The sequence below is a fragment of the Aeromonas sp. 603607 genome, assembly GCF_049171595.1.
Classification (GTDB): Bacteria; Pseudomonadota; Gammaproteobacteria; order Enterobacterales; family Aeromonadaceae; genus Aeromonas; species Aeromonas veronii.
Genome location: NZ_JAAKOV010000001.1, coordinates 346030 through 403700, shown reverse-complemented (window position 1 = coordinate 403700; position 57671 = coordinate 346030). Strand labels below are relative to the sequence as shown.

General features: G+C 57.9%; 50 protein-coding genes and 1 other RNA gene (2 of these 51 only partly in view). 36 read left to right on the top strand and 15 right to left on the bottom strand.

Annotated features, from left to right (window positions below; translation table 11 throughout):
- The 4 genes from G5315_RS01780 to G5315_RS01765 all read left to right on the top strand — a co-directional run.
- A protein-coding gene (locus tag G5315_RS01780; RefSeq protein ID WP_421332222.1) for a restriction endonuclease subunit S crosses the window boundary here: on the top strand, positions 1-437 show its end. Its footprint begins 964 nt before the window's first position; the window shows 437 of its 1401 coding nt (coding positions 965-1401); its start codon lies beyond the left edge, outside the window; its stop codon occupies positions 435-437.
- A complete protein-coding gene (locus G5315_RS01775; RefSeq protein ID WP_421332221.1) occupies positions 434-1696 on the top strand; it encodes a PD-(D/E)XK nuclease family protein in 1263 nt (420 codons plus the stop codon). Before G5315_RS01780 ends, G5315_RS01775 begins: the two co-directional genes overlap by 4 nt.
- A gap of 115 nt (positions 1697-1811) precedes the next feature.
- Positions 1812-2276, top strand: coding sequence for a hypothetical protein (locus G5315_RS01770; RefSeq protein ID WP_201934270.1), 465 nt, complete (start codon positions 1812-1814; stop codon positions 2274-2276).
- Positions 2277-2312: 36 nt separating this feature from the next.
- Positions 2313-5492, top strand: coding sequence for a type I restriction endonuclease subunit R (locus G5315_RS01765; protein WP_421332220.1), 3180 nt, complete (start codon positions 2313-2315; stop codon positions 5490-5492).
- 269 nt (positions 5493-5761) lie between these two features.
- Here the strand turns inward: G5315_RS01765 and G5315_RS01760 are convergent, their stop codons facing one another.
- Positions 5762-6139 (bottom strand): hypothetical protein, encoded by a 378-nt coding sequence (locus G5315_RS01760; protein ID WP_048207591.1) that lies wholly within the window; start codon positions 6137-6139, stop codon positions 5762-5764.
- Positions 6140-6400: 261 nt separating this feature from the next.
- Between G5315_RS01760 and radC the strand changes: the two genes are divergently transcribed.
- The 6 genes from radC to G5315_RS01730 all read left to right on the top strand — a co-directional run bounded on the left by radC (position 6401) and on the right by G5315_RS01730 (position 9144).
- The gene (radC, locus tag G5315_RS01755) at positions 6401-6868 is read left to right on the top strand and encodes a RadC family protein (RefSeq protein ID WP_421332219.1); all 468 of its coding nucleotides are present in this window, start codon (positions 6401-6403) and stop codon (positions 6866-6868) included.
- Complete coding sequence (locus tag G5315_RS01750) at positions 6865-7233, top strand: DUF2787 family protein (protein WP_421332218.1); 369 nt, start codon at positions 6865-6867, stop codon at positions 7231-7233. The genes radC and G5315_RS01750 overlap by 4 nt, the downstream gene beginning before the upstream one ends.
- Positions 7234-7250: 17 nt before the next feature.
- Positions 7251-7379: a hypothetical protein gene (locus G5315_RS01745; protein WP_254902196.1), complete on the top strand. Its 129-nt coding sequence runs from the start codon at positions 7251-7253 to the stop codon at positions 7377-7379.
- The gene (locus G5315_RS01740) at positions 7376-7519 is read left to right on the top strand and encodes a hypothetical protein (protein WP_005345168.1); all 144 of its coding nucleotides are present in this window, start codon (positions 7376-7378) and stop codon (positions 7517-7519) included. The genes G5315_RS01745 and G5315_RS01740 overlap by 4 nt, the downstream gene beginning before the upstream one ends.
- A gap of 240 nt (positions 7520-7759) precedes the next feature.
- Positions 7760-8311 (top strand): recombinase family protein, encoded by a 552-nt coding sequence (locus tag G5315_RS01735; RefSeq protein WP_016350879.1) that lies wholly within the window; start codon positions 7760-7762, stop codon positions 8309-8311.
- A 26-nt stretch (positions 8312-8337) separates the two neighbouring features.
- Positions 8338-9144, top strand: a complete 807-nt coding sequence (locus G5315_RS01730; protein ID WP_016350878.1) for a hypothetical protein — start codon at positions 8338-8340, stop codon at positions 9142-9144.
- Between the two features lie 278 nt (positions 9145-9422).
- Here the strand turns inward: G5315_RS01730 and G5315_RS01725 are convergent, their stop codons facing one another.
- Positions 9423-9605 carry a hypothetical protein gene (locus tag G5315_RS01725; protein WP_021230269.1) on the bottom strand — a complete coding sequence of 61 codons (183 nt, stop codon included), beginning with the start codon at positions 9603-9605 and terminating at the stop codon, positions 9423-9425.
- Between the two features lie 269 nt (positions 9606-9874).
- On the opposite strand from G5315_RS01725, the gene ffs reads away from it, so the two are divergent.
- An RNA gene (gene ffs, locus G5315_RS01720) (signal recognition particle sRNA small type) lies at positions 9875-9968 on the top strand.
- A gap of 335 nt (positions 9969-10303) precedes the next feature.
- Here ffs and G5315_RS01715 read toward each other — a convergent pair.
- Together G5315_RS01715 and G5315_RS01710 are read right to left on the bottom strand one after the other, a co-directional pair.
- Complete coding sequence (locus tag G5315_RS01715) at positions 10304-12130, bottom strand: ATP-binding protein (RefSeq protein ID WP_421332216.1); 1827 nt, start codon at positions 12128-12130, stop codon at positions 10304-10306.
- Positions 12131-12138: 8 nt separating this feature from the next.
- Positions 12139-12630: a molybdopterin-dependent oxidoreductase gene (locus G5315_RS01710; protein WP_421332215.1), complete on the bottom strand. Its 492-nt coding sequence runs from the start codon at positions 12628-12630 to the stop codon at positions 12139-12141.
- A gap of 338 nt (positions 12631-12968) precedes the next feature.
- On the opposite strand from G5315_RS01710, the gene G5315_RS01705 reads away from it, so the two are divergent.
- From G5315_RS01705 to G5315_RS01680, 6 genes are all read left to right on the top strand, one after another.
- Positions 12969-13319, top strand: coding sequence for an STAS domain-containing protein (locus tag G5315_RS01705; RefSeq protein ID WP_005333409.1), 351 nt, complete (start codon positions 12969-12971; stop codon positions 13317-13319).
- Positions 13316-13732 (top strand): hypothetical protein, encoded by a 417-nt coding sequence (locus G5315_RS01700; protein WP_005360127.1) that lies wholly within the window; start codon positions 13316-13318, stop codon positions 13730-13732. Before G5315_RS01705 ends, G5315_RS01700 begins: the two co-directional genes overlap by 4 nt.
- Before the next feature lie 18 nt (positions 13733-13750).
- Positions 13751-15856, top strand: coding sequence for an SLBB domain-containing protein (locus G5315_RS01695; RefSeq protein WP_005351417.1), 2106 nt, complete (start codon positions 13751-13753; stop codon positions 15854-15856).
- 1 nt (position 15857) lies between these two features.
- Entirely contained in the window at positions 15858-16526 is a 669-nt protein-coding gene (locus G5315_RS01690) for a capsular biosynthesis protein (RefSeq protein WP_421332213.1), read from the top strand.
- A 23-nt stretch (positions 16527-16549) separates the two neighbouring features.
- Positions 16550-18040, top strand: a complete 1491-nt coding sequence (locus G5315_RS01685) for a SpoIIE family protein phosphatase (RefSeq protein WP_421332212.1) — start codon at positions 16550-16552, stop codon at positions 18038-18040.
- Between the two features lie 80 nt (positions 18041-18120).
- The gene (locus G5315_RS01680; protein ID WP_236297716.1) at positions 18121-19122 is read left to right on the top strand and encodes a glycosyltransferase family 4 protein; all 1002 of its coding nucleotides are present in this window, start codon (positions 18121-18123) and stop codon (positions 19120-19122) included.
- Positions 19123-19414: 292 nt separating this feature from the next.
- On the opposite strand, the gene G5315_RS01675 is transcribed toward G5315_RS01680, so the two are convergent.
- The 3 genes from G5315_RS01675 to G5315_RS01665 are packed head-to-tail and all read right to left on the bottom strand — an operon-like array spanning position 19415 to position 22387.
- Entirely contained in the window at positions 19415-20050 is a 636-nt protein-coding gene (locus G5315_RS01675) for a sugar transferase (RefSeq protein ID WP_139459340.1), read from the bottom strand.
- Positions 20047-21240, bottom strand: a complete 1194-nt coding sequence (locus G5315_RS01670; RefSeq protein ID WP_421332211.1) for a glycosyltransferase family 2 protein — start codon at positions 21238-21240, stop codon at positions 20047-20049. The genes G5315_RS01675 and G5315_RS01670 overlap by 4 nt, the downstream gene beginning before the upstream one ends.
- 31 nt (positions 21241-21271) lie before the next feature.
- Positions 21272-22387: a glycosyltransferase gene (locus G5315_RS01665; RefSeq protein WP_421332210.1), complete on the bottom strand. Its 1116-nt coding sequence runs from the start codon at positions 22385-22387 to the stop codon at positions 21272-21274.
- Between the two features lie 157 nt (positions 22388-22544).
- On the opposite strand from G5315_RS01665, the gene G5315_RS01660 reads away from it, so the two are divergent.
- The 4 genes from G5315_RS01660 (at position 22545) to G5315_RS01645 (ending at position 26304) form a co-directional block, all read left to right on the top strand.
- On the top strand, positions 22545-23960 hold the full coding sequence (locus tag G5315_RS01660; RefSeq protein ID WP_421332208.1) for a GumC family protein: 1416 nt from the start codon (positions 22545-22547) through the stop codon (positions 23958-23960).
- A 367-nt stretch (positions 23961-24327) separates the two neighbouring features.
- Positions 24328-24969 carry a hypothetical protein gene (locus G5315_RS01655; protein ID WP_005360136.1) on the top strand — a complete coding sequence of 214 codons (642 nt, stop codon included), beginning with the start codon at positions 24328-24330 and terminating at the stop codon, positions 24967-24969.
- Between the two features lie 137 nt (positions 24970-25106).
- Entirely contained in the window at positions 25107-25595 is a 489-nt protein-coding gene (locus G5315_RS01650; RefSeq protein ID WP_323905593.1) for a hypothetical protein, read from the top strand.
- 67 nt (positions 25596-25662) lie between these two features.
- Complete coding sequence (locus tag G5315_RS01645; protein WP_421332206.1) at positions 25663-26304, top strand: hypothetical protein; 642 nt, start codon at positions 25663-25665, stop codon at positions 26302-26304.
- A 48-nt stretch (positions 26305-26352) separates the two neighbouring features.
- Here G5315_RS01645 and G5315_RS01640 read toward each other — a convergent pair whose 3' ends face one another.
- Positions 26353-27198, bottom strand: coding sequence for a DUF1194 domain-containing protein (locus tag G5315_RS01640; protein ID WP_266133945.1), 846 nt, complete (start codon positions 27196-27198; stop codon positions 26353-26355).
- A gap of 157 nt (positions 27199-27355) precedes the next feature.
- Between G5315_RS01640 and G5315_RS01635 the strand changes: the two genes are divergently transcribed.
- Together G5315_RS01635 and G5315_RS01630 are read left to right on the top strand one after the other, a co-directional pair.
- Positions 27356-28123: a hypothetical protein gene (locus G5315_RS01635; RefSeq protein WP_421332204.1), complete on the top strand. Its 768-nt coding sequence runs from the start codon at positions 27356-27358 to the stop codon at positions 28121-28123.
- Positions 28110-28556 carry a hypothetical protein gene (locus G5315_RS01630; protein ID WP_421332380.1) on the top strand — a complete coding sequence of 149 codons (447 nt, stop codon included), beginning with the start codon at positions 28110-28112 and terminating at the stop codon, positions 28554-28556. The genes G5315_RS01635 and G5315_RS01630 overlap by 14 nt, the downstream gene beginning before the upstream one ends.
- Here the strand turns inward: G5315_RS01630 and G5315_RS01625 are convergent.
- The 4 genes from G5315_RS01625 to G5315_RS01610 are packed head-to-tail and all read right to left on the bottom strand — an operon-like array spanning position 28534 to position 33501.
- Positions 28534-29007, bottom strand: a complete 474-nt coding sequence (locus G5315_RS01625; protein WP_421332203.1) for a hypothetical protein — start codon at positions 29005-29007, stop codon at positions 28534-28536. The two genes, G5315_RS01630 and G5315_RS01625, sit on opposite strands and share 23 nt — an antisense overlap.
- 11 nt (positions 29008-29018) lie before the next feature.
- Positions 29019-31553 (bottom strand): hypothetical protein, encoded by a 2535-nt coding sequence (locus tag G5315_RS01620; RefSeq protein ID WP_421332202.1) that lies wholly within the window; start codon positions 31551-31553, stop codon positions 29019-29021.
- Entirely contained in the window at positions 31550-32749 is a 1200-nt protein-coding gene (locus tag G5315_RS01615; RefSeq protein ID WP_270656950.1) for a glycosyltransferase, read from the bottom strand. The genes G5315_RS01620 and G5315_RS01615 overlap by 4 nt, the downstream gene beginning before the upstream one ends.
- Positions 32746-33501 (bottom strand): acyltransferase, encoded by a 756-nt coding sequence (locus G5315_RS01610; RefSeq protein WP_335817130.1) that lies wholly within the window; start codon positions 33499-33501, stop codon positions 32746-32748. The genes G5315_RS01615 and G5315_RS01610 overlap by 4 nt, the downstream gene beginning before the upstream one ends.
- A 309-nt stretch (positions 33502-33810) precedes the next feature.
- On the opposite strand from G5315_RS01610, the gene G5315_RS01605 reads away from it, so the two are divergent.
- From G5315_RS01605 to G5315_RS01590, 4 genes are read left to right on the top strand one after another with little or no spacing between them, the layout of a single operon-like run.
- Complete coding sequence (locus tag G5315_RS01605) at positions 33811-35130, top strand: lipopolysaccharide biosynthesis protein (protein WP_043819779.1); 1320 nt, start codon at positions 33811-33813, stop codon at positions 35128-35130.
- Positions 35118-36524, top strand: a complete 1407-nt coding sequence (locus tag G5315_RS01600; RefSeq protein ID WP_421332201.1) for an O-antigen ligase family protein — start codon at positions 35118-35120, stop codon at positions 36522-36524. The genes G5315_RS01605 and G5315_RS01600 overlap by 13 nt, the downstream gene beginning before the upstream one ends.
- Positions 36521-37792 carry a glycosyltransferase family 4 protein gene (locus G5315_RS01595; RefSeq protein WP_421332200.1) on the top strand — a complete coding sequence of 424 codons (1272 nt, stop codon included), beginning with the start codon at positions 36521-36523 and terminating at the stop codon, positions 37790-37792. The genes G5315_RS01600 and G5315_RS01595 overlap by 4 nt, the downstream gene beginning before the upstream one ends.
- A 12-nt stretch (positions 37793-37804) precedes the next feature.
- Positions 37805-38941 carry a glycosyltransferase family 4 protein gene (locus G5315_RS01590; RefSeq protein ID WP_421332199.1) on the top strand — a complete coding sequence of 379 codons (1137 nt, stop codon included), beginning with the start codon at positions 37805-37807 and terminating at the stop codon, positions 38939-38941.
- A gap of 59 nt (positions 38942-39000) precedes the next feature.
- Here the strand turns inward: G5315_RS01590 and G5315_RS01585 are convergent, their stop codons facing one another.
- The 3 genes from G5315_RS01585 to G5315_RS01575 all read right to left on the bottom strand — a co-directional run bounded on the left by G5315_RS01585 (position 39001) and on the right by G5315_RS01575 (position 45102).
- Positions 39001-40032: a diguanylate cyclase domain-containing protein gene (locus G5315_RS01585; protein WP_421332198.1), complete on the bottom strand. Its 1032-nt coding sequence runs from the start codon at positions 40030-40032 to the stop codon at positions 39001-39003.
- 302 nt (positions 40033-40334) lie between these two features.
- Entirely contained in the window at positions 40335-43247 is a 2913-nt protein-coding gene (locus G5315_RS01580; RefSeq protein ID WP_421332197.1) for an HD domain-containing phosphohydrolase, read from the bottom strand.
- Between the two features lie 238 nt (positions 43248-43485).
- On the bottom strand, positions 43486-45102 hold the full coding sequence (locus tag G5315_RS01575) for a response regulator (RefSeq protein ID WP_421204833.1): 1617 nt from the start codon (positions 45100-45102) through the stop codon (positions 43486-43488).
- A gap of 374 nt (positions 45103-45476) precedes the next feature.
- On the opposite strand from G5315_RS01575, the gene G5315_RS01570 reads away from it, so the two are divergent.
- From G5315_RS01570 to G5315_RS01530, 9 genes are all read left to right on the top strand, one after another.
- Positions 45477-45653: a hypothetical protein gene (locus G5315_RS01570; protein ID WP_421222511.1), complete on the top strand. Its 177-nt coding sequence runs from the start codon at positions 45477-45479 to the stop codon at positions 45651-45653.
- Positions 45650-49678, top strand: coding sequence for an ATP-binding protein (locus G5315_RS01565; RefSeq protein WP_421332196.1), 4029 nt, complete (start codon positions 45650-45652; stop codon positions 49676-49678). Before G5315_RS01570 ends, G5315_RS01565 begins: the two co-directional genes overlap by 4 nt.
- A gap of 956 nt (positions 49679-50634) precedes the next feature.
- On the top strand, positions 50635-51768 hold the full coding sequence (hybO, locus tag G5315_RS01560; RefSeq protein ID WP_005345182.1) for a hydrogenase 2 small subunit: 1134 nt from the start codon (positions 50635-50637) through the stop codon (positions 51766-51768).
- Positions 51769-51770: 2 nt separating this feature from the next.
- On the top strand, positions 51771-52817 hold the full coding sequence (gene hybA, locus G5315_RS01555) for a hydrogenase 2 operon protein HybA (RefSeq protein WP_227340660.1): 1047 nt from the start codon (positions 51771-51773) through the stop codon (positions 52815-52817).
- The gene (hybB, locus tag G5315_RS01550) at positions 52810-53997 is read left to right on the top strand and encodes a Ni/Fe-hydrogenase cytochrome b subunit (RefSeq protein WP_108541755.1); all 1188 of its coding nucleotides are present in this window, start codon (positions 52810-52812) and stop codon (positions 53995-53997) included. Before hybA ends, hybB begins: the two co-directional genes overlap by 8 nt.
- Positions 53994-55697, top strand: coding sequence for a hydrogenase 2 large subunit (gene hybC / locus G5315_RS01545; RefSeq protein ID WP_421332193.1), 1704 nt, complete (start codon positions 53994-53996; stop codon positions 55695-55697). Before hybB ends, hybC begins: the two co-directional genes overlap by 4 nt.
- Positions 55697-56227 carry a HyaD/HybD family hydrogenase maturation endopeptidase gene (locus tag G5315_RS01540; protein ID WP_421332192.1) on the top strand — a complete coding sequence of 177 codons (531 nt, stop codon included), beginning with the start codon at positions 55697-55699 and terminating at the stop codon, positions 56225-56227. The genes hybC and G5315_RS01540 overlap by 1 nt, the downstream gene beginning before the upstream one ends.
- On the top strand, positions 56209-56736 hold the full coding sequence (hybE, locus tag G5315_RS01535) for a hydrogenase-2 assembly chaperone (RefSeq protein ID WP_421332191.1): 528 nt from the start codon (positions 56209-56211) through the stop codon (positions 56734-56736). Before G5315_RS01540 ends, hybE begins: the two co-directional genes overlap by 19 nt.
- 130 nt (positions 56737-56866) lie before the next feature.
- On the top strand, positions 56867-57671 hold the 5' portion of the coding sequence (locus tag G5315_RS01530; RefSeq protein ID WP_421332189.1) for an ABC transporter substrate-binding protein. The gene runs 806 nt beyond the window's last position; 805 of the gene's 1611 nt are visible here — the first part of the coding sequence; it begins with the start codon at positions 56867-56869; the stop codon falls past the right edge of the window.

Below are 57671 nucleotides of genomic sequence, written 5' to 3'. Positions count from 1 at the left end.
ATGTTGTTGTTTGCATAACAGGGGCAAACACAGGGCGAGTTGCAATTGTTGAAAATTTGTCAAGGACAACATATATAAATCAGCACTTGAGTTTAATTCGCCCGCTGACGTCGAAGATTAGCTCAAAATATTTGGGGTTCAGTCTTGCCTCGTCAGGTGGTCGTTCATTCTTTGATGTTGTTCAATATGGGCTCAAAGAAGGATTGAGCTTAAGTAATATATGTGAGGTGCCAATTGCGCTGCCACCAATAGATGAACAACATCAGATAGTTAAACATATCGAGTCAAGAAATATTTATTTTGACAAATTAACAAGTTTTGCAATCCATCAAGTTGACCTACTCAGAGAACGCCGCACAGCCCTGATTTCTGCCGCAGTCACCGGCAAGATCGATCTGCGAGGCTGGGAGCCACCAGCAGAAGAGGCTGCCGCATGAGTTCAATGCCGCCAACCGAGGCGACTGATGCGATTGCTCCAGCCAGCAATGACGAACAGTACCGCTGGCTGACCGAGTTGATTTTCGATAGCAAGGAACTCGATAAGCTGGGGGGCATGGTCTCCGAGTTCAATCTGTTTGAAGCGATGGGGATGGTGCGTCAGGAGATCCGCCACTCCCATTTCCTCGGCACCCTCTTTAATCCCCGTGAGCCCCATGGCTTGGGCTCCCGCTTCTTTGAGTCGCTGCTTTCAAGGTTGCTCTATGACTTGCCGGATCGACGTAGTGGCGAAGTCTCTCTGCTCGATATCGATCTCTGTGATTACGATGACCTGCAGGTATTTCGCGAGCAAGATCGTATCGATCTGCTGCTGGTGAGCGAGCAAAACCGTCAGGTCTTTGTTATCGAGAACAAGATTGATGCCGGTGAGCACGGCAATCAGCTGGAACGGTACGAGCAGGCCGTAAACCGCCGCTACCCCGAGCATCGCAAGATCTTTGTCTTCTTGACTCTGGACGGCAGAGAGGCCAGTCGCGATGGCTGGTTAAACCTGAGCTATGCCCAGGTGATTGAATGCCTGAGCGAACTGGTCACTGATTATGGCCACCAGATCCCGCCATCAGCCCGTATCGGCATCGAGCACTACATCACCCTATTCAAGCGATATTTTATGGAAGATACCGAGATTGCGGAGCTCTGCTGCCGCATTTACAAGAAGCACCAGAAAGCCTTGGATCTGATATTTGAGCACAGACCTGCTGATGGCGATGGCCGAACCGAGCGCCGGGATTGGGCGAAGGAAATGATAGCGACCGCCGCACAACAGCAAGCTTGGGAACTCGATAGTGAGACCCGGTCATTAGTACGCTACGCCTACTTACCTTGGGATGATGGTAAAGGAATGCTGTCATCAGGCTGGACCAAGAGTGGTCGTGTGGTGTTGTTCGAGATTTTTAGCGATACCGACAAATTGGTGCTGAAACTGCTGATTGGCCCAAGCAGTGATGCGGCATTACGGGAGCATCTGTTTAACTGCGTAGAGCAGAGTGAGGTTGCTTCTCTAGCGAAGAGAAAACTACGACACAGCCCACAATGGAGCCAAGTCTATTCACTGCCTTTGCTCGATAAAAAGTACCTTGGTGATGACCCTGACGAGGAGGAATGCAAAAAGCAGATCAGCAAGAAGCTACAGCATTTCTGGTCACACGACTGGACCCTGCTGAAAGAGACCATGAACAAGGCGATTGAGACCTTGTAGCGAGGATGGCGATAACAATGGATAACAAAGCACGGAAAAAGGCATTTCAAGACCATATCATCGCAGATTTTGAGCAAGTCCGTTTATTGGTTGGTCGTGGTTATCAGGAGAGCTAATGCTGATTCGGATACTCAAAAAACTACTGCTATGGTGCGGCGATGATTCATATCAGCGTCAAGCTACGCGGATAAAAGATGCTGATGTATTAAATGATGCTCTTTTGAAAAAAGCTGTGTGCTTAGTGGACGAGCGGGACGTAAAGGCTACAGCATTGGAGCACGCTGAGCTTCGAATTCAACGACTGCTATCTGAGCTCAATGATATGGATGAAGCATCTCAGGCACAGGCATCCATCATTCGTAGCATGGGGAGCAAGCAAAGGGATTTGGAAGATAAAGTCTATGAGCTGCAACAGTGGGAAACCCGATATCGGCAAATGATCCATAAGCTAACGCCAAAAGATCAAACTCCCAAAGTCATTAAAGTAGATGCTGAATCAACCGCTGTCTTACCTCCCTATAGCAGGGACGAATGCCAAGCATGTGGTGGAATTGGGCCATATTGCAGATGCTCTAACTAAAAACATCCTTACCGATTAAAACGTAGAAGAAGAGTTATGGACAGTAAAGCACGGGAAAAGGCGTTTCAAGACCATATCATCGAGCAGCTGGCCGCTTCGGGTTGGCTGGTGGGTGAGTCGTCTCACTACGACAAAGAGCGAGCACTCTATCCGGAAGACTTGATCGCCTATGTGCAAGAGAGCCAGCCTGAGGGGTGGCAGAAGTTCTGCAAGACCTACGGTGAGGAGCCGGAGCGTCATCTGCTCAACGCCGTGGTGAGAGCCCTTGAAAGCTATGAGCGAGGTACTTTGTGGTTACTCCGTCATCAAGTAGAGGACCGAGGGCATCGGCTGGCAGTGGCCACCTTCAAGCCCGACCATGACCTTAACCCAGAGCTGGTTGAGCGGTATGCCAAGAACCGGCTGCGGGTGGTGCCAGAGCTGGTCTACAGCCCCCATGGCTATGAGGGCCGACTCGATCTTACTCTGTTTCTCAACGGCATACCGGTGGCAACGCTGGAGCTCAAGTCTTGCTTCAAACAGAGCCTGGAGAACGCCAAGCAGCAGTACCGCTTCGACCGCCCACTGGTGACGGCGGGCAAGCGTGAGCCGCTGCTGGCTTTCCGTCGCGGGGCGCTGGTGCACTTTGCCGTCAATCAGTTTGAGGTGGCGATGACCACGCGGCTGGCCGGAGCAGATACCTTCTTCTTGCCGTTCAACCGTGGCACAGCCAAGGGCGGAGCAGGGAACGATCAGCCTGAGACAGGGTTCGCCAGCGAGTACCTATGGCAGGAGATTTTCGCACCCGAGACCTTCCTCAATATTCTGGGTCGCTATCTGCATCTGCAGGTGAAGCACGAAGAGGACGCACTGGGCCGTCTCAAGAAGAAAGAGACGATGATTTTCCCCCGCTATCACCAGTGGAAGGTGGTTGAGACGCTGCTGGCGACGCTCCAGCGGGAAGGGAGCGGCCAGAAGTACCTTATTCAGCACTCGGCGGGCTCTGGTAAATCGAACTCTATCGCCTGGTTGACCCATCAGCTCGCATCGCTGCGGCGTGACACCGATGCCGGAGAGAGTGAGAAGCTATTCAATTCCGTCATCGTCGTCACCGACCGTACCGTGCTCGATAGCCAGTTGCAGGAGACCATCGCTCAGTTCGATCACGCATCCGGGGTGATCTCCCGCATTAATCGGGAAGAGGGGGATGGCAGCAAATCTGCTCAGTTGGCCGAGGCACTGACCAGCGGCACTCCCATCATTATCGTCACCATTCAGACCTTCCCCCATGTGCTCAAGGCGATTCAGGAGAGCTCCAGCCTGAAAGCCAGCCGCTTTGCGGTGGTGGCCGATGAGGCTCACTCCAGCCAGACCGGCAAGACTGCCCGTCAGTTGCGTGAGGTGTTGATGGCCGAGCAAATGAATGAGGAAGAGGAGCTCTCGGCTGAGGATGTGATGAATCTGACCTTGGCTGCCCGTGGCGGCAGTCAGAACATCAGCTACTTCGCTTTCACTGCTACTCCCAAGGCCAAGACGCTGGAGCTGTTCGGTCGCCCACCCAAGCCCCATCTGCCCATTTCGGATGAGAACAAACCCGAGCCGTTCCATGTCTACACCATGCGCCAGGCGATCGAGGAGGGGTTCATCCTTGACGTGTTGCGGAACTACACCAACTACCAGTTGGCGTTCAAGCTGGCGATGGATAGCGAAGCGGCCGATGCAGAAGTGGACAGCAAGAAGGCCAAGCGCAAGCTATCCCAGTGGGTGCGGCTGCACCCACACAACATTGGCCAGAAAGTGCAGGTGATTGTCGAGCACTTCCGCCAGCATGTTGGCAAACTCTTGGGCGGACAAGCCAAGGCTATGGTGGTGACCTCCAGTCGGCTGGAGGCGGTCCGCTACAAGCTGGCGTTCGACAAGTACGTTAAGGACCAGGGATATCAAGCCATTCGGGCCATGGTGGCTTTCTCGGGCGACATCGAGGACGAGGGGCAGACGTGGAACGAGCGGAACATGAACCCGGAGCTGAAGGGCCGGGACATGCGTAAGGCGTTCGATACGGCTGACTATCAGGTGATGCTGGTGGCCAACAAGTTCCAGACTGGGTTCGATCAGCCCAAGCTGTGTGCCATGTATGTGGACAAACGCTTAACCGGGGTGGACTGTATCCAGACCCTCTCGCGGCTCAATCGCACCTATCCGGGCAAGGAGAGTACCTATGTACTCGACTTCGTGAACGACCCGCAGGATGTGCTGGAAGAGTTCCAGAAGTATTACGAAACCGCCACGCTGGACTCAGTGTCGGATCCCAACTTGATCTATGACCTGTTCCACAAGCTCAAGGGGGAGGGGATCTTTACCTGGCCCGAGGTGGTGGCCTTTACCGATGCCTACTTCGACCCCAAACGGGGTGCCGATGCCTTCTTGCGGCACGCAGTTCCGGCCAGAGATCGCTTCGCCAAGCGTTACCGGCTGGCCATCGATGCTATTCGGGAGTGTCGGACCCAGCTCAAATGGCTGATGGAACAGGGCGGTTCAGGTAGCGATCAGGTCAATGCCGAACGTCGCCTGAAGGAGGCTGGGGAAGCCCGTTCGGTGCTGGAGCTGTTCAAGAAGAACCTCAACGGCTATGTGCGGTTTTATGAGTTTGTCTCCCAGATCACCCCCTTCGACGATTATGACATGGAGCGGCTGTGTGTCTTTGCACGCCACCTGCTGCCTCTGCTGCGGGAAGAGGTGCTGGATGAAGAGCAAGTAGACCTTTCCTCGGTGATGCTGAGCCACTACCACCTCAAGGCCAAGCGGACCCAGGATCTGCAACTCAAAGAGAATGCTGCCGGTTATGGGCTGGAGGGCATCGCATCCCTCGGCAGTGCCAAGCCGAAAGAGGAGAAGAAGGATTTCCTCTCCGAGCTGCTGGCTCGGATGAACGATCTGTTTGGCCTGGAAGTGACTGATGGGGACAAGCTCGACTGGGTGCAGGGGATGGTGACCAAGCTGAGTGAAAACGGTCCCCTGATGGAACAGGTCCGCAATAACCCACGGGAATCGATTCTGCATGGCGATTTCCCGAATGCGGTGGATGAAGCCGTCATCGGGCGAATGGAAACCCAGCAGGGCATGTCGCTGACGTACCTCTCTCACCCCGATAAGGCCAAGGCGTTGCAGAATATGCTGCTGGACTTGCTGCTCGAGGGGTTGGCTGGCCATCAGTCATTACGGACACAGAGCCAGTAGGCGTTTGCTGGAGAGGCATGTCAGGGTTGACGTGCTCCTTCAGCGGGCAACGAGACCGAGCAAAGGAAGTGGCAACAACATCCTAGGCTAGGTAGGTCGAGGAGGTCTGCCGAACGGCTGAAATTTTGGCATTTTCAAGAACTTTTTTCTACGAGATTCCATACATAAAAAGTTCTATAAATAGCTGAAATTTCAGCAGATTGAACATCCAAAATGGGCCCTTTGCCTTTGATTGCGGGCAAAAGGGCCCGATCCCAAATCAGCAGAGGTTAGCTTTGCGGATTCCGCAGTGGGCGCCATACATATTCGGACAGCTCCTTAACGTTCGTGGGGGGTAACCACTGCGGGTCATCAGCTTCGAAACCGAAAAGATTCATCATCTCTGACAGGGAGTAGCAGAGGTACTCGCCATCGGCTCGACTGAAGGTGCCGTCATGGCGCTGGATGAAATTCGGAGTGAAGCTCTCGCCGGTGGTGCAGACCGGCAGCGTCTGTATCTTGATATCTTCTGGCCCACCGTCTGTAATCTGGATGGCGTACCCGATCAATGGATAACGCTCAAGGGTTGTTTCTCCGTTGTCATTTGGTTCGACAATGATGTAACCGTACTCACTGGGTTGAGCGGGGATAAAATGAGTAGTTGCCACTGGTGTTCTCCTTCACACAAAACGAGACTGTATTGCTAATAAATGGTCTCAAGTGGGTTTTAACCCCTCTTTTTTGACCGTAAGTGGAAACATATCGCGTCATGAAAGGGAAAACCGTGAAATCCGTCTAAAAAGTTTTAAGAGGGCTCATAGGTGAATGTGGGCCCCTGCACCCCTTATACCAGTCCCGTTCGGATTCAATAACAACCAGGCTCCCTGGCATAAGTAACTCGTGTACCAAAACGACGCGAGGTTACTGTTATGACACATCACTACGACGATCACCCCGGACAGGGCGATCACATCATCAATCAGGCATTAGCGATTCTGGAAAGCCGACAGCGGCATCTGGGCCAAGCCTTCACCCAGCCCCAAGCGGCAGCAGACTTCCTTCGGCTCAAGATGGGGGAGTACGAGCGGGAAGTGTTCGCCGTCATGCTGCTCGACAATCAACATCGACTGCTCGATTACCAGGAGCTGTTCTTCGGCACCATCAATGCGGGCACCGTTCACCCCCGTGAGGTGGTCAAGGCGGCCCTCAACAAAAATGCCGCAGCGGTCATTCTGGCCCACAACCACCCCTCCGGCATGGTAGACCCCTCGGACGCCGACAAAGCGATTACCGCTCGTCTCAAGGATCTGCTCGAGATGGTTGACGTGCGAGTGCTCGACCATTTTGTGGTGGGACAGCACGACGTCGTCTCGTTTGCCGACAGGGGGCTGCTATGACCCCATCCAAACCGCTACAGGCTCTGTTCACCAAGATCATCAGCAGCTACCCCGATGCCACTGCCCTGACCCTCAACTTCCGCAGTCCCGATTATTCCGCTGACACTGGCGGTTACCGTCCGGTCGAAATCCGTCTGGAAAAACGGGCTGGTAGCTGGGGGATGGCCTACGTCACCGAGTTCACTTACCTCGGTGGCGAGCTGGTCAAGGATCTCGATTTTGACTTCAACGCCGGGCTGGCATCACAGCTCTGGAGTGGAGAGCGGCCGCTGGCCACCACCATGGACCTCTACCGGCTCTGGGAGAGGAACTTTCTCGACTATCACCGGATGGAGGTCTACCGCCTGAAGATAACCCCTGAGTAATCGCCATGAATGACTTCATGAAAACCTTGCTGCTGGACGCCTTGAAGGCAGCCCTGACGGCATTTGCGTCGGTCATCGTCAACGCGATGATGGCCCGCTACATGCCGCCACACTTCTACAACATGAACGAAGAGGACTACCCATGAACAAAATGATCCTGACCTCGGTGACTCTGGTTGCCATTGCAGGGGGAACCCTGATGATCCGCCTCATCGCCCGTGACAAGGCTCACGCTGAGGAGCTGGCCAAGGTATTACGGATGCCGGGTGGAGCGACGCGTCATTGAGATCCCCCGGTCGGCACCCTGCATGACCAATAGATAGAGCAGCCAGAGCATCTGGTTGACTACCCCTGCGGGCCCTCCATCACGGAGCGGCCCGTTTTCATTTGTATCACTGGCACAGGTCAATAGACCAAGCCCGTGTGACGCGAGCGAAAGTGCCACTTTTTGCCGGTCATATGGGTTCCTTTCGACCTTCTGACCGGTCGCGTCAGTGTACCTTGCCCTATTGACCAGGAGGAGACCATGGCACTGGTGGGATATGCACGTGTCAGCACTGTGGGGCAGAGCCTGGATGCCCAGCTTCAGGCACTGGCCGAGTGCAGCAAGATATTTCAGGAGAAGGTGAGCGGGGCCAAGGATGATCGCCCGCAGCTCTCGTTGATGCTGGATTTTGTTCGTGAGGGAGACGTGGTGATGGTGACCAAGCTGGATCGCTTGGCTCGCAACACTCGCCACCTGTTGGAGATCTCCGAGTACCTGCACGCTAAGCGGGTTGCTCTGAGGATTTTGAATCTGGGTATCGATACCTCGACACCTACCGGAAAACTGATGTTAACCATGATCGGTGCCATCGCCACGTTTGAGCGGGAGCTGATGCTGGAGCGTCAGGCAGAAGGGATTGCTATGGCAAAACAGCGTGGGGTCTACAAAGGTCGCAAGCCGACCGCCATGGCTAAAGGGGAGGAGGTGCTGTCACTCGCTGAACGGGGACTAGCCAAGGCCGAAATCGCACGTCGAACGGGGATCAGTCTCTCCAGTGTGCAGCGGATCTTGCGTGGACTGTCTGGCGAATGAATAGTTTTGACAACAAGGAAAACGACATGGAACAAGAGAAGACGAAACAAGAGTCCGGCCGGTTCTTCGAGCAGCGGGAAACTGCATCGGCACAGGTCGCAGGTAAGTGGGCCCGCTATCGCGATTGGCTAAAGCAATCTGTGCGGCTAGAACTTCCGTCCAATTCAAGCGAGGTCAACAACAACCCTTATCTGCGGGGCGGGATCTGCAGTTATAACGCCTATCTCTCGGGCATGCTGAGGGCTCACCTGTGGGGGTTGTGGCTGACGGCACTTCTCGTGCTCGCTTGGCAGTTTCTACTGCCTCGAATGGGATTAAGCATTAACTACAAAGCAGGGCTATGGCTCATCATGAGCACAGTTGTCGTTGGGACATTGCATTGGGCCATTCTGGTCTTTATTGGCTACGAGAAACGCCTCCAAGCAGCCGCACTCACAGACCCACTGAGCCGCATGATTGGTGTAGCGACCGTAGCGATGACAGCTGCTGGGGTGATCCTTGGGTGGTTCCTAAGCATTGAGCGGTCAGCGTGGTTCACAATGTTTGCCGAACATTCGAGAATTAATGCAGAGGTCTATGGGCGGGGCTTTGATGTGAAAGCCAAGACAGCAGAGCAGCTGTCCTCAATGGGTTACGATTCATGGATATTGGCAGGCCAAGTGATGGTCTACATTGGCTTGGCTCTGCTCTTCCTGATTCCCAGTTACCGCAACAGCGATAACCTTGCAGAAGAGGCGAAAGAGGCGCTAGGGAAGGCACAGGGCTATCCTACCCCGATCCTGTTGGTGTTCCATTTGCTTCTGCTGTTTCCGGCAGTGGCGATTCTGGCCTAGTAGACTTGAAGGAGCTCACATCAGAGCTCCTTTTCTTTAGCAGGTATGCAAGGCATCAAGCCGGTAGCGGTGCTTGGCTCGGCAACCACGGCACCATGATTGTATCCTGGTTACACCAGCCATCCGTCTGAATCCGAATTCTCCTGCCCGATAGAACACATGAACGCCAGCCTGTTCTGAACAGTTCGGGCAGCTTTTGAGTTTCTGCCCATTTTGATGGAACACAACTGAATGGTTGAGGGGCTGGCCACAAGAACACTGGTCGGTCATCGATAAACTCACTTCCGGCGGTTGTCGGTTTCTTTGGCTACCCCTTTGAAGGGCTCCCCACCTTGTTTCTGCTCGATAAACTTGCCGCTATCCGTATCGCGTTTCGTCCAGTTCCCATTAACCGGGTTCTGAACTTGGGTACGGTCGTTGACGGAACCTTGTCGATAGCCTTTGCCTGTGTTCGTAGCCATATGTCACCTCGGGTTTAAGTGAGACCCAAAGCTACCATTAGATTTCATTTTGCTCAATATTGGGTTGATTGTTGAGCTGCTGAGGGAGGGGATGGGGCCTGTAATGAGGTGCTTGCAGTGTACGGGAGAGGGCGGGTAGGATTGGCCTGTTTGTTACCAATTTAAGCATGTCCACTTGATGTGGATGACCGTACTTCCGGCGGATTCTCGCTTGTTGAGGTTTCAGAACACTGTGATGGCGTTCAGTTCCATCCCCAAGTGCCTGATTTATTTGGGCTCGCATTGATAACCCGTCGACCTGGTCAGGACCGGAAGGTAGCAGCCAAGGCGGGGGACTCGAGTGCCGGGATGTGGCTGGTAGGGCCACCACTTGTTTCTGCAATTCAATAAGTTACAGCTAATAGCCCCCTTCAGACCTCTTGGTAATCCACTTTGTGTGGATGAATCAAGAGTCTTCATAGTGAATCTCTGGCTCAGTCCCCACGGCATCCGGTATTACCGGAAAGTCACCACGCTCCCCTGTGGCCGTCGTAAAGAGATCAAAAAATCCCTGCATACCCGAGACAAGCTGACGGCCCGTGCAGCTGTTGCGAAGCGGCTTGCCTGTGCGCGTTCCAGACCCAAGCCCATTCAGTTGCCTGCCGAGGTCAATGTTGCCCCACATGAGCAATAAGTAGCCCGGAATCAGGGGGGGGGGGTTATTGCTTGGTGACACGCATGGCTGCGTTGTATTTGAGCCGCCCATGGGAAATATGTCTGTTTATCTCGCTCAGTAGCGTCTCTTTATTGATGGGCTTGGTGATATACCCGTTCATGCCATGGGAAAGATAGTATTGCTTGGATTCCGGCATCGCATCCGCCGTCAGGGCGATGATGGGGATATCTGCCCAAGGCATCTGGGAGGTGCGGATCCGGGTGGTGGCCACCAGGCCATCCATCACTGGCATCTGGACATCCATCAACACCAGATCAAATTCGGTGTGACCCAGTTTCTCCAGCGCCTCTTCTCCCTGAACGGCCAGTGTGACCTGATGGCCCACGGAGTCGAGCATGGCGCCGATCACCTTGCGGTTGGTGGCATTGTCATCAACCAGCAAGATGCGATAGCTCTCCTGATCCAGCGGCTTGGACGGCAGGCAAACAATCGAGGGGGTCGTGGCTCTGGCGGGCCAGATGTAGGTAAAAGTACTACCATGTCCCTCGCTGCTCTCTACCGAGATATCGCCGCCCATCAGGCGTGCGAGGTTACGGGATATCTCAAGTCCCAGGCCCGATCCGCCATATTGGCGGGTGATCGAGACATCCGCCTGGGCGAAACGTTGAAACAGGTTCTTTAGCTGACTTTTGCTCATGCCGATCCCGGTGTCCTGGATCGAGATGCGTATCGAGTGGCGATCCTGCTCCAACAGGGTGCTATCAACATGGATCTTTACTTCCCCCTGATGGGTGAACTTGATGGCATTGCTCACCAGGTTGAAGAGGATCTGGCGCACCCTCAGCGGGTCGATCATCAACCACTCCGGCGTATCGGGGGCAACAGTCAGGGTCAGTTTGATCCCTTTTGCATCGCAGTTGCTCTGCATCAGGGCCCGGATATCCTCCAGCAGCTGGGGCAAGTGATGGGGGGCCAGTTGCAGCTCGATCTTGCCCTCTTCCAGCTTGGATACATCCAGAATGTCGTTAAGCAGACCGAGCAGATGGTTTGCCGATTCGCGCGCCGTCTCCAGATAGTCTCGCTCCCTCGGGTCCATATCCCGGTCGGCCAGCAGTGAGAGCATGCCGAGAATGCCATTCATGGGGGTGCGAATTTCATGGCTCATGTTGGCCAAAAAGCTGCTTTTGGCTCTTGTGCCTGCCTCTGCCGCCTGATTTGCCCGCAGCAGTTTGTCATTGAGCTGCTGCATCAGTTTGTGTTGCAAAAACGAGATATTCATTTGCCGCCAGATCAGCAGGGCGAGCACAAAGAGCAGCGCAAATTGCAGGGTCGCGATGAGTGTCGTCGTGATGATCTGCTCCCTCACGCTGTCGCGGCGTGCCACATCAAACAGGGTCGCCTGCTGGTTCACCTCCAGAGTCAGCTGATGGAGCAGGGGGAGCAGGGAGGCAAGCTGTTGGCGCAGCTCCTGATGGGCAAGATTGTCCAGCGGCTTGGTGGCTTCCGGGCCGAGCCAGATATCCGCCAGAGAGATGTAGGATCGAATGGCTTTGCTTGCCTGCTGGTAGATCTCTGTTTGCTGAAGCAGGCTGCGATCCTTGCTCTCCAGCACCAGATCCATGCGGCTGACCAGAATATCGTATCTGAGCTGGAAGGTCGGTTGCGACTCATGGAGCAGCGAGCTTTGAAAACGCAGCGCTTCGTTATAGAGCTGGAAATAGTTCCACATCACGTTGTCTTCGCCCTGGCTGGTACTGCGCTGCAGCTCCTGAAATTGCCGATACTGAATGGTACCAATACCGGCAAAGGCTAGGAGCAGCACACAAAGCACCACAAACAAGAAACGTTGACTGGCCGCCATGGAACGCATGATGGGATCTACTCCACTTTTATCGCACTAATCTGCCAGATAGCCCGACCGTAATAGAGCTTGTTTTGCAGTTCGGGATATTGATCGAACGGATAGACAAGGAACAGCGGCCCTTTGTCACGCACCGACAGTGGCTTGCCATTGATCGTGCGGGCGAGGATGACCCGATACTGCTCGGCATCGCTTGTCGGCACCTGTACCGAGTAGTCATTGAGCGCGGTAATGGTGAGCTGTTTGCCGGTTGCCCCGACCTTGGCCAATACATCTTGCAGCAGCGGGCCGCGAAAGGTCTTGGCTTCGTCATACCAGGGGGTATGGGTTTTGATTTCGTGTACCGGTAGTTGATCCAGCATGGCGCTGTCCCACAGGGCCAGAGCCTGATGAGTGGGGCTGCTGATGGCGCCTTCTACCTTTAGCACGGCGCTGTCAGGGGAAGGGGCTGCGTATGCTGCGCCGCAGAGGGCTGCCAACAGTGGTGCGATGTAAAGGCCTGCTTTCATGATCTCTCCTTCCTGGAAAATGGCGGCATGGGGGCCGAGCCAACGGTGGCTTGTGAAGTGTGTGCAAAGGCAAGCAATAATCGGGCCCAGTCTAATGGGCTTGAATTATCAGCCATTTAGCCTGTTATCAGGCGATCTCGGCCAAGGTGAATTGCAGTTTGCAACGTGCGGGGGAGGTTAATTGCAATTTGGCAATCAAAACGAGGAGTGGGTGTCGGCGAATAAGGCGCAAAGAGTATCATTTGGAGAACAAGTGCCGTGGCACTGCCCGGCATAACATTTGCAACGTGCTGAATGCCGTGACAGCAAATAGTCTGAGAATCGACAAGGAGCTAGCGATGGAAAGCATGACTTACACCCTTAATGATATCCAGGTAGTGGTACTGGAAAACGAGTTTGACGCGATGGCCGTCAGTGAGCTCCGCCCGTTGTTTGAAACCCTCTCGACCCACCCGGGAGATATCCTGGCCGATATCAGCGATGTTCACTTTATCGATTCGTCGGGGATCGGAGCCTTGGTATTTCTCTATAAAAGATTGATTATGAACGGGCATCAGATGGCCCTTGTCTGTGGACCCGGTCAACCTCATGACCTGCTGGAGATGCTGCATATCGACCGGGTGATCCCCTGCCATGAGAGCATCAAGGCCTATATGCGTTCCCGTGGCATGATGGCCGCAGCATCATGAAACGCTTTGGTATCCTGATCTCGTCCATTCTGCTGTCGGGTTGCGCGCAGTGGCCGCCACAGGGGTATGGCGGCATGGCCGAGGCAAGACCCACCCGTATTCCGGTCAATGAGGATGAACGGCGGGTCTGGTCTCGTTATGATGAGCGTCAGAAGGAACTCGACTTGCAGCTGACGGAATTAAAGCAAGCGAGTCTGCAGGGGTGTATGCCTGCCGAGTTGAAACGACTACAATCTCAACGTATTGATATCGAACGGGATATGCACGGACGGCTCTGGTCGGATGTAGCCTGGCGTCAGACCGTGTTGGCACAATCACTACAACAAGTACGTTTGCGGCTGCAACAGACAACAGCGGATGGCTGTCGTGCTGATTGGTCAGGGCTCCCCTTACGCCAATGGGGGCAGACGTAACAGACGAAAAGGATGTCTATGAAACGGGGCGCTCTCGAAGGATTGATCTGTGTTCTCTTGCTGTTGTTCACCTGCCCGTTACTGGCCTCCACCTTGTTGGCTCCCGGTGATCGGTTGGCCATAGTGCAACCCGGTGAGCCTGCTTTTGATCAGCCTTTCCAGATCAACAAGCAGGGGGAGATTGCACTGCCTGAAGTCGGCAACCTAGTGGTGGGGGGAAAGACCCTGCAACAGGCGGATGAGCTGATCCGCACCGCCCTCAAACCTGTTTACAACAACCTCTCTCAATTGACCGTCACCTTGCTGGAAAAGCGGCTGCTGATCAGCGTGATGGGCTATGTCAAAAAACCCGGCAGTTATGATCTGGCGCCCGATGGCAACGTGCAGATGGCCCTCGATGCCGCTGGCGGTCTGGTGCCCGGTGCCCAGCTCAACAACATGCAGGTGCGGCGCGGCAGTACGGTCTCGAGCTTCGACTACAAGCGTTATCTCGATACCGGTGATGCCAGCGTGCTGCCGCCATTGCAATCCCTTGATGTGGTGTTCGTGCCAGCATCCCCTTTGATCGGCAACGTGCAGATCGATTTTGATGCGGCAACCCTGGCGGCAGGCGGGGATGGTGATACCGGCAAGGCGATCAAGGTGTTTGGCGAGGTCAACAGCCCCGGCGCCTTCAGTTTCAAGAGCGGCAACTCCATCGTGGATCTGTTGATGCGAGCCGGTGGGGTGACCCGTTTTGCCGGGGTGGAGCGGATCCGGGTGATCAATGGTGATGCCCCTGAACTGTTCGATCTCAAAGCCTATCTCGACTCCGGCAACAACAAGCTGCTGCCCAATCTGGCGCCGGGCGCCACCATCTTCGTGCCCAAGGATGAAGAGCAGATAAAACGGGGGGCACGCACCATCTACATCATGGGCGAGGTGTTCAAACCCGGCGCCTATGAGGGGCGGGAAGGGGACTCCTTCCTCGATATTCTGGCCAATGCCGGCGGCCCGACCCGCTATGCCGAGAGTCGCCAGATCCGTTTGCTGCGCACCGATGGCACGATCGAACCCATCGACTTGCAGGCCTATACCGAAGGGATGCAAAAGGCGTTGCCCCAAGTCAAACCCGGTGACGCCATCTTTGTGCCGGAAAAAACCGATATCAACGAGAAGTCCTGGTTGAAGGTAGCGCCAGGGCGGGCTGTGATGGTGATGGGGGCGGTGCGGATCCCGGGTCGTTATGAATGGTCTGACGAGATGTCGCTGCTGGATCTGATCGCCCACGCCGGTGGCCCCAACGAGCGGGCCGATATCGCCAAGGTGCAGATCCTGACCGCTGAAGGGGGGCAGGCCACGCCGACCCTGTTTGATCTCGACAAGTTCCTCCATCAGGGGGGGGCGCTCGCCAGCCTGCCGAAGATCCGGGCCGGATTCACCATCATGATCCCCGAGCTGCCCACCGATCCCAGTGACAACAAGTCCCAGTGGGTGCGCCAGTCACCGGACAGTTCCATCTATATCTTCGGTCAGGTCGGGGCCCCCGGTCGCTATGCCTTCAATGAGCAGATGGGCTTTATCGACATCCTGTCGGCCGCCGATGGTCCGACTGCGGCGGCGGATCTGCGCAATGTGCGCATCGCCCATCGCAGTGGCAGCACGGCACGGGTCAGCAAGCTCGATCTTGCCCTCTACTTTGAAACCGGCGATGAAACCTTGCTGCCCAAGGTGCTGCCCGGCGACTCCATCTACCTGCCGGAGAAGAATCGCCCCTGGCTTGATGAGCCGAAGGAGAACACCATTCGGGTGTTGGGAGCGATAGCCCGCCCTGGTCGCTACCGCTTTGACTCCTCCATGACCCTGCTGGATCTGCTGGCCGAGGCGGGGGGCCCGACCAGCAGCGCCTATATCAAGAAGATTGTGGTAATCAACATGGCCACCAGTGGTCAGGGGGATCAGGCCCGTAGCTTCGATCTCGACGGCTTTGCCAAAGAGCCCGACTTTAGCCAGTTACCGGTGCTGCGCGCAGGGGACACCGTCTTTATCCCTGACAGCAAGAGCAGCAACTGGGCCATTTTCATGGATGGCATGCGCGACATTTTGACCACGATTTCGGTGGTGGCCCTGGTCGGGACGCTTTGATATGAGCATCCCCATTCAATATCTGGAGCTCGAATCCCTCTACGCGGCGACGGTCGCTCGGGGGATCCGCTCGCTGGCGGTCACCTCGTCGGAAGGGGGAGAGGGGGTGAGCTCCATCTGCGATGCGCTGGCAAGGCGCTCGGAGGCGGATGGGCTGCGCACCCTGCTGGTTGATCTCAACCTCTATCACCCCGGCCGTGCCACGGCGGTTGCCTGGGGTCCCAATGATGTGCCCGAGGCGGTGGCCACTGGCCGCTCCTTGTCCTTGCTCCCGGCGCCGGGCAAGGATCTGATGGCTTTTCGCAACAAGGATACCTTGCGCCAATTGCTGGTTCGCTGGCTGGAGCATTACGATGTGGTGATCTTCGATACCTCGCCGCTCACCGCCCTCAATCGGGGCAATATTCCGGCCGATCAGGTGTGTGGGGCCTGTGAAGGGGCGCTGCTGGTGGTGCTGGCGGGGGTGACCCCGACCACGGTGGTACAAAGTGCGGTGGATAAACTGACCCGTGCCGAGGCCAATCTGATTGGCGCAGTCTATAACGACAAACTCAACCCGGGGCTGGCCAGCGAGATCCTGCGCGAGCTCAACCGGCTGCCCAGCAACCGGGTGACCGAATGGCTCAAGCGCTGGTGCCGGCGCAGCGCCTTGCTCAATTTCCGGATCTGATCGCCCGCTGATGGAGGCCCGATATGGATGACTGGTTGCGATCTGCTTCGGCAACCCTGCAGTCGGTGCGCGAACTGCGCAACCGGCTGGCGCAGGGACTCTCCCTGTTTCAGGTCTCCCCAAAGGATCAAGCCAACTGGCTGCTCTGTTTCAGTGAGCTGGCCACCAATAGCGTCAAACACACAGCGCCTCCCGCGACCCGGCTCTGGCTCACGCTGAAAGAGGATGAAACGGGCTTGAGTCTGATACTGGAGGATGATGGCGGCCCGCAACCCGGTCTTGCCAGTGCGCCGTTACCCGATGAACTGCAGGAGGGGGGATACGGGCTGGCGCTGGTGCACCAGCTGTTTGCCGAGGTGCACTTCTCGCGCGACGGTGAGCGCAATCGCGTGACTCTTCGCCAGCAGGGCCCGGTCAACCAACTGCCGGTGCTTGCGGTGATCGACGATGACAAGGTGATGCGTGCCCTGCTCACCGCCTATCTCCATGAGCACTACCGGGTTGAAAGTTATGCCGACTCCCATGCCGCCCTGCTGGCGCTTGGAAAGCAGCCCCCCGCGCTGGTGCTCTCCGATATCGAGATGGAGGGGATCGATGGCTTTGGGCTGCGCCAGCAGTTGATGAAGGATCCCAATATGAAGGGGGTGCCCTTTATCTTCCTGACCGGTCATCAGGATCAGTGGACCCAGAGTCGGGCGGGGGCGCTGGGGATCGATGACTTTCTGGTCAAACCCATCACCAAGCAGGACCTGTTGCTGGCGGTTTCGCGGGTGCTGCAACGCTCGCAGCAGCTCAAGTCGCAATGGGGCGAGCAGCTGGATCAGCGCATGACCTCGGCGCTGCGCCCGTTATTGCCTGCCACCTCCATAGGGGGATACCAGCTGGCGTTGCAAACCCGCGCGGCCACCGTGGGGGGCGGGGACTTTCTGCTGGTCAAGGATCGGGTGCTGTGGCTCGGGGATGTGATGGGCCACGATGCAGAAGCCAAGTTCTTTGCCCATGCCTATGCCGGTTATCTGCGCGGTTTGCTGACGGCGCACGATCTGGAGCGCGCCCCCGCCCGTTTGCTGACCATCTTGTCCAATGCGGTTCACAGTGATCCGCTCCTCGGGGCTACCCTGCTCACCACCCTCTGTATTGAGCTCGGCAACGAGGGGCGGGTGCAGTGGGCCAGCGCGGGCCACCCGGCGCCCTGGCTGGTCGGGCCCGGCACCATCCGTCAGGTCGGCGTGACCGGCCCCTTGCCCGGTTTGCGCCCGGATCCCCACTTCGTGACCAATGAGCGTCAGCTCAAGCCTGGCGAGATCCTGCTGTTCTGGACCGACGGCCTGCTCGATAGCCGTGATGCCGCAGAGCGCCAGCGCTGGGAGTCGCAGCTAAAAGAGATCTGCCTGACTTCGGGGCCCGGTCTTGAACAGCTGGCTCATCGCATCGCCCGCTGGTTTGATGAGCGCATCAATGATGCCGCCCTCGATGACATGACCCTCTTGCTGGTCGCCTGTCCCGGCGCCTGATCCTGCCCCTCTTTGCCTGACTGGCCCACTCTATGCAGCGCCTCATTTCAGGTGGCATGGAGCCACGGAAGGAGGTGCCTATGTTACCCATGCAGCAGATCTGGCTGGCCATCGATGCGCGTCAGGTCGGTGGAATAGAAGTTCACATTATCCACTTGGCCAACGATCTGCTGGCCAGGGGATTTCGCCCCACCATAGTGCTTGTGAGCAACCACGGTATGACCCCCTTTACGACCCTGCTCAAACAACAGGGCTTGCCCTACGAGGTGTGCCAAAACAGCCGCGATTTTATGCGCCGTCTGGCCCGCCAGCCTGCCTCTGTGCTGATCCATACCCACGGCTACAAGGCCGGGGTGCTGGGGCGGCTGACGGCCTGGTTCACCGGTAAATCGGTGGTTTCGACCTTTCACAGTGGGGATGACGGGGAAGGTTTGCTGAAGTTTTACAGCTGGCTGGATCGCACCACAGCGCGTTTTGCGAAGTGTATTGCAGTGAGCGAGCCCATCGCTCGCAAATTGCCTGTGCCGAGCACGGTGATCAGCAACTTTGTTCCCATGCCTGCGACGCCGGCTACGGTAACTGGCAACCGGATTGCCTTTGTCGGCCGCCTCTCGCCGGAAAAGGGGCCGGAGGCGTTCTGCCAGCTGGCCGCCTTCTGCCCGGATGGGGCGTTTCATCTCTACGGGGATGGCCCCATGAAAAGCGCTTTGTTGCAGCAGTATGGTGATCGCGTCCAGCTTCATGGTTTCCAGAACATGGCCAATGAGTGGCACAACATCGACCTGCTCTGCATCACCTCCCGCTTTGAAGGGTTGCCGCTGGTGGCCCTGGAGGCAATGGCTCACGGCATACCGGTCTGTACCTTTGCGGTGGGGGGGCTGGTCAATCTGATCGACCACAAATCCAATGGCTGGCTGGTAGAGCCCGGCCATGTGCGGGATATGGCGGAGCTGGTCAACTACTGGCTGCGCAGCGATGGGGTGGTGCGCAGCAAAATGAGTCAGGCGGCCCGCAACACCATAGCCCGCGGGTACAGCGTGAGCAACAGAGTGACCGATATTCTGGCTGTCTACGGCGCCTGAATCCCCAAGGGGAAACCCGCCAAAAACGAGTGGCCGCTGGCTACTCGTTTTTTTATGTGCCGGTGTTAGGGGTTGCAGGGGGCGGATTGCTTCTGTGATCACGCAACGCTCGGGTTTCTGCAGTGGGTCAAGCGGACATCCGGCCTGTGGATGGGGCCAGATGATGGCGATCAGGTCGCTGACTTCTCGGTGATCAACGTTGATTTGCCACAAGGATGCGCCATAAAAAAGGCCATTGCAGTGACAATGGCCTGATGGGCGTTGAGATGTGGTTGAGGTTGGTGCGGCGGGATTAGCGCCCCTTCTTGCCAACCATGATGGCGATCGTCTTGCCAATGATATGTACATCCTGCACCAGCCAGCGCCAGGGGTGGAGCAGGGCGACCGAGTAGGCCAGATCGAACGCCAGCTTGCTGCGCACATCATCCAGCGACTCGTCGTAACCCTGATTGACCTGTGCCAGACCGGTAATGCCGGGGGCCACTTCATAGGTGCGTTCGATAAAGTACGGCACCGCATCTTCCAGCCGGTTGGCGATCCCGGGTCGCTCCGGACGTGGGCCGATCAGCGACATCTCCCCCTTGAGCACATTGATAAACTGCGGCAGCTCATCGAGCCGGGTTTTGCGCAGAAAGTCGCCGCTGCGGGTGATCCGGCTGTCCCCCTTGCCACACCAGACCGGCCCGGTGGCCGCCTCGGCGTCGGCGCGCATGGTGCGAAACTTGATCATGAAAAAGAGCTCGGTATAGGTGGCATGGCTGCGCCCGATCCGCAGCTGACGAAAGAACACCGGACCCGGGCTATCGAGCCGGATGGCCAGCATGATCAGCGGCCACAACGGCAGCGTCAACAGCAGGCCAAGAGTGGCACCGAGCAGATCCATGCTGCGTTTGACCACCAGGGTCAATCTTGGAATGGGGTGTGTCATACGGCTTTCTCCTGTGACATGAAACGTATGGGGGCGCGCAGGCAGTAGCGCAGGGTGCCCATGCCGTTGTACCAGTGTCCGAGTACCAGATAGTGGATCTTGCGAAACAGATTGGGCCAGGGGTGGACAGGGGTCAGCTGGATCAGGATGACCAGCAGATACCCCAGCAGTTGCAGCCCCAGCAGCAGCTGAAACAGCAGGGATTGGGTGGCCAGCGGGATGGCGCAGAGCCACAGCAGGGTCAGGCAGAGCGGCATCAACACCCGCAGCCCCTTGCCACTGGCAAAGTTGAAGGCAACCCAGCCGAACTTGGGGTGTAGCAGGGGCAGCAACCGCAACAGCTGCTGGGTGTTGCCAGCCCCGATCCGCTTGCGCCGTGTCGCCTCCAGCGCGGCATCGGAAACTTCCAGCTCCAGTGCGGCGCAGCGATTGTCATAGACAGCGCGATACCCCTTGGCGATGGCCTGCATCGGCAGGATGAAATCGTCGTTGATGGTATCGGCGGCCAGCGGGGTGAGGCACTCCCGGCGCATCATGTAAAAGGCCCCGTGGGCCCCCAGCATGCCGCCAAGGGCCGACTCGCAGAGCTTGATCTGGCTTTGATAGTGCCAGTAACTCTCCTCGCCCTGTGAGCCCGGTTGCCAGATGCGGTATGCCTCCCCGACCACCCCTACCTTGGGATCGGCAAAATGGGCGACCGCCAGCAGCAGGCTGTCGATGGGCAGCAGGGCCGAGACATCGGTGAGGGCCACCAGATCGCTGTGCACCCGGGTCATGGCCTCGTTGAGCACGGCGACCTTGCCGCGATTGCGGGGGTGATCAAACAGCCTGATCTGCAACTGCTGCAGGGCGGGATCTCCGAGCTGGCTCAGCGCAATGGGGTAACTGTTGTCGCTGCAGCCGTCGAAATGCACATGCACCCACAGCTTGTCGGCGGGGTAATCGAGGCTGGCGAGGTTTTGCAGCTTGGCCGCGATGGTCGCCGCCTCGTTATAGACCGGCATCAACAAAGTGATGGTCGGCAGCGCCTCATCGGCGGCCTCTACTTTGAATCCCCGATCCAGTGGGCGGGGCGGATTGGCTACCTTGCGCGCCTGCCGACCACCGAATTTGAGCAGCAGGGGATAGCCGACATGGTGGTAGACCACCAGTACAGCGCACAGCCAGAACACGATCATGATCCATTCCATGGGATGCTCCTCTGGTCATCGGGTCGCTTGATCAGCGGCTGTAAAGCTGCTGATAGGCCTGAGCCATCCGGCTCAAGCTGCTTTGCTGGCACACAAACTCACGGGTGACGGCACGCAGGCTATGGCACTGCAGCAACCCTTGTGCCAGAAGCTGGGCAAGGCGGCCGGGATCCCGCTCAGACAGGATATGGCCGCTGGCCTGGCAGACGATCTCTCTGGCCGCACCCACGTCGCTCATCACCACCGGCACCCCGCACGCCTGTGCTTCCAGCACGCAGAGCGGCATCCCCTCCGCCAGTGAGGGGAGGCAGAAGAGATCCAGCCCCTGATAGAAGCGCGGCATGTTTTCGACCAGCCCGAGAAAATGGACCCGATGGGCGATCCCCAGTTGCTGACACTGTTGTTGCAACGCATTTTGCAAACTGCCGACCCCTGCCAACGCAAGATGCACCTCCTCCGGCAGGGTGCGGATCGCCTCCAGCAGCAAGGTGTGACCCTTGACCGACTCAAGGCGGGCGGCGCAGCCAATCAACTTGACCCCTTGCGGCAGCCCCATCTCCTGACGGGCGAGGGCGGCGGCGCCCGGGGCAAAACGCTGCTCATCGATGCCGTTGGGGATCACGGTTGGCGACAGCTGGCCCAGCTTGGCCAGCAGTTGGTTGGCCACCGGCGTGGCATCGGCCACCAGAATGGGTTTGAAGGCGCGCAGCCCCCACAGGGCCAGCGTGCGCTGATGGGGATCATCGAGATACCAGGCATCGTGCTCTGTGTGGATCAGGGTGGGCACTCGGGCCAGCCGACTGGCCAGCCCGCCATAGAGCATGGGCCCCAGATGGTGGGTATGTACTGCGGCTGGCTTGAGTTGGCGCAGCAATCGGGTGAGCCGCCAGAGGGTCGCCAGCGACCAGCCCGCGGGCTTTTCCAGACAGTGAATATTGCCTGCGAAGGGATGCAGAGCGGGCCATGCCCTTAGCACATCCCCTTTGCGCCCTTCGAGGGAGATGATATGCACCGGTTGCTCGGCAGGGCTCGCCTGCGTGAGGTTGAGCACCATGGTCTCCAGCCCGCCGGGCTGCAGGTGCTGCACTATTTGAACGATGGCGCTCCCGCGGGGATGGGGTTTGTGCGACGGGGTTGATGACAACATGGTTCGCGCTCCGGCAAGGGAAGGGGTGGCACCCCGGATAGCGGGAGAATGCGAATCTTGTACCACTCTTGCGATCTGCTCACAGAGGCGATCAGCTCCTCTGGTGGCACTGCCTTTGCATCGTGCGGGGGGAGGGCCTTTCTCAGGGAGTGATGCCATGCCTGTCCAGTTCTATTACAACCTCTACATCATTCTCTCTGCCGCCTGGCGCCGTCGCTATCTGCTGGTGATCCCGGTACTGGTGATGCCGCTGGTGGGCGTCACGGTTGGCCTGCTCACCCCCAAGGAGTATGAGAGCCGCACCACCTTTATGGTGCCGCAAGATGCCAACCAGACCCCGACCCTCAAGGATCTGATCACTCAGGAGAGTCTCAAGGATCGCTTTGCGGTGCTCGAAGCCCTGCTGCGCAGCCGTTATGTACTGGACGGGGTGGCGCGGGATCGCGGTCTGGTCAATGACGAGACCCCCCCAGCTCAGCGCGATGCCATCATGGACTGGCTCTCGAGTGCCGTCTCGCTGCGGCTGATCGGCGATGAGGTGATAGAGATAAAGGTAAAAGCGGATTCGGCGGCCAACAGCGCCGGTTTGCTCGAAGCCATTTCGCGGCGCTTTTTCTTCAACCTGCTTAGCAAGGGGCGCCAGTCGGCGGAATCGTCCGAACGTTTCCTGCAAAGCCAGCTCGACAGCCGCCGCAGCGAACTGCAAGCGGCCGAGCAGCTGCTCGCCGATTTTAAACGGGAGCATGCCAGCGCCTTGCCCCAGCAGCAGAGTACCAACGTCGCCCGTCTCTATGGTTTGCAGGAGCGTTATGCCGAGAGCCTGATCACCTTGCAGCAGGCCAGGGCCCGGGTCGATCAGCTATCGCTGGGGCAAGAGAGTCAGCTGGCACGCCAGCTGGATGAGAAGCTGCAGCTGATGCGCACCGAGCTGGTGTTGCTGCGGGCCCGCTACAGCGACGAACACAGCAAGGTGCAGAGTCTGCGCTATCAGATTGACCAGTTGCAGCAGGAGTTCGAGCAGCTCAAATCCCAGCCGGATATGGCCCGTGGGCCCGAGTGGCAGCTGGCCCAGACGCAGTTGACGGAGGCGGAGCAAAACGCCGCCGGCCTGAAGAACCAGCTGGATGGGCTGGACAAGGTGGTCGACTCCCAGGGCGATACCGAACGCCAACTCGCCGAGCTGGAGCGGGATCTGGCGGTCAAACGCACCCTCTATCAGGATTTGCTGCTGCGCTATGAGAAGGCCAAGGTGACTGGCGATCTGGGCAACTTCGAGCAGGGGGAGCGGATCAAGGTGATCGACAAACCCTTTGCCCCCAGCAAGCCGAGCAACTACCCGCTCTGGCTGTTTTTGCTGGCGGGCATTGTTGGCGGGTTGGGGCTGGGCTGCGGTCTGGCGCTGGTGGCCGAACTGGCGGATGCCAGCCTGCGCCGCTCCGATCAGCTGGCCGCCCTGGTCAAGGCGCCGGTGCTCAGCCGCATTCCCTACTGCGAGCCGGTGCCGGACTATCCATCCAATAGTGATCATGCGCTGGATGGGCAGGTGTTGCCCTTGTCACCAGAACCGGGTTGATTGCCACAAAAGCTGGCTATCAGCCGGAATCTGAATATATCTGAAAAGGCCTTGTGATAAGGCCTTTTTTATATTGTACGGATGGCGGAGTAAACATCGCGGCAAGCCAATAAAAGAGGAGATAGGCTTCATTTTCTGCTTACGTTTCTTGACGGTAGTTTTACCCAGTGGTACAAGTGGAGCCGGCGCAAGGCTATTGATAATAGACTTATAAGTAAGATGCTGGTTGGTAACACAGTGATTTTAAAATGATTTATTAGTTGTAATGACGAGTGGCGGGGCTGAGTGAGATGAAAGGCGTTATTAACACATTAATAGTTCCTTCAATCTAATTACATTTATAACTAAACATAAACATGGATAACAGGTGAATATTTCAAAGCATTTAAATAAAGTTAATATTATGTGGTGTTGCTTATTGATTTTAACTTACTTAGTGACTCATGGTTTTTCAAAATATGGTGTATCTCATTACGCAGATAACCTTTTGCCTGAATTTACTGGTGTGTTTTTTGAACTGTTTGTTGTATTGCTAGTTTTTAATAAGTGGCAAGAGCGAGAGGACTCGAAGCGAAAAATTGCCAAAGAAAAACGCTTGCGAGAATTTCTAATATTCATCATTAATGAGTTTTCTGGCTTCAAGTCAATGCCGAAAGAATTTACGTTTTATGGTTTATCTCATACGGAGAATCAAACTGTATTGAATCGACTCAAGACAGAGTTAGTTAATCGCGAAGTCACACCTTTTTTTAGAAAGAGTTTTATTGAACACTGCCAAATTGATATCGATGCATTGACCGCGTTACTCCCTGTTGCCGCAGATTTGTCAGAAGAACACTTTAAGTCATGGTCTCGGATTGTTTTTTATATTAAAAAGTCATCTCAACTAGAGTTAAGTGATCCTCAAGATTTTGAAAAGTTTAATGAGTATATCGTTAAATTGTTGGATTACATCAGACGCTTTGATAAAGCTTCGTTTGATAACAACATTTACCACGGTGCAATGTAGCTATAACAAATGCTTCAAGAGGGAAATCCAACGCGCGGCATTTTTAATATGCGTTGATTTTAATTGATCACGGTGTTTGCGGAAATTTTATGGTGGCATTGGCAGCCCCTTAGGTGGGCATTATATGTAAGAGAGCTATGGAAAAATTATCTAAAAAATTAAGCAAGATAGATCAACTAGAAACATGGAAGGATCATATCCAAGGATTCACTAGATCTGAAGTGGCTCATGCTTATGAAGAAGCTAAGCCATTATGGGTTAATAGGATGCTCTGTGAGCACAAGCTCTATCTACACCCTGACGTTATCAAGCAGCTTGAAAAGCAATGCTGGATTCCTAATGATTTACAGAAAAGAATGATATGGGCCAGTCTTATAGGTTCTGATGAAAGTTCCAATAGTAAGAAAAGAATGTACAAGATAAAAGATAGCCTGATCAAAAAATATGGTCGTGAATGGTGGGAAGATGTTTTTTCTCGGCTAAAACATGTTTATGCAGCTAAAGAAAGAATAAATAAAATTCACTCTGGCCCGGCGGTGTCAACCTTCATTAGCCAAACATTTCTTGGTGCAGAAATCGCAAATGATGAGCGGCTAAGAGCCCTGAAAATTATTCCAAAAATATAAAGTTTATAACGAATGATAGTTGCATCATATTTCAGTTTTGACATGCTATTTATGTATAGGAGAAAATATGCAGAAGCCTCATGTGGGAATAGTGTATCTTGATAGAATAGAACGCTCATTTTTCAGTGACTTTGAAGCAGAAGTTGAGCACGATGAATTGGAACTAGAAATAAATGGGAGGCCTGAGCCTGGTCCTTATGCTGCAGTCGAGTGGTTTCTCCCCACCGCAGTTATTGCATTTGTTGCAAAATCCTATTTCCAAGAATTTCTCAAGGAAATGGGTAGTGATCATTATAAAGCACTCAAGTTGTCCCTGACAAAGTTAACTAAAAAAACAATCAGCCAACCTCGCTTTGAACCCGTGATAATGGGATCTAAAGGAAAAATCCGCCAAAATAACCCATATTCCATGGCGTACTCCATTACGGCAGAAGGAAAAGATGGCTATAACTTCAAGTTGTTGATCCCAAAGTTTTCACCAGACGTCGATTATGAAAATATAGTTGTCAAATTTATGGAGTTTATTTCTGATTATCATCATATTGATGGCAATTCGGCTGCCTCTCTCGAAATTGAAAAAAGTGGCTCACCCGGAGGAATCATATTGGTTCATCTAAATCCAGAAACTGGAGTTATTGAGTGGCTAGATCACGTGCCGCCAGAGGTTAGGGAACGTATGGCCGCACAAAAAAAACTTCAAGTTCGTTAACAAATCAGGGAGCCATAGCTCCCTAATCGCAACACACGGGGTGATTAACTAGCCGATGGCGGGGGTCTGTTGCCAGTTGGCTTGCTGCGGACGGCCTTGAGATCGGCGTTGATAGCGCCAGGCCAGCAGTAGCGGCATACCGAGCAGCAGCTGGGCGGCCAGCGGGATCTCCTCGATGGGGGCGGCCAGAGCCCCTTCCGGAATAATGCCTCCCTCAATTTCGGCCGCCAGTTTGAGCTCCAGCGCATTGCCAAAGTCGGCGAAGGTGGTGGCATTGATAACAAACGCATCCTGACCGCCCGCCACGTTCTCCACATACCACTCTTGCAACACCCCATCGGCATAGTCCTGACCTATGGTGATGCCGTTGATGGTATCGATGCCTGAGGCGAGCAGTTGATCCCGCACGGTAGAGGTATCCAGCCCGTTGTTCTGGATACCGTCACCTGACACATCCATCACCTGGCGGGCGGCGGTGTAGTTGTTGGTATCAAACTGCTGGGCACCAAAGGCCATGGCCGAACCGGGGGCCGTCATCCCCGCATAGGGGCGGACCAGGGCATCCAGGGTGGCGGCGAAGTTGTTGATGGAGGTCATGTCGTAGAGGTGGAACCAGTCGGTCATCAGACTTTGCTGGTTGCTGCTGCTCCACATGATCATCTGTACGGCGATGGAGCCGAGTTTGCCGCCACTGGTGTCGAGGATGGCGCTCTGTACATCCTGACTGTAAAAGGCGTCTACATACCCCTGTAACTGCAAATTGAATTCCGATGAACTGACGCTGCCCGACACATCCATCAGCAGTTGCAGTTCGGTATCGACTTCGGTCAAGGCGTATGCGGGGGAGGTTACCAATAACATCCCCAGCAGCCCTGCCAACGGTTTGAGTTTCATTGCTCACTCCTTCTCCCTGGCGCTAGTGCCAGCAGGGGGAATGAATAAAGCGTGCCAGCTTTGTTGCATCCTCTGACTTGGCTTGGTCCGGGTGAGGCTGGGCAGGCATGGAACTTGCGACAGCACTCAAAAGCACTGATATCCGGCAGGAGTTGCGATGGAGATCCGTCCCTGGCAGTGGGCACCCAACTGGCTGCTACTTGGTTTGGCCAATCAGTGGGGCATGGTGTGGCTCAATATGGGCCACTTCAACTTGCTGGTGGTGTTGCTGATTGCTATCTGGTGGCAAATTGCATCGCGGGTTGCACCGAACTGGCGTCCGCATCCACTGGTGCTCGCCCTCTTTATCCTGCTGATCCTGATCCCCAGTGCCAGTTGCAAGGCGCTGGCCTGTCTGCTGCTGGTGGCCTCGCTGTGGCGCCGATGCCAGAGTGGCGATGAGCGGGCGGTGTTGCAGATTGTGCTCGCCTTTACCGTGGCGGTGTTGTGGGGGCAGCAGGTGTTTGCCCTGCTCTCCGGCCCCGTGCTGGCGCTCGATGCCTGGGGGGTAGGCCAGTGGTTGCAACTGCTTGGCTGGGAGACTCGCCTTGATGGCAATCGCATCGAGCGGTTGGGGGGCCACGCTCTGATCGTACTCAAGGGGTGCTCCTCGTTTTCTCAACTCTATCTGGTGGTGCTCTCCTGGCTGGTCTCCTGCTGCTGGCTGGCGCCGGATCGGCCCCTCTACCGGCAGTGGCCCATGTTGCTGCTGGTTTGCCTGCTCTATATCGGGGCCAATCAGCTGCGGCTGGTGCTGATGAGCCTGGATCTGCGCTGGTACGGCTGGCTGCATACCGGCTCGCTGGCCCAGCTCTACCAGTGGGCCATTATGTTGCTGGTGATGAGCATTCTCTTTATCCGGGGGCGCCATGATGCATCTATCTAGGGGATATCTGCTGCTGTTGCTGGTGGCGCTTCTCAGTGCTGCCGCCATGGGCTGGCGTTATCAGAACCGAGCGATCAATGAGGGGGCCAAGCCAATGCTGATGGAGCTGGTCCAGTTGGGCTGGCGCTTGCGGGTGGCTACGCCAGTATTGGGCGGCACCTATGTCAGCTATCAGCTGGCCCATCCTCGTTGTGATGGCCTGCTGCAGGCCATGCTGGTGGCGCCTGATAGCGAGGCGATGTCAGTGACGCTGGCGGGTGAAGGGATGAGTCAGGGAGTGATGTTTTTAGGTGAGCTGCACCAGAGCCCGCCGTTGCTCTCTTATCGGCTCAGCCAGGGTTGGCGTAAATTGTGGGGGCTGTCCCCATATCCCCTCTATCGGGTGGCATTGCCGACTTCTTGCATTGACCTTATTGCGCCGCCGCTGGGGTGACAGCCCCCGGTTCACCGTTTGGCAGAATGCGGATCAGCAAGGTATTGGGGGCCAGCATGGGGTCATAGCGGGGCTCCAGCTCAATGGCGCGAGCTCCCAGCAAGCGGGTGAGTGCGGTCAGCCGCACGCTCGCCATCCGCGCACTCTCCAGCATGTCGGTTTGCAGCCCAGGGCCGCTTACCAGCGCAATCCGGGCCGGATCCTTGCGTCCCAAAAACTGATGCAACTGCTGCTCCTGATCCGCTGGCAGTTGTGTCTCCGCTTGCTGGTACTGCAGTTGCAGCTGGGGCTGTTCGGCCATTTGCTGTTCCCGCAACTGGTTGAGGATCGGCAGGGTCTCATTGACCGGCTCCTGACGGGCGCAACCGGTGAGCAGCAGCGGCAGCATCAGGGGCAACAGGCGGCGCAGGGCGCTGTCTTTGGCTGTGGAGCGGGTAGTCTGGTTGGCCATACGCAGTCACTTCAGGAGGATGAGTTGGCACCAGTTTGCAATGTTTTCAATCCCTTGGCCAGTTGTTCAATCTCGCGGCGCCACTGGATCCAGGCGGCAGAGGGCAGTTGCTCTGCCACCTGCCAGCGGGTCGGCAGCTGATCGCGCAGGCGCTCCAGCAGCAGGGCGGCCTCCACCTGATAGCGGGCCTCCTGCTCCAGCCAGGCGAGCCAGCGCAGATCCTCGATGGCTTGCTGCAACAGCAACAGATTGTGGGAGAGGCGGTGCGCCTCGCAGGCTTGCGGGCCGAGCAGCATAAAGTCGCTCTCCCGCCCGTCGGTGGGGTCGTAGGGCAGGGCGGTGGGCATGCGGCCATGCCACTGCAAATAGCCCTCGGCGCCGCTCTGCCACAGATAAAAACCGGCGGCTCTCGGAGTACCCAGATTGTAAAACCAGGGGGTGACCTTGTTCTGGCGCACCCGCGCCACATCGGCCTTGTCGGCGCCAAAACCTGCGTTGATCAGGGCAATCTCCACCTCTGCCAGCAGACCAACCTGACCCGGGTGGTTGAAGTGGCCTGCGCGGATCACCGCCGGATCCCGCCGTTTCATCTCCCGCGCCAAGGTGGTGATGGCGGGCAAGGTGGCAAGATCCGGCTCATCAAACAGGCTCCATGCCAGCGGGGGCAAGCCGCTGGCGGTCAGCCCCTGTTGCCGCGCCTGCCACTGTTCAAGCTGGCTGGCAGGGTCGCCCCCCCAGCGTTTGAGCGGGGTATAGGCCAGCAGGGGCGGCACAAAGCCGAGCCCCACCGCCTCTCCCATGATCTCCCGCATCCCCGCCTCATCTTGTGGCAGGGCAGGCGAGAGGCCGCTGATCCCGAGTTTGGCGAGCCGCGCCAGATCGCAGCGACTGGCCGCGGCAATCTGCTCTTTTAACGCCTCGGGGTCGGGGCTCAGCCAGTTGAGATAAGGGGGCGCTTCGACATAGATGCCGACCGGCTTGCTGGCCGCGGGCAGAGTCAGCGGCAGCACCTCGATAGTCAGTGGCAACTGCACCAGTTGCTGTTGGCTCATCAGCTGAATATTGCCCAGAAAGCGCCCCGCCGGGGCATCGCGGGGGACTGTGATCTGCAGCACCAGACGCCGAGGTACGCCTGCCAGCAGGGTGAGTCCGGCGATCCCCTCGACCAGCTCCTGATCCGAGGGGGCTAGCAGGGTGCCGCTCGCCTGCGGGCGAACCAGATGCCACTTGCCGTAATAGGGGGTCAGCGCCAGCGGCGATCCTGCCTGTTCGGGGGGCTGGATCACCAGCAAGGGGGCCGGATCGTCGGTGGCAGCGTGGATGGCAAACTCCAGCAACAGCTGGCTGCCACGGGCGGCCAGCACCGGTTGCGCAGCCTGCTGCAACGCATCTGCCGCAGATAGTGGGGCGATCTGCAGGGTTGGGGCGGCATCTGTAATCGGCGTGAGGCTGAGCTGCTGCGAAGCTGGGGCTGGGGAATAGGGGGCCAGAGTCCACTTTTCCAAAAACAGCTGGCGCTGCTTGGTCAGCACGCTTGCGGTAGCGTCGGCCAATACGGCGCGATCTTTTCCACTATTCGGGAGAGCCTCTTTGCTGGTGCTGGCCGGATAGGGGGCAAGCAGCAGCCCCGCCAGGTATTTGGCATCCGGTGAGTGACCTACCAATGTGATAGTGATCGGGCCGCCGGGGTGGTTCAGGGTGACATGGACCGGGCCGCCCTGTCGTGCCCCGAACAGCTGCCAGGGATCCGGATTTGGCAGTGCCTCGCGAGATTGCCCCGCCAGATAGCGCTGCGTTAGCCACTCCTGCGGTTGCCACTGCTCGGCCCAGATGGGCTCGCCATTGACCAGCACGCTGCGCTCGAAGGGGTGGGGCAGGTACTCCCACTCGCCGGGGTCATCGAGCCAGAGGGTGAGCTGGTAGCGTCCTTTGGCCAGATCCAGTCGCACTCCGTCGAGATTGCGCAACCCATCGCGCACCAGAGCATCGCCGGAGGGGCGCAAGATGGGGGTGGGATGGCCAATCAGTCGGGGATCCCCCGGACTCAGGGGCTCAAAGCCGGTAAAGCGGGGGGCTGTGGAGGCCCCCAGATCCAGCGCAATGGTGCCCTCAGGCAGGGTCAAACCGGGCACCCAGTACCAGCGGTGAATGGTCATTGAGGGTGCGTTATCGGCCATAAAGAGATAGAGCTTGGTGAGTTTGTCCAGCGCCAACGCTCTGGGTTGGCTGGTGCGCCACTCGCTCAAGGCAAAGCGCTGGGTGAAGGGGCCGGGGGCGACAATCCGCTCCAGATTGACCCGACTGCGGTAGTTGACCGAGGCCTCATCGTCGATACGCAGGATCAGGGTTTGCGGGCGGGCGCTGGGGTTATGGCCCTCGATCACCAGTTCATCATCGCTGCCCACCGGCCAGCTGTGGGGGCTCAGATCGAGCCGCTGGGGTGTCTGGTTACCCGTCAGGGGCAGCGGGGTCAGCCCCTCCAGCCGGGTAGCGGCTATTGCTGCATGGCAGCAGAGCAGGATAACCAGCCAGAGCCCTCTGCTCATCCGGCCAGCCCCTTCAACCAGTTGTTCAGCTCGGCAGCCTTGTGATCCCAGCTTTGCTGGGCCACCTGCTGTTGGCGAGTGTGGCGCCCTTCGCTGCGGGTGAGCCCCTCCCAGCCACTCTCCTGAAACCAGCCAGGATTGGATTGATCAAAGGCGGCCCGATTGATGGCCTGGGCCAGGCTCTCCCCATCGTGGGGGAGCTGGATCTGATCCCGATAGCCATCGAGAGCCGGAAAATCGGTGCTGACGATAGGGCGCCCTGCGGCCAGATACTCGCGCAATTTCAATGGATTGCAGGCACGGATCTGGGCGTTGTCGACAAAGGGCAGCAGACTCACCTGCCAGTGCTGGGCATAGGCCGCCAGCGTGTGGTGGGGACGGGGCCCCAGCAGATGGATATTGGGGAGCCCCTTGAGGGGGGAGATATCGGTCTGGACCGGGCCAATCAGCACCAGATCCCAGTGGGGCAGGGCGGCGGCCGTCTCTGCCAGCAGGGGGATATCAATCCAGTCGCTCAGGCTGCCGTAAAATCCGGCAATGGGACGGCCGGAGGGGAGATCTGCCGGGCGTTCTCTGGGGGGCATAAACAGCTCGAGATCCACGCCGTGGCTGAGAAGCCGGGTTTTATGGGGGGGAAAGCGGCTGGCCAGCGCGGGGCTGGCGGCCAGAATGAGATCCGCTTTTTCCACCAGTCGGGCCTCGCAGTGGGCGATGGCCTGATGATCCACCCCCGCCAGCGCTGAGAAGTCATCGCCGCAGTAGTAGATCACCGCCCGCTCTTCGAGCTTGCCAATCAGATCGACGGCGCTGGGCAGGGAGATCCAGAGCAAGGGGCGATCCAGCTCGGGCAACTGGCGCCGGATCTGCGCCGCCAGCCAGTGGCCATTGATTTTGCCCGCCAGCCGACTGCCCGGTAGTGGCAAGGCGAGCGGCGGCAGAACCCGGGGGCTGCTGACCTCTGATGGCGCAACCGACTGGCCGCCAGCATGGCGCGCGCCGCGCAGCACGGCCCCCAGTTTGCGGACGATGCGGGTGAGATCATGAAGGGTAAAGCGGGGACAGCGCATGCCGATGGAGTTGACCCAGAGCACTTGATAATCGGGCAACAGACGCTTGATCAGGTGCTGGGTGCTGGAGGGGTGCTGGCCCCAATCCTCGCCCAGCACCACCAGTTGCGGCAGTGAGTGTGGTTTCATGCAAAGGTCTCCGAAGCGTGTGCGGGGTCGCTGTGATCCTGTGGTTGCAAGGGGCGCAGTACGGTGGCCGGTACACCCGCTGCCAGCACACCTGCGGGCAGATCCCGGGTGACGACGCTGCCAGCGGCGACAATGGTGCCAGCGCCTATGGTGACGCCGGCCATCACCATCACCCCGGTGCCAAGCCAGACATCCTGCTCCAGCACAATGGCCCCCACCTGTTCATCGCGATCCGGCAGGCCCCGGGCGCGATCGCGGGCGTTGATGGGATGCCCCGGGTAGCCCGCCAGAAAGGCACGCCCTGCAATCCGGACGTTATCCCCCAGCACTATCTTGCTGCCCACCGCCAGGGTGGTCTGCCAGCCAATCCCGACATTGCGGCCAATCACCAGCTTTGGCGTCTGGCTCGATGCCCGGCCGCTGATGGTCATGGCGGCGCTGAGGCGGCAGTCGGCACCAATTTCGATGGTGACCGGACCGCTGATATAGGGGATGCCGCCATAGAGATAGAGGCGCGGGGCGGGGGCTGTGAGGCGAGATTGAAACAAGGGAGTCCACCAAAGGGTGCGGGTCAGGGTCGCCAGCGCGTTGCTGCCCAACAGATAGAGCCGATAAAGCAGCCGATGCAGGGGAGGGATCACGGGGCATGACCAGTGGCGGGCACTTTTGGCCAGTCGCCATACCCGGCGAGCCAGTGGCGTCTCCCCCTGTTTGGCCCAGCTTTTCATCCGGTGCAGGTTGATGGTGTTCATGGCGACCTCTCCCTCTGGTGCAGTCCGTTGCTCGCTAAGCAGAAAGCAGGGATCGGGCCAACAGGATGGCCCCAGCGGGATCAGGCCTAGTGGGGCTAAGAGAGGGGCCAAATTGAGCCGGTCGGTGCAATTTGCAGCCAGCGTTGTGCAAAACGCAAATGCCAGTCTCATTCTGGGCCTGTTCAGGCCTGTTCAGGCCGGTTAAGCCGCGCAGAGGAGCTATCGTCTCTGGGCGGGAGTGAGTGGCGTGGGCTTTGCATTAGCGGTAGCTGACCCGGAGCAGGATGCTTCGGGTGGCTGGGAGGCCCTATGAAACTTGGTGTGAACCAGATTGCCATGCTCTATTACGCCGGCGGCTTGCTCCTGATGAAGGGGATCTCCCTGCTGATGCTGCCGGTGCTGACCCATCAGCTGCTGCCTCGTGAATACGGCCAGCTGGAGGTGCTGCTGACCCTCATCAATCTGGGCTCCCTCATTCTCGGCTTCGGGCTGGTGGATGCCCTCTACCGCTTTGCCGGACTGGCGAAAGATGAGCAGGAGCGCCAGCAGGTAGTGGCCCGCATGTTTGGGCTGGTCTGGCTGATCGCCTTGGCCAGTCTGGTGCTGCTCTGGCTGCTGGCACCTGTGGTGCAAGCCTGGCTGCCGGTGGAAACCCGTCTTGCGGATGTGCGCTGGGTGCTCTGCGCCCTGCCGTTTGAAGGGGTGATCGGCGTGCCGCTGGCATGGCTGCGGATGCGCAATCAGGCCCGGCTCTTTTTCGTGGCGACCGCAGGCAAGGCGGTGATCCAGTCGGTGCTGACCGGCTGGTGGCTCTGGCTCGGTTGGGGCGTGAGCGGGGTGCTGGCCTCCGGCACCCTGACCTGCGTCGCACTGGCGCTGCTGCTGAGCCTCTGGCAGTGGCGAGATAGCGGGATCCGCTTTGACTGGCAGCACTATCGACCGCTGCTGCGCTATGGATTGCCCCTGGTGGTGAGCGGGCTGGCAGGCTTTGCCCTGAGCGGACTGGATCGCTGGTTGCTGGCCGATGTGGTGGGGGAGGCGCTGCTCGCCTACTACGCGGTGGCGGGCAAGCTCGCGTTGGCGGTGGGGTTGTTGCTGCAACCCTTTGCCCTCTGGTGGTATCCCCGCCGTTTCATGCTGCTGCGCGAGCCGGATGGACTGCGGCTCAATGCCCACTACAGCGTGATGGGGTCGGTACTGGGGTTTGTCACCGCGGGGATTGTCGGGCTTACGGCCCCCTTGCTCATTCGCTGGCTGACCCCGGAGAGCTATCACGGGGCGATTGCCTATATTCCGCTGCTGGTGCTGGGTATGGCGGTGCGCAATGTTTCGGACTTGCTCAATGTCGGTTGCTTTAGCGGCGAGAAGAGCAATGCCCAGATGGTGATCAATCTGGGCTGCAGCGCCCTTGGGGTGGCAGGCTTTCTGCTCGCCATCCCCCCCTTCGGGGTTGCCGGGGTGATCTGGACCCTGCTGCTGGTCTATCTGGTACGGGCGCTGGCCTTTTATCTGGTGAGCCAGCGGTTGCTGCCGCTGCCGTATCGCCTCTCGACCCTCTGGGCCAGTTCGCTCGGGGCGCTGGCGATGGTCTGGCTCGGCCAATGGTGGGCAGGATCATGGCTCGTCTAACGCCAGCCATCTGGGCAAGCGCCATCTGTCTGGTGCTGGCCCTGCTTTGGTGGCGGCTTCCCCATCCCTTGCTGTTGCCGGTGCTCGGCCTTGCCATTCCCGCCATCTGGTTTGCCCTGCGCTGGCCCTTCTTGATGGTGCTGGGGTTTGTCACCTTCTCCTTTTTTCGGCTGCATGAGGTGTTCCCCCAGCTCTATCCCCTCAAGATCCCGCTGCTCTTCTCGCTGGCCGCCATCGGCGCACTGGTCTGGCACATTTTGCTGACCGGTCGGATCAAGCCCTACTGGAGTCCAGCCCTGAGCTGGCTGACGGCCTTCTTTGTGATGGTCTCCATCGGTGTGCTGTTTGCCAGCAACCGGGGTGAGGCGATCGCCACCTGGACCGGCAGCTACAGCAAGATCTATCTGATGACCCTGGCCACCGCCTGGCTGGTGCGCACCCCGGGGGATTTTGCGCTGGCGGTACGCACCTTTGTGGTGGCGGGCTGTCTGGTGGCGCTGGTGGCCCTCTACAACAAGGCGAGCGGGATCGGGCTGGTGGAAGGGACCCGGGTGACCATAGGGCGCGAGCTGGGCTCTGTGTTGGGGGATCCCAACGATCTGGCGCTGGTGCTGCTCTTTCCTGCCGGCTTTTCACTGAGCTTGCTGCTCAATCAGGGCAATGGGGTGGGGGGGCGTTTGCTGGGGGGGCTTGGCTTTGCGCTGACTGCCGCCGCCATTATCGCCACCCAGAGCCGGGGTGGTTTGCTGGGTATCTGCGCCGTTGGTGGCCTGTTTGCCTGGCAGCGGGTGAAGTCGAAAACCCTGTTGATCTCGCTGGGGATGGTCGCGCTGGTGGTGCTGTTTGCCGCTGCCGGGATCAGCGATCGGGCATCTGGCGGCGCCGCCGAGAGCGGGGTCGATGCCTCGGCCATGGGGCGGATCTACGCCTGGCAAGCGGCCTGGGGCATGGCGCTGGGCCATCCGCTGGTAGGGGTGGGCTTGTCCAATTTCTATTACAACTACTTCTTCTACAGCCCCCATTGGGATGGACTCAATCATGCGGTGCACTCCACCTGGTTCGGGGTGCTGGCTGAAACCGGCTTTGTCGGGCTGGCGCTGTTTATCGGCATGGTGACGGTGACCCTGCGCAGTGGCTGGCGTTGTCAGCTTGCTGGCATGCCTCCTGCAGTGATCACGGCGATGCAGGGGGTGATGGCCAGCATGGTGGGGTTTGTGATTTCGGGATCCTTCCTGACTCAGGGCTTTACCTGGCCCATCTATCTGGAGCTGGCGCTGGCCGTCGCCGCCATCAAGTACGTGCAGCAGGCGGCCACAGAGGCGAAGGCCACCGCTGAGGATCATCAGGAGGCAACCCGGTTGCCGGCAGTGCCACCAACGGGAGCAAGAGGATGAATGCAACCCCTGTTTTGCTGGTTCACTACGGAGAGGACTGGATCCGCGGCAGCGAACGCTGCCTGCTGGATCTGCTGGCCCACCTCGATCGCAGCCGGTTTACGCCGTTGCTCTGGTGCAATAGCCCGGCTCTGGCGGCAGAGGCGGCCACCCTCGGGGTAGAAACCATGGTCGAGCCGTTCAGCCTGCTGCTGGGATGGCAGGTGCCACGTTTTGATCTTGCGGCCCATCGGCGCCTCTCCCGGCGAGCCAGAGAGCTCATCACCGAGCGGCAGATTGGGCTGGTGCATGCCAACAGCGCGGCCCCTTGTCAGTGGCTGGTGGGGGTCTGTCGGGCGTTGCAGGTACCGCTGGTGTGCCACCTCCATGCCCGTTACCAGCCAAGAGACAGATTCAGCCTGCGGGTTCATCAGGCAAGCGTGCTGATCGGGGTGAGCGAGCCGGTGTTGACCGGTTGGCGCCAGGATGGCTGCGCGGCCGATCGGTTGATCCGGGTACCCAACGGGGTGGATGCCGCTCGTCTGAATGGCGGTGCTCACTGGCCGGTCGTCGGCATGCTGGGCTTGCCCCCGGGGGATATGATCATCGCAACCGTCGGCTCCCTGATCAAACGCAAGGGGATTGATCTGCTGATCCGCTCGCTGGCTGCCCTGATGGCATCGGGGGAGGAGGCCCAGTTGCTGATCATTGGCAGCGGCCCGGAGCGGGAAGCATTGATGGCGTTGGCTGTCGAGCTCGGGGTGGCCGAGCGGGTCCACTTTTTGGGCGAGCGGCCGGACAGTGCCGCTATCTTGCGGGGCGGGGTGGATCTGCTGGTCTCTGGAGCCCGTGAGGAGGTGTTTGGTCTGACGTTGGCGGAGGCGGGCATGTTGGGACTCCCGGTCAGTGCCTATCGGGTGGGCGGCATCCCCGAAGTGGTAGAGGAGGGGGTGACCGGCTTGCTGGCAACCCCGGGGGATTGGGCCGAGATGGCTGATCACTGGCGGCAATTGAGCAATCCGCAGCGCCGATGTGAAATGGGGCGGGCCGCTCAGTTGCGTGCCGCACAGTTGTTCACGGTGGCGCGCTATGTCGATGGCGTCACGGCGGTGTGGGACGCCGCGCGGGCTGGTCGTTGGCACGCCACGGCCCCCACACCCTTCCGACCACTCATGCATTGGGCGGGGCAACGCCTCCTTGCCAGAGGTCGCAATATGCTGGCGAGTGGGATGGCAAGAGTGGCGCAAAAAGTGCAACTGGGGTTTGGCCGCCGCAAGGTGCCAGAGTAAGGGAGCAGCAAGATGAGCATGCAAACTGAGCCGGTGTTCGGAAAGGTCATCGTTGTGGATCCTATCCCGTTTCGCGGTGGCTCCAAGGTTGCGACCGAAGTGCTGCTCGATGAGTTGGCCAAACGGATGCCCGGGCTCACATGCCATGTGTTGACCCAGGATCCCGACTCCTGGTCCCGTTGTCAGCATCATCCTCTTTGGTTGCCCCACATATTGAAGGGGCGGGAGTCCGGCATCGGTTATCTGCTTAAACAGGGGTGGCAGACCCTGCTGATCCTCTGGCTGGTGTTGCGTCTGGGGCAGGTGAAGTGCCTGGTGGCGGCGTCCGGGCCGGGGGTGGATCTCTGCTGTTACTGGGCTGCCCGCTGGTTGCGGTGCCGGGTGGTTCAGCTGATCCATGGCCCTGTGGGGTGCTCGGGGCTCTCTGCCAGAGCCTTGCAACGGGCGAGTTTAGTGTTTTATCTCGAATCGACCCGCAGCTCCCTGGCGGCGCTGCTGGCCCGGCTTGGCGAGACCGAGTTCCCGTCACACTGGCAGCCATTTACCAACGGTTTGAGCGAGATTGATTGGCCCAAAGCGACCCTGGGGGGGCACCGGATTTTGTGGGCGGCCTCGTTGCTGCGCTGGAAGGGGCTGGAGACCATGCTTGCCGCCCATCAGATGATCCCTGACGCTCGCCCCGAGCTGATGGTGTGCTATCTGCAGCCCAAGGGCACGCTGCAACCCTGCAGCCAGCCTCAGCCACAGCTGCCAGACACGCACTGGTATGCCAACCCCGCCAATCTTGACGAGATCCGATCTCAATGCGGCATTTTTGTCTCCACCAGTCATCAGGAACCCTTTGGTCTCTCCATTCTGGAGGCCATGGCGGCAGGATTATGCGTAGTGATCCCGGCCGATGGCGCCTGGTGGGATCGACACCTCACCGATGACGTGAATTGCTGCAAATATCAGCCAAACGATCCCGGCGATCTGGCGCGGGTGCTGGCCAGCCTCAACACCATGCCCGATGTGGTCAAGCGACTTGGCCATCATGCCCGCCTGCATGCCATGGTCCATTACAACGCGGCAGATACCTATCAAAGCACACTGGATCAGTGGGAAGGTATGTTGCGATGGGATGCGTTGAGCCTTGCCGTGCATGGTTAGCGCGCAGTGGTTCCCCGTAGGGAGGATGGTCACGCATGAGGGACTTATGGGCAGACTGGTTACGGGAGGCTGGGTGACTCCGCCACTCTGATGCAGTTACGGCCGGATGATTTGGCGGTGTAGAGCGCAGAATCAGCCAGTTTTACCAGTTCAGATGGCTGCCAGTGACTCGATGGTCTGAGGCAGGCAACACCCATGCTAACGGTCACCAGACCGGTGGTATTTTGTGCGTGTGGCTGCGCGAGTGCAAAAATCAGCCGCTGGATATGTTGGGCAATTTCATAGGCGGATTGACGCTCGACATGTGGCAGCAGGATGACAAATTCCTCTCCGCCGTAGCGGGCCACCAACTCCCCCGAGCGGCGCCCGGATTGCGCCAGGGTATGGGCCAGCAATCGAAGGCACTCGTCACCGGCAACGTGGCCATAGAGGTCGTTGAACTGCTTGAAATGATCGATGTCTAGCATGATGAGCGCAATCGGCATCTCTGTCTGAATACAGTGCTCCCAGGCCTGGTTCAATGAGTTGTCGAACAGACGACGGTTGCCGATATTGGTTAGCCCGTCGGTATTGCTGAGCGCTTCCAGTTTCCGGTTCGCTTCCGCCAGCTCCTTGGTTCTGAGCTCGATAATGAGCTCCAGCTCATGTTGGCGCTCCTCCAGACTGGTCATCGGGTAAATTTCGCTTTCCCGAGCCGCACTGTAAGGGATGGAGATACTGCTGTGAGCAATTTTCCACGCCATGGCTTCGTGTCGAAAAATCAATACCAGTCTGGCGGTTCTGCGGGAGAGGATAGGTTCTGATTTCGGTAGATGGATATGGAAGAAGGCGGTGACAGCCACCACATCAGCGGCCAGATCTTGCAGGGTTACATCGAGTGTTTCCAGGCGGATTCTGCCCGGGATCTGGGCAAAATCGCGGCGGGTTATCCGGATCCACTCATCTTTATCGGTAACCAGAACATCACTGCTGCCGGCAAAACCGCTGAAATTGTCGCTAAACCGCGTGGTGAGCCGATCATCCCGTGATGAATACAGCTCGATGTACTCATCAAACAGTGAGCGGATCAACTGTTCCCGTTCAGTGGTCATTGCGCTGGGCCCATGTGAAGTGGTCACGTTTTTAAAACGTTCGATTGAACTATAGTCAATTATGTCGTTTTAATTGGCTATCTATCTTGATTTTTATCGTTTTTTTGTTCGATTACCGTTATTGGCAAGTGTCCGTAAGGTCAGTCAGAACAAGGTGCCATGGAGAGGATTAGCATGGCTGTCCGGTGCATATCCTCCCCATCTCTATTACGCATCGGGGTGACCACCGGTGACAAGACGGCGGGTCTGCATGCAGATCCCCAGACTGCAGGCATCAGGTAACCCAGAGTGCCTCGCGGCGATCAATGGCTGGCGAGATAGGGGCTGATATCCACCTCGTCAATGAGCTCCGGGCTCATGTAACGCTTGGCATAGCGCAGGTAGACGCCAGAGCGGAGAAAGAGCGCAAACAGCTCGGGGTCGATATGGTGATCCTGTTGCATGAATCCCATGATGCGGATGGCCTCCGAGAGAGATTTGGCTTTCTTGTAGGGGCGATCGCCGGCGGTCAGCGCCTCGAAGATATCGGCGATGGCCATCATCCGGGCAGGGATGCTCATCTCGTCCCGTTTCAGCCGCTTGGGATAACCAGTGCCATCCATCTTCTCATGGTGTCCCCCTGCGATTTCCGGCACCTGTTTCAGGTTGGCGGGGAAGGGGAGTTTTTCGAGCATGATGATGGTCTGGATCATGTGCTCGTTGATCTTGTAGCGCTCCTCATCTGTGAGGGTGCCCCGGCGGATGGCGAGGTTGTAGAGCTCGCCGCGGTTATAGAGGTATTCAGGGGTGTTGACCTGAAATCCCCAAGGATTGTCAGGGGCAAGGCGGTCGCGGTTGCTGCGGGTGAAGAGGTGATCCGGGCGATCGGCCAACAAGGGTTCGGTGACCGGTAGCGGTGGCTCCGCGGCCCGCTGTTTGCGTGCCAGTTCATCCTGAGAGATCCCAATCCGATCGGAGAGCGTGCGCTGCCAGGTGCGGCCCGCGATCTGCTGCAGCTTTGCAATATCCTCTGTGGCCATAAATTCGCCCCCTTCGTTGCAACGGGCGATAAAGGCAAACTCCTCATCCAGCTGTTGCCAATGCTGTTGCAGCGTGGCCTGTAACGTGGCCTCATCACCCCCATGGAGACGTGCCTGCCAGTAGGCAATCTCGGCATCCCGTTTCAGCACTTCAAAGCGCATCCTGACCTCGTGAATGCGATCGCACAGGGTTTCCAGCTTGGTGGCCTTGTCGACCACAAACTCCGGTGTGGTGACTTTGCCGCAGTCGTGCAGCCAAGCCGCGATATGTATTGCTTCCCACTGTTTTTCATCGAGCGAAAAGTGTTGGAAGGGGCCCTCCTTGGCCTCACATGCCGCTTCTGCCAGCATCTTGGTCAGTTCGGGGACTCGCTGACAGTGGCCACCGGTATAGGGGCTCTTGGCATCGATGGCCCCTGCGATGAGCTGGATAAAGGCCTCCAGCAGATTGCGCTGCTCCTCCAGCAGCCGCTGGGTGGTGAGTGCCACGGCGGCGGTGGAAGAGAGCGCGTTGACAAATGCCATCCGCTGCGGGGTCAGGGACTTCTTCCGTTCATCGATCAGAAACACCAGGGTGCCGAGCAGTTGGCCATCACGGTTTTTCAGGGCAATCGGCCAGAAGGTCAGCGGCGTGTCGCTCTCCTCAATGTAGGGAAACAGGATCTGCAATTCGCTGGTGACCAACGCAACGGGTTCCAGTTCTACTCCTTGCAAGCTCTGGAACAGTGGATGTTTTGGCTGATTGAGCGTTCCGATACTGTGGATCGGCGTTTGCTCCTGCACCTCGCCATTCCAGCACAACCCTGCCAGATCCAGCGTCTTGTTGCCGCTATCGGAGAGGTAGAGCATGCAGCCTGTTGCACCGGTCAGTTGCTGCATTTCGGTGAGCAGCCGCACCAGCAAGCGGGGGAAACTGGTCTCGCTGGAGAGGGAGGTGGAAAGCTGTAAAAAGCGCTGGATAGTCGATTTCATGTCGCCCATGGCCTGGGAGAGATCGATGATTTCAGCAATATAGGAGTTGACTCTGATCGGATCGTTGAAGTCGAAGTGGGCGATTTTTCCTGCTTCTTGAGTCAGGTCATCAAGGGGCCTGGCGGCGGTTCTGGCTAGCTTGATGGCCGCGAACAGGGCAAAGATCAGGAAGATGCCCGACAGAAGGAAGGTCTGATTGCGAATGGTGAAGGCGGTGGCCAGCAACTCATCGACAGGTGCTGCAATCCAGAGGGTTAATTTTGACCCATCGGCTTCCGGTAAAGTGATACGCATTCCTTGCCAATCATTGCCCTCTGATTTAAAGGAAAGACTATCTGCCTTCTGATTCTGACTGGCATTCATCAAGTGTTGGATCATAGGCAGGTCGGCTTCGGTCACTCTTGCAAGTCGATAAGCGCCATGTTCATGAATCAGCATCCCACCTTTATGACTTGTCATTAGCTCGCCCTGCTCATTGACGATGGCTAGACGCATATTGGGGGTTATCTTGGCGGATTTGAGCAGGCGCTCGATAGCTCGGAGGTTCAGGCTCATCCCTATGACGCCAGCCCCATTTTGCATTGGTTCGGCAAAACTCAGGTACATCTCCTGAGTATCGTGCGAGATATAGAGAGGGGATTGCACCAACTGTCCACTCTGCTTGGCCTGAATAAACCATGGATGCTCTATTGGATCAAAAAATTGTCCTGATTCCTCTTGCCGTTCAATGATGGTGAGATTGTCGGCCAGCGCGAAGGTCTCCGTAAGAGTGGTTGCCTCTTGATGCCGGATGCTCTTCACGATCCAGCGGGTATTGGCGGGCGGCGTTAGGTGTTGTACCTCGGTGTCGGCAGGCCAGCGCATGAGCCAGAATAGATCGCCGTTGTTGTAACCGGCATACACCGCGTTGGCAGAAGGTTGTCCTTTGAGCAGGGTTGTCATGTAGGGAAGGCTGGCCATTCGCTCTGACAGGGTCTTGGCTTCGGTCAGGCGCTGTTGGGCGAGCAGATTGACGCTTAAAGCTGAGGTGCTGAACAGCCCTTCTAAAGCCTGAGTGGTGATTTGGCCAATCAGGGTGAATCTGTCTTCCGCCTCTTTCATCAGCATGGTTTTGGTTTGCCGATATTGGTGACCAAGAGTGATCAAGGCAAACACCAGCAATAAACCCAGAAACAGATGGGCAATATGAACATACAAGGGGATAACGCGGCGAATGAGATTCATGTTATCTCCTTAAATGGATGGGTTTGTTGAGTGGGGTATAAATGAGATAGCCCAACAGAATAATAGGTAGCTTCATGGTGTTCGCCCTTGCTGCTTGCATTAAAGAGACCCCGTTGCGTAAACCACCAGATGACGATAAATGGAAAGGGGTGATAAATCCTTTTTTTATTCACCCATCGCAGTAGCCAAAAATGATCCACGGCGATGTTACCGCAGAGTTCTGTGATCGTGATTCTTTTCACTCTGGATATGGATTGAAACCCTCTTTTTGCGGGAAGTGCGCCGAGATATTCAGCAGCCTGGTTTCTTCATCCAGCGACACAGTAACGGTGGCGCCATGGGCTTCCAGCATGATTTTGCCATGATAGCCATTGTGACTGTGTGCTTCTTTGTTGTTATTAGAGGATGGGAATCTGTCGAACAGAGAGAGGACATTATTGATATCCAGCAAGGTCGAGCTATCAATATTTAAAATAATGCTTTCGGGGTATTTCAGACAGACAATTTCCACGCAGGAGGAGGGTGCCGCATGCTCACAAGCGAGCCGTGTCAATATTTGAAACGCGGAATAACAGAGAAATTCGTCACCTGCGATGAATAGCTCATCATAGAGGTAATTTTTGGGTTTGGTCAGCTTGATATCGAGCTTTTTCTCGGCATAGAGATTTTTGAATTGCACCGAAAGCCGGTTGAAAATATTAAAGAGCTGGACTTTACCCGCTTTCAAAACAAAGGTGCCGGTTTCAATCTGGTAAATCTCGCTGGCCAGCCGGGTCAATGCCAGTGCATCGCCTACAGATTTTCTGGTGATGGATAGCTGGGTTTTTTGGAGCATGTTGAGCGATGAGTCGGCCGCCAGCTCTTCCAGCAGGTGTAGCGCGTTGAGCAGGGGCTCCCGAATTTCATAGCGGATATTGAACTCGAGGCTCTCTTTGAGCGCATTGAGCTCAAGCATCTGATCGAACTCTTTTTGCAGATCTCTTCTGGCATGCACCAGCCGCATCAGATTGGCAATGCGAAAACGCAGCATCTCGATGTCGATCGGCTTGGTGATAAAATCGACGGCCCCCAGTTTCATCGCCCGTTTACGGGAATAGATATCATCCAGTGCCGTCATAAAGACGATGGGGATGTGCTCTGAGTGGGGATGTTCACGCAAAATTCTGGCAACATCGAATCCGTTCAGGTTGGGCATCATGATATCGAGCAGCACCAGATCGGGTGGATTATCCGATTGGCAGATCCTGATCGCTTTTTCGCCATCTTTGACCAACTTGAGATGAAACTCTTTGCGAAATACCGAGGTGATCAGCATCAAATTATCTGGAACATCGTCAACCACCAGAATGGTTGGACTATCCTGATTGCTGGCAACCAGATCGCTGTTGGAAAAACGGTGCAAACGACCGAATTCGAATTGCGAGAGTGGGGGTTGCGATTGGCTGGTTGCCAACAGCAGCCGAGTGATCCTGGTTTTAAGGGTATCGGGCTTGAGCGGGGTCAAGATAATGTCAGAGACTTTCGCCTGGACAAATTGTTCGATCAATGGGCGATCTGTCCCTGAGGTCAGGGTCAAAAATGGCAGTGTGTGATGAGGTGCCCTACTGCGAATATTTTTCAGCAGCGTGAGCAAGTTTGCCGAATCGAGATCGATATTGCAGATGATCATGGCGGCAGGGCCATCAGACACGCAACGTTCCAGCGCCTCGACACTCTCCACCACCGTAATCTGGCTTATGCCAATGGCTCGTAACTGATTGCATAGCGCATCGCTGTGCACATTATCTTTTTCCAGTACCAGCGTGGGCCCGGAAATTATTTTTGCTATGTCCATATGGCTATCTGATGTGCCCATCTGTCGCTGTATCCTGCCAGCTCATTTTGAGCATGATAATATAGGGTGCATGACCCTGGTCAACCGATACCTCTGCTACCTTGCGCTGGAAATATAAATCTGCAAGCGGGCTCATCACCCAACGTGATAAAGAGAGCAATCCGATATCATCATACCGTTGGTGCTGACCCATCTTCTGATGGTGTACAACCGCCATTACCCCATATCCACTTTTTTCTTGTATCCGATTTATCCCTTGTGAGTTGCTGGCTCCTGTCGGGTTGTGCGCACATTTCAACCGGGTTGTCATGGCTGCCTGTCGGGGGATCCGTTATGGTGTGAGAAAGGTTGGCAGGGGTCGCCATCCTCCATCTTGGCAGGGAGAATCACGAGATATGGAACATCTTGCCCCGAGCGCGGCTCATCCTATGGTGCTGCTGGTTGATGATAAGAGTGGCTGCCACAATTTGATGAATACGCTGCTCGGTGAGTGCCTTTTATTGCACGTCTTCTCCTGTGAGGCGGTGCTGATGATGGTCAGGCAGAACGATGGAGCATGCTGTCAACCATGAAATCGCGTCTCTGGCACATTACTGCCGTGCTGTTGCTCTCCCTGATGTTGGCCACGCTGGTCGATGCCTTCTATCTGGAGCTGGAGCGGCAGGAGTATCGCCAGTCGCTGGATACCCGCATTCAGCGCGAGGGCGACAATCTGCAGCAACTGACCCTCTCAAGCAAGGGGATGGGGGCGGTGCAACTGGCTGGCCGCCTCAACCGCGAGATCCAGCAATCGTCACTGCTCGAGCGGGGGGAGCTGAGCCCGAGCGAAGCTCTGCAGGTGTTGGCGCAGGGGGTGAAGGCCAATCATGCCTTTGTTACCAATAAAGCAGGGGTGATTGTCCGTGATTGGGATGCGCTTGGCCGCCATGTCGTCGGGCAGGATGTGTCGTTTCGCTCCTACTTCAGGCAAGGGCTCAAGGGGCTGGAAACAGTAGATGCCGGGGTTAGCCTCAATACCGGCAAGCGGATGATCTATGTGGCGGCGCCAGTCTCTCACGATCGGGCGCAAGGAAGCGACATTACTGGGGTGGTGGTGGCGCGTTACGAGATGGCGCTGCTCGATACCTTTCTGGCCGGGTGGGGCGATACCATCGGTTTGCTGGTCTCGCCAGATGGAGTGGTGATGGCCAGCAACAAGAGCGATTGGCAAATGGCGGTGGTGGGACCGAACTCTGCCGCCAGGCAACAGCAGCTCTTTGCCTCTCGCCTATATGGACACTACTTTGCCCCGGATCGCAAACCGGTGATCCTGCCTGCACTCGATGGCAGTGAAGTTCGGATAGGGAAAGATAGCTATCTGGTGAGCCGCATGCCTATCGAGTGGCACGATGCCAAAGGGCAGTGGACGCTGCTGCTGTTGGGCAATGTGGAACAGGCCGTGTCAGGATGGCGGCGAGTGGCCTTGTTCGGCACCGCCCTGTTGATATGTCTGAGCTCGGCCCTGCTCTGGCAGGGGAGGATGTTGCGTCGCCGCAGCATTCGCGAGCGCAACGAGCAGTTTGCCTTCCAGCAGGCGTTGATCGATACCCTGCCACATCCTCTCTTCTATACCGACAATCAGGGGCGCCTGCTGGGGGTGAATCGCGCCTTTACCAGCGCATTTGGTGGCGCCCGGCCGGTCGAAGGCAAGCGGCTGGCGGAGTTGCCGCAACTGGCCGGACTGGATGCGGTGGATGAGGGTAACACCTTGCAAAGGGTGGCGGGCAGTCAGGCCAGAACGCAGCATGAGGTGCGCCTGTTTTCGCCGGATGGCCGTCCTCTGGACATGCTCTATTTTCTCTCGGGGATCGAGCTTGCCGAGAGCGAGCGAAGCGGTGCGGTCGGCAGCTTGGTCGACATCACCCCGATCCGTGCCGCCGAGCAGGCCATGCGGGAGGCTCATGACCGGATAGCGGCAGATCGCCAGCGGCTGCACGAGAGCGAGCAGCGGATCCAGTCCATGGTGCGCAACGTACCGGGTATGGTCTATCGCTGCTTGCCTCATCATCCCTGGACCATGTTGTTCGTCAGCGACGAGGCGGAAAAATTAACCGGCTATCCCGCCAGCGATTTTGTCGATAACAGCCGCGATTTTGGTGACTTGATCCATCCCGATGACCTCGAACTGAGCAACCGCAACACCATCGAGGCCATTGCCGAACACCGGCAATACATCAACGAGTACCGCATCTTCGATCGCTGGGGTCAGCTCCGCTGGGTCTACTCCATCGGACTCGCCACCTATGATGCCGAGGGTAAGGCCATCTATCTGGACGGGATCATCTTCGATTTCAGCGACCGCAAGCAGGCTGAGGCCGCCATGCTAGAAGCTAGGCAGATCGCCGAAGATGCCACCCGAACCAAGAGCGAATTTTTGGCCAACATGAGCCATGAGATCCGCACGCCAATGAATGCCATCATCGGTATGGCCCATCTGGTGCTGCAAACCAACCTCTCCCCCGAGCAGCACAACTATGTGAGCAAGATAGACAGAGCGGCGAACAACCTGCTCGGGATCCTCAACGACATCCTTGACTTTTCCAAGATGGAGGCGGGCAAGTTGCAACTGGAGAAGGTGGATTTCCAGCTCAACGAGGTGTTCGAGTGGCTGGCGGATCTTACGGCGTTTCGGGCGCGGGAAAAGGGGCTGGCGCTGCTGTTCGATCTGGCCGCTGATCTGCCTGACCGTTTGTGCGGCGATCCCCTGCGGCTTGGCCAGATCCTGCTCAACCTGACCAGCAATGCCATCAAGTTCACCGAGCAGGGAGAGGTGATTGTCCGGCTGGCACGCAGTAACGAGCGAGATGGCAAGATCTGGCTGCAGGGCAGTGTGCAGGATAGCGGTATCGGCATGACAGCCGAGCAGTGCCAGCGTCTCTTCCACTCCTTTGAACAGGCTGACAGCTCGACCACCCGCAAATATGGTGGCACTGGTCTTGGTTTGGCCATCACGAACAATCTGGTGCAACTGATGGACGGTGAGATCCGGGTGGAGAGCGCCCCGGGGCAGGGCAGCGAGTTCCACTTCCGTATCTGTCTCGCCACCCTGGCGGATCAGGGTAAGGAGAAAGAGCAACGTGTGGCCATGCCGCTGGCGCCGCAGCGTCTGCTGTTGCTGGAGTCGTGTCCTGCTTCGCGAGCGGCCATTCTCCACCAGCTGGCGGCGCTGTCTGTTGAGCTTGTCTGCGCGGACGAGCCCGCCGCAGTGCTGGCACTGCTGCATCAAGGCATCGCGGCGGGCAAACCCTGTGATCGAGTTGTGCTGGGCTGGCTGGAGGGGGAGAGCTGGTTGTCAGAGGTGCTGCAGGAGGTTGGCACGCTGGCAGCGCCGCCCGCGATCTTGCTGATCACCTCGGGCGATCCCGCACCGCTTGCCAGCTATGTTGCTGCGCTGGGGTTGGCGCCGTGTGATGTGCTGGCCCATCCGTTTACCCCGCAGGCACTGTGTCAGGCATTGTGTAAGGCGCAGGGGGGCGATGCCGTGGGACGAGAGGCGTTATCGGATGCAAGCCCCTATCATCAGGTTGCGCTGCCCGCTCATGGGCTGGCGGGGGCTCGTCTGCTGTTGGTGGATGATAACGACATGAACCGGGAGGTGGCGCTGGCCCTGCTGGGCAAGGAGCAGATCTCCCTGGTCTGTGCTTGCGATGGGGCACAGGCGCTCGCCCTGCTGGCGCAAGATCGCGGGTTTGACGGTATCCTGATGGATTGCCAGATGCCGGTGATGGACGGGTACACCGCGACCCGGTTGATCCGCGCCGATCCGACGCTGGCCCGGATCCCCATTATCGCCATGACAGCCAGCACCATGGTCGGGGATAAAGAGAAGGCGCTGGCGGCAGGCATGAATGACCATATCGCCAAACCCTTGAATATGCCGCTGTTGCTGGCGACCCTCTCGCACTGGATCACACCTGCCAGACCTCTGGCTGCCGCCAGCAAGTTGCAGGTGACTGACGATGCGACCCCTTGGCAAGGCGTGCCCGGCCTTGACGCGCAGCGGGGCATGGCCGTGATGGGGGGCGACAGTGCGCTCTACCGCAATATGTTGCAGCGCTTTTGTAACGGGCAGCAGGGGTTTGAAGCCAGTTTCCACTCGGCGTGGGCCTCGGATGACAAAGTCACGGCCCGGCGTCTGGTTCACACTCTCAAGGGCAGTGCCAGCACCATAGGGGCGACCGGTGTGGCGGAGCAGGCGGCGCTGCTCGAGCAAGCCGGTGAAGAGGGGGATGATGCAGGGGTCGCAACCCGCTTGCCATCCCTGATGGCCGAGCTGAAGCCCCTGCTGTCTGGGCTGGAAGCCGCGCTGGCAGTGTCCCCTGTGACGATGGGCGCTTCCCGAGGCATCGATGCCGGGATGCTGGCGGCGCAACTCCAGCAGTTGGGGGCCTTGCTGGCACAGAGCGATGCCCAGGCGTTGGCGCTTTGTCAGCAGATTGAGGCTGATCTGGCTGGCAGTGCATTGCCGCTGCGTGCTGCATTTCAAGAGGTGAGCCGGGCGGTCAACGAGTTCGAGTTCGATAAGGCGCTGCAGTTGCTGGCACCACTGCTTGGGTGATGGTTAACACCCTTATCGCTTGTCATGTTCATTGTCATCCCAACTCATTTTTTAGGGTTGCCATTGAACAAGAATAATTATCATCTATATCGATAGATATGGATATTTACGCTCTGGTTAATTACGCAGGGTGACGTGAAGGTAAATAGTGTTAAGGTGGGCGGTAACATCTGTAACCGGATGAGCGAATGCATCACGAGTTAAATATGATCACTATGTTGCAGGCAGCCTTCCACCTTGCCTTTTCTCTTACCATTAATTTGAATGCAGATTCACGATGATGCGTAAACATATCCGTGAGTGCGATATTTTACTCACCAGCATCCAAGACAATAAAGAGTGGGGGGAGCGTATTGATATGCATACCTCGGCGGCATCTTTTCATTAAGCGGTGTTAAACGGGCAGGGAGGCCAAGCGGGGTTGTGCTGTGTGGGCTTGCAGTAGAACGTGTCGCACTGAAGCGCAGGTAAAATGCAAACTGAAACCAAGCGACATGCAGGTAAACCGTGCCGTGCAGGCCGTGCTTGCTACCGGTGGTAGCTGGCCGTGAGACAGTTCTGGTATGGGGAGGCAAGTCAGGAGGTTGTTCCGTGGATGACTGTATGGAATATGCAATGAGATGAGTAAAGATATGTTCAATGGATCATTTATTGGTGGGCATCAGTATTGTGAAATGAGCGGTATAGCCAAGATTTCAATCATGTTAATTTGGCTCACAGTGAAAGAGAGGATATGCGGCGATTAATTATTTAATATCCAATTAAGTTCATAAAATTTACGGAGTTGCTAAATATCTCTTTGGGGGTAATTAATTCTGTTTGTGATGTGGCTCGCTATGTAAATAGGGGGAAGCCGGTCGAAGTTGATAGAGATCAATACTGTGATGTGGGTGAGTCCTTAGCATTTCTCCTATTAAGCATTTACCAAACAAGTGCTCACTACGGGAATAACTAGAATGGTCGAGGATAATTTTTTATCGGCTCATGGGATTAATCGCCGTGATTTTATGAAATTGTGTGCCGGGATGGCCGCAACCCTGGGATTAAGTCAGCATGCCGTCGCCAAGATGGCCACTGCGCTCACCAGCCCCGAGCGGCCGCCGGTGATCTGGATTGGGGCGCAGGAGTGCACCGGTTGTACCGAATCGCTGCTGCGCGCCACGCACCCCACCATCGAAAACCTGATCCTCAATACCATTTCGCTGGAGTACCACGAGGTACTCTCGGCGGCCTTTGGTCATCAGGCGGAAGAGAACAAGCACAACGCCATCAAGCGCTATAAAGGCAAGTATGTGCTGGTGGTGGATGGCTCCATTCCGCTCAAAGATGGCGGCGTCTACTGCATGGTGGCCGGTGAACCCATCGTCGACCATATTCGCCGTGCTGCCGCCGACGCGGCTGCTGTGATCGCCATCGGCTCCTGCGCTGCCTGGGGCGGCGTCCCCGCCAGTGGCGGTAACCCGACCGGCGCCGTCAGCCTTGAAGAGGCGCTCGGTAATATCGGCACCCCCATCATCAATATCCCGGGTTGCCCACCCAATCCCCACAACTTCCTCACCACGGTTGCCTACTACATCACCTACGGCAAGCTGCCGGCGCTGGATAGCAAGAAGCGTCCGCTGTTTGCCTATGAGCGGCTCATCCACGAGAACTGCGAGCGTCGTCCGCACTTCGACGCAGGCCGTTTTGCCAAGGAGTTTGGCGATGAGGGCCACCGGCAGGGCTGGTGTCTCTACCATCTGGGCTGCAAGGGGCCGGAGACCTATGGCAACTGCTCGACCCTGGAGTTCTGCGATGTGGGCGGCGGCATCTGGCCGGTCGGGATCGGTCACCCCTGTTATGGCTGCAACGAGCAGGGTGTCGGTTTCAGCAAGGGGATCTTCCAGCTCGCCAAGGTAGAGAACCCGACTCCGAGGGTGGATAAACCCGATGTGAAGATCCAGGAGGGGGGGTATACCTCGCCCACCGCAACCGGCCTTATCGGTGGCGCCCTCGGGGTGCTGGTAGGGGTGAGTCTGATGACGGTGCGTGAACTCGGTCGCCAGCAGAAGCGCCACGAAGCCGGGCAGCACCCATCACGGGAGGAGTAACCGTGAACAGACGCAACTTCCTCAAATTTGCCTCCGTCGGCGCGCTGGCGGCGGGCACCACAGTCTCCGGCAGCGCATTGGCGGCGGCCGAGAACAAGCCGCCCATTCCCGGCGCGCTCGGCATGCTCTACGACTCTACCCTCTGCGTCGGCTGTCAGGCCTGTGTGGCGGAGTGTCAGCGCCTCAACGGCAACCCGGCCAATCCAGCCGGGGCGCAAACCTGGTCCAACAACGACAAGCTGACCCCCTACACCAACAACATCATTCAGGTGTGGAAGAGTGGCACTGGCGAGCACAAGGATCAGCTGGTGGATGGCTATGCCTACATCAAGAAGCAGTGCATGCACTGCGTCGATCCCAACTGCGTCTCCGTCTGCCCGGTGCAGGCTCTTAAAAAAGACCCCAAGACCGGCATCGTTCACTACGACCCGAGCGTCTGCACCGGCTGTCGCTACTGCATGGTGGGCTGCCCGTTCGATGTGCCCAAATATGACTACGACAATCCGCTGGGGGCGATCCACAAGTGCGAGCTCTGCAACCAGAAGGGGCTTGAGCGGATCGATCAGGGCAAGTTGCCCGGCTGTGTCGAGGTGTGCCCCACCGGCGCCGTGATCTTCGGCACCCGCGAGGAGCTGATGGCCGAGGCCAAGCGTCGTCTGCTGGCGACTCCGGGCAGCGAATATGCCTATCCGCGCCAGACCCTCTCTGCCAACGACCCCTACCTGCACGAAGTGCCCAACTACCAGCCTTACGTCTATGGCGAGAAGGAGGGGGGCGGCACCCAGGTGTTGGTGCTGGCCGGGGTGCCCTACACCAAGCTCGACATGCCCGACTTGCCGGAGCTCTCCTCCGGTGCCCGCTCCGAGCATATCCAGCACACCCTCTACAAGGGGATGGTGCTGCCCATGGTGGTGCTGACCGGCCTCTCGGTGCTCATTCGCCGCAACACCAAGAATGGTCACGATCACCATCACGATGATGGCCATGATCAGGGGAGTGTGCAGATCAAGGATCAGGGCACCACAAAGGGAGGCAAGGATCATGAGTAATCACAAGGCGTATCCCCTCGGCGGCAAGCTGGTCAGCTGGCCTGTGCTGGTGCTGGCCCCCTTTGCCGTGCTGTGCGGCATGCTGATCTTGAAACGCCTCGTCTTCGGGCTGGGTTCGGTCACCGACCTGAATGGCGGCTACCCCTGGGGGCTCTGGATCTCGTTCGATCTGCTGATTGGCACCGGTTTCGCCTGTGGCGGCTGGGCGCTTGCCTGGGCGGTCTATGTGTTCAACCGGGGCGAGTATCACCCGTTGGTGCGACCGGCCCTGTTGGCGAGCCTGTTTGGCTACTCGCTGGGTGGCCTCTCCATCACTATCGACGTGGGGCGTTACTGGAACCTGCCGTACTTCTACCTGCCCGGTCACTTCAACACCTCCTCGGTGCTGTTCGAGACGGCGGTCTGCATGACCATCTATATCGGGGTGATGGCGCTGGAGTTTGCGCCCGTGCTGCTGGAGAAGTTCGGCTGGAAGGCGTCGCTCATTCGCCTCAACAAGATCATGTTCTTCGTGCTGGCGCTGGGGGCACTGCTGCCCACCATGCACCAATCCTCGATGGGCTCGTTGATGATAGTGGCGGGGGAGAAGATCCATCCGCTCTGGCAAAGCTATGAGCTGCTGCCGGTTTTTTCGCTTCTGACCGCCTTCATCATGGGCTTCTCCATCGTGGTGTTTGAGGGCTCTCTGGTGCAGGCGGGGCTGGCGGGGCGTGGCCCTAACGAGAAGCCGCTCTTCTACAAACTGACCCAGGTGATCGACATCTTCCTGATCCTGTTTGTGGCGCTGCGCTTTGCCGAGATCGTCATCCACGACAAGTCGGAGTACCTCTCCGAGTTCAACCGCTACTCCATTCTGTTCTGGAGCGAGATCGCGCTGATGATCTTCCCGCTGCTGGTGTTCCACTGGGACAAGAGCCGCCGGGACTCGCGCATGCTTTTTCTGGGGGCCCTCAGCATGCTGCTGGGCGCAGCCCTCTGGCGACTGGATTACTCCCTGATCGCCTTCAACCCCGGCAATGGCTACCACTACTTCCCCTCCGCGACGGAGGTGCTGATCTCCCTTGGCTTTGTTGCCATCGAAGTGTGTGCCTATTTGCTGCTGATCCGGCTGTTGCCGGTACTGCCATCACTTGAACGTGTTCACCAAGATTATCAGGCCCGAGGGAAAGCCAACGTATGAGCCAACGTATCACCATAGACCCCATCACCCGTATCGAGGGTCACCTGCGTATCGACTGCGAAATCGAAGGCGGCGTTGTCACCAAGGCCTGGTCGTCCGGCACCATGTGGCGCGGGATGGAGGAGATCGTCAAGGGCAATGACCCGCGCGATGCCTGGATGATAGTGCAGCGTATCTGCGGGGTATGTACCTCCATTCACGCCATCGCCTCGGTGCGGGCGGTGGAGAACGCCATCGGCGCCAAGGTGCCGGTGAACGCCCAGTACATCCGCAACCTCATCATCGCGGCCCACAACATCCACGATCACATCGTCCACTTCTATCAGCTCTCCGCGCTGGACTGGGTGGATATCACCGCGGCCCTTGAGGCCAATCCGCAAAAAGCGGCGGACATGCTCAAGGGGGTATCGACCTGGTCCCTCAACGGTGCCGACGAGCTGACCAAGGTGCAGGATAAAATCCGCGCGTTGGTAGCCAGCGGCCAGCTCGGCATCTTTGCCAACGGCTACTGGGGTCACAAGGCGATGAAGCTGAGCCCGGAGGTGAACCTCATCGCCGTGGCCCACTATCTGCAGGCACTGGAGTGCCAGCGCGATGCCAACCGCATTGTCGCCATTCTCGGCGGCAAGACCCCCCACATCCAGAATCTCGCAGTGGGCGGCGTGGCCAACCCCATCAACTTGGATGCGCCGAGTGTGCTCAACCTGGAGCGGCTGCTCTACGTGAAGAGCTTTATCGACCGGCTCGGCGAGTTTATCGAGCAGGTCTACAAAGTGGATGCCGCCATCATAGCCGCCCACTACCCCGAGTGGCTGAACCTGGGGCAGGGGGCCAAGCACTACCTGAGCGTGCCGGAGCTTCCCACCGACGGTAACGGCGGCAGCTTCCTGATGCCGGGCGGCTATATCGAGAATGGCAATCTGGCGGGTTATCGCCCCATCGAGAGCCATCAGGATGGCTGGCTGATGGACGGCATCGCCGAGAGCAACAAGCACGCCTGGTACAAGGATGACGAGCCCCTCAAACCCTGGGAGGGCAAGACCGAGCCCGATTACACCGGCTGGCAGGATGACGGCAAATACTCCTGGGTCAAATCCCCCACCTTCTACGGCAAGGTGGTGGAGGTGGGGCCGCTCGCAGACCTCTTGGTGAAGCTGGCCGCCAAACACCCGGAGACGGTGGCGCATTTCGATCAGCTGAACGGCATCTACAAGGCGCTGACCGGCTCGGCCATCAAGACCGAACAGCTGCACTCCACCATGGGTCGCATCATCGGTCGCGCGGTGCGCTGCTGCGTGCTCAAAGATACCCTGTCACATCAGTGGAAGGCGCTGGTGGACAACATCGGCAAGGGGGACACCACCGCCTATATCAAGGCCGAGATCCCGGCGGATAAAGAGTTTCGCGGGGTGGGCTTTGAAGAGGCGCCGCGTGGCATGCTCTCCCACTGGATCGTCATCAAGGGTGGCAAGATCGAGAACTATCAGGCGGTGGTGCCATCGACCTGGAACTCGGGCCCGCGCAACTTCAACGATGAACCCGGCCCCTACGAGCAGGCGCTGGTGGGCACCCCGGTGGCGGATCCCGCCAAGCCGCTGGAAGTGGTGCGCACCGTCCACTCGTTCGACCCCTGCATGTCCTGCGCAGTGCATGTGGTGGATACCCAAAACGGCGAAACGACTCAGGTGAAGGTGCTGTGATGAACACCCTGATCCTGGGCGTGGGCAACCTGCTCTTGAGTGACGAGGCCGTCGGTGTGCGCATCGTTGAGGGGCTGGGGCGCGAATACCGTTTCGCCCCCGGCATCGAGCTGCTCGACGGCGGTACCGCCGGCATGGAGTTGCTCGAAGCGATGGCCAGTCGCGATCACATCATTCTGGTGGATGCGGTGCGCAGCGGTAATCCGCCGGGCACAGTGGTAACCCTGAAGGATGAGGAGATCCCGACCCTGTTTGGCCGCAAGATCTCCCCCCATCAGCTGGGGCTGGCGGATGTGCTCTCGGCGCTGCACATGACGGGGGAGTCGCCCAAGCGGCTCACCCTGATCGGGGTCGAGCCCGAATCCCTCGAACCGCGTATCGGCCTCACCCCTGTGGTGGTGGCTGCCATGGGTGAGGCGACGGATCGGATTTTGACCCTGCTGGCTGCCGTTGGTGCGCCCGCCATTGTGCTCTCTGAGCAGGAGAAAGCTGAACAAGCACGGGAGGGCCTATGGCGCAGTCTCATTTAAGCGAGCTTGATGCTGTGAAGGAGCGCGTGCAGGAGTTTTCGGGTTTTGTTAGTAATCCCGCGCCCCTGCTGGTAGCCCAGTACGAGCGGATCGCTCGCGAAGAGATGCAGGCGCTGCCCTTCTATCACGCCACCATGCCCATCGTTGCGGAGTGCGTGCTGTTTGAAGGTCAGTGGCTCGGCTGCGTGCTCACCCCCTGGATGTTGAGCGTGGTGGTGCTGCCGGGGCCAGATCAACTCTGGCCGGTGCGCAGCAACAGCGATCGACTCGCCCTGCAGCTCCCCTGCGGCAACATGACCTTTATGGTGGGTGAACTGCCCGAAAGTGGTCAGCTGCTGGCCTGCTCCCTGATGTCGCCGCTCGATCCCCATCTCGGGGCCGGGGAGGGGCGAGCACTGGTGAGCAGCACCCTCAAGATGCTGCTCTCCTTGCCGGTGCAGCAAGGGGCTGGCGGCGTGGATCTGGGTCGTAGACGACTATTCGGTGCCCGGCGCGGTCAACCGGCATAGTCGCTAGGTTTCACGCGAAATCAAGTTTAGAATAGGGGGCCATTTGGCCCCTCACTCCCATGCTCAGACACGCATTCCACCTCTTTTTTGAGTGATGTTCCGTGAGTGGTACAAAACAAGAAGGATCCCCATGACTGTTCCACGCAATTCCCTTCGCCATTACTGTGGCACCAGTGTTGCCGCCCTGTTGACTCTGCTGCTGGGTACTGCCTCTCACGCGGCGCTGGCCGCTGCCCAACCTGTGCCTGCCGAGCTCAAGCTCGCCATCGGAGCCGAACCCACCGAAGGGTTTGACCCTCTGCTTGGCTGGAGCCACGGCAGCTACCTGCTGCTGCATAGCCCGCTGCTCAAACAAAACGCCGACCTCAGCTGGCAAGACGTGCTCACCCAAGCGGTGACCCCGAGCAAGGATGGCAAGGGGTGGCTCATTACCCTCAAGCCTGACCTGAAATTCTCAAACGGTGCGCCGCTCACCGCCGAAGATGTGGCCTTTACCTACAACAGCGCAGCCAAGGGCGGCGGCAAGATCGACATGGGCAACTTTGTCTCGGCCAAGGTGCTCTCGCCCACTGAGGTGGCCATTACCTTGAGTGCCCCCCAGAGCACCTTCGTCAATGTGCTGGGATCGCTCGGAATCGTGTCGAAGCGGGATTACGATCCCAAGCGCTATGCCCGCCATCCGGTCGGCGCCGGCCCCTACCGGCTGGTGAGCTTCCTGCCCGGCCAGCAGCTGGTGGTAGAGGCCAACCCCCATTACGCCGGCGGCAGCAATGACTTCAAGCGGCTGGTGTTTGTCTTTATCGATGAAGAGAGCGCCTACGCCGCCGCCCAGAGCAGCCAGCTCGACCTAGTGCGCATCGCCCCGTCGCTTGCGCCAACCGTGCCTGCTTCCCTCAAGCTGTGGGTGCGGCCGAGCGTGGAGAACCGCGGCATCG

Excerpts from the sequence above, each read along its gene's own strand:
- hybO (WP_005345182.1), top strand. The coding sequence starts at position 50,635 with ATGGTCGAGGATAATTTTTTATCGGCTCATGGGATTAATCGCCGTGAT.
- G5315_RS01695 (WP_005351417.1), top strand. The coding sequence starts at position 13,751 with ATGAAACGGGGCGCTCTCGAAGGATTGATCTGTGTTCTCTTGCTGTTG.
- G5315_RS01595 (WP_421332200.1), top strand. The coding sequence starts at position 36,521 with ATGAATGCAACCCCTGTTTTGCTGGTTCACTACGGAGAGGACTGGATC.
- hybC (WP_421332193.1), top strand. The coding sequence starts at position 53,994 with ATGAGCCAACGTATCACCATAGACCCCATCACCCGTATCGAGGGTCAC.
- G5315_RS01730 (WP_016350878.1), top strand. The coding sequence starts at position 8,338 with ATGGAACAAGAGAAGACGAAACAAGAGTCCGGCCGGTTCTTCGAGCAG.
- G5315_RS01640 (WP_266133945.1), bottom strand. The coding sequence starts at position 27,198 with ATGAAACTCAAACCGTTGGCAGGGCTGCTGGGGATGTTATTGGTAACC.
- hybE (WP_421332191.1), top strand. The coding sequence starts at position 56,209 with ATGGCGCAGTCTCATTTAAGCGAGCTTGATGCTGTGAAGGAGCGCGTG.
- G5315_RS01630 (WP_421332380.1), top strand. The coding sequence starts at position 28,110 with ATGCATCTATCTAGGGGATATCTGCTGCTGTTGCTGGTGGCGCTTCTC.
- G5315_RS01620 (WP_421332202.1), bottom strand. The coding sequence starts at position 31,553 with ATGAGCAGAGGGCTCTGGCTGGTTATCCTGCTCTGCTGCCATGCAGCA.
- hybB (WP_108541755.1), top strand. The coding sequence starts at position 52,810 with ATGAGTAATCACAAGGCGTATCCCCTCGGCGGCAAGCTGGTCAGCTGG.
- G5315_RS01710 (WP_421332215.1), bottom strand. The coding sequence starts at position 12,630 with ATGAAAGCAGGCCTTTACATCGCACCACTGTTGGCAGCCCTCTGCGGC.
- G5315_RS01575 (WP_421204833.1), bottom strand. The coding sequence starts at position 45,102 with ATGGGCACATCAGATAGCCATATGGACATAGCAAAAATAATTTCCGGG.
- G5315_RS01670 (WP_421332211.1), bottom strand. The coding sequence starts at position 21,240 with ATGGAATGGATCATGATCGTGTTCTGGCTGTGCGCTGTACTGGTGGTC.
- G5315_RS01745 (WP_254902196.1), top strand. The coding sequence starts at position 7,251 with ATGAAAACCTTGCTGCTGGACGCCTTGAAGGCAGCCCTGACGGCATTT.
- G5315_RS01565 (WP_421332196.1), top strand. The coding sequence starts at position 45,650 with ATGAAATCGCGTCTCTGGCACATTACTGCCGTGCTGTTGCTCTCCCTG.
- G5315_RS01625 (WP_421332203.1), bottom strand. The coding sequence starts at position 29,007 with ATGGCCAACCAGACTACCCGCTCCACAGCCAAAGACAGCGCCCTGCGC.
- G5315_RS01540 (WP_421332192.1), top strand. The coding sequence starts at position 55,697 with ATGAACACCCTGATCCTGGGCGTGGGCAACCTGCTCTTGAGTGACGAG.
- G5315_RS01585 (WP_421332198.1), bottom strand. The coding sequence starts at position 40,032 with ATGACCACTGAACGGGAACAGTTGATCCGCTCACTGTTTGATGAGTAC.
- radC (WP_421332219.1), top strand. The coding sequence starts at position 6,401 with ATGACACATCACTACGACGATCACCCCGGACAGGGCGATCACATCATC.
- G5315_RS01650 (WP_323905593.1), top strand. The coding sequence starts at position 25,107 with ATGGAAAAATTATCTAAAAAATTAAGCAAGATAGATCAACTAGAAACA.
- G5315_RS01735 (WP_016350879.1), top strand. The coding sequence starts at position 7,760 with ATGGCACTGGTGGGATATGCACGTGTCAGCACTGTGGGGCAGAGCCTG.
- G5315_RS01740 (WP_005345168.1), top strand. The coding sequence starts at position 7,376 with ATGAACAAAATGATCCTGACCTCGGTGACTCTGGTTGCCATTGCAGGG.
- G5315_RS01675 (WP_139459340.1), bottom strand. The coding sequence starts at position 20,050 with ATGACACACCCCATTCCAAGATTGACCCTGGTGGTCAAACGCAGCATG.
- G5315_RS01680 (WP_236297716.1), top strand. The coding sequence starts at position 18,121 with ATGTTACCCATGCAGCAGATCTGGCTGGCCATCGATGCGCGTCAGGTC.
- G5315_RS01725 (WP_021230269.1), bottom strand. The coding sequence starts at position 9,605 with ATGGCTACGAACACAGGCAAAGGCTATCGACAAGGTTCCGTCAACGAC.
- G5315_RS01635 (WP_421332204.1), top strand. The coding sequence starts at position 27,356 with ATGGAGATCCGTCCCTGGCAGTGGGCACCCAACTGGCTGCTACTTGGT.
- G5315_RS01705 (WP_005333409.1), top strand. The coding sequence starts at position 12,969 with ATGGAAAGCATGACTTACACCCTTAATGATATCCAGGTAGTGGTACTG.
- G5315_RS01570 (WP_421222511.1), top strand. The coding sequence starts at position 45,477 with ATGGAACATCTTGCCCCGAGCGCGGCTCATCCTATGGTGCTGCTGGTT.
- G5315_RS01615 (WP_270656950.1), bottom strand. The coding sequence starts at position 32,749 with ATGAAACCACACTCACTGCCGCAACTGGTGGTGCTGGGCGAGGATTGG.
- G5315_RS01610 (WP_335817130.1), bottom strand. The coding sequence starts at position 33,501 with ATGAACACCATCAACCTGCACCGGATGAAAAGCTGGGCCAAACAGGGG.
- G5315_RS01775 (WP_421332221.1), top strand. The coding sequence starts at position 434 with ATGAGTTCAATGCCGCCAACCGAGGCGACTGATGCGATTGCTCCAGCC.
- G5315_RS01690 (WP_421332213.1), top strand. The coding sequence starts at position 15,858 with ATGAGCATCCCCATTCAATATCTGGAGCTCGAATCCCTCTACGCGGCG.
- G5315_RS01715 (WP_421332216.1), bottom strand. The coding sequence starts at position 12,130 with ATGCGTTCCATGGCGGCCAGTCAACGTTTCTTGTTTGTGGTGCTTTGT.
- G5315_RS01590 (WP_421332199.1), top strand. The coding sequence starts at position 37,805 with ATGAGCATGCAAACTGAGCCGGTGTTCGGAAAGGTCATCGTTGTGGAT.
- G5315_RS01645 (WP_421332206.1), top strand. The coding sequence starts at position 25,663 with ATGCAGAAGCCTCATGTGGGAATAGTGTATCTTGATAGAATAGAACGC.
- G5315_RS01750 (WP_421332218.1), top strand. The coding sequence starts at position 6,865 with ATGACCCCATCCAAACCGCTACAGGCTCTGTTCACCAAGATCATCAGC.
- G5315_RS01580 (WP_421332197.1), bottom strand. The coding sequence starts at position 43,247 with ATGAATCTCATTCGCCGCGTTATCCCCTTGTATGTTCATATTGCCCAT.
- G5315_RS01605 (WP_043819779.1), top strand. The coding sequence starts at position 33,811 with ATGAAACTTGGTGTGAACCAGATTGCCATGCTCTATTACGCCGGCGGC.
- G5315_RS01765 (WP_421332220.1), top strand. The coding sequence starts at position 2,313 with ATGGACAGTAAAGCACGGGAAAAGGCGTTTCAAGACCATATCATCGAG.
- G5315_RS01600 (WP_421332201.1), top strand. The coding sequence starts at position 35,118 with ATGGCTCGTCTAACGCCAGCCATCTGGGCAAGCGCCATCTGTCTGGTG.
- G5315_RS01700 (WP_005360127.1), top strand. The coding sequence starts at position 13,316 with ATGAAACGCTTTGGTATCCTGATCTCGTCCATTCTGCTGTCGGGTTGC.
- G5315_RS01685 (WP_421332212.1), top strand. The coding sequence starts at position 16,550 with ATGGATGACTGGTTGCGATCTGCTTCGGCAACCCTGCAGTCGGTGCGC.
- G5315_RS01770 (WP_201934270.1), top strand. The coding sequence starts at position 1,812 with ATGCTGATTCGGATACTCAAAAAACTACTGCTATGGTGCGGCGATGAT.
- G5315_RS01660 (WP_421332208.1), top strand. The coding sequence starts at position 22,545 with ATGCCTGTCCAGTTCTATTACAACCTCTACATCATTCTCTCTGCCGCC.
- G5315_RS01665 (WP_421332210.1), bottom strand. The coding sequence starts at position 22,387 with ATGTTGTCATCAACCCCGTCGCACAAACCCCATCCCCGCGGGAGCGCC.